This is a genomic window from Bifidobacterium biavatii DSM 23969 (assembly GCF_000741165.1).
GTDB lineage: Bacteria > Actinomycetota > Actinomycetes > Actinomycetales > Bifidobacteriaceae > Bifidobacterium > Bifidobacterium biavatii.
Genome location: NZ_JGYN01000011.1, coordinates 1 through 53,999, shown reverse-complemented (window position 1 = coordinate 53,999; position 53,999 = coordinate 1). Strand labels below are relative to the sequence as shown.

The window sequence follows — 53,999 nt, the reverse complement described above, 5'->3', positions numbered from 1 at the left end:
GGTTAAACGAGCATGCTTGTTTAACTGTTAATTAAAGATTTGCGGCGGTCATGGCCCAGGTGAGACGCCCGGCTCCATTCCGAACCCGGAAGCTAAGGCCTGGCACGGCAATGGTACTGCACCCGACAGAGTGTGGGAGAGTAGCACACCGCCGCATCAACACATATGAATGGCCCCGGTCGAGCACAATGCTCCCGAGGCCATTACCATACCCACACCAAACATTGCATCATTTGTATTACGGTTACTACCATGCACTACTTCGTTCCCAAGCGCTGTACCGAATCAAACAAAATCATGTATCACGACAAGGCGCAGGCGGAACAAGCCGCCGACCAAAGCTTGCGTGAGCGCGGCGCGGAACTGTGGGTATATCGCTGCGAATACTGCGGCACATGGCACTTGACGCATCGCGATCCGAACAACAGTTATCGCGCGGTGCCGCTCAACCAGCAGCTTAAGCCGCACTCACGCAAGAAAGGCTACAAACCGCGCCGCCGATAGTCGCGATGGCCATAACCGGTCGCGGCTTTCGACCAGAGCCGAAGTCATACGGCGCACGATTCCGCGACGATGCGGCCGTTCGACCGTCAGTCGTTCCGGCGACGGTGACGACGATCGACAATCGCCTGCGAACCGCGATCGGACAGCTGAGACACCGCTGCGCCGACCGCCGACGACAGTGCGGAAAACAGCACGCTCATCATCAGGCTTTCCTTCTCGTCGACCACGCCGTCGCCGAGCGAACCGGCACCGGCTGTGCCAGCCGGCATCGCGGCCTTGCGATTGCGGCCCACACTGCGATTCCACGCAAACGTAAACAATTTGCCGGCAACGAAGCCGGCGACGGACGGCAGGGCGAACTTCAGCAACTTGTCGCCGAGGGAATCGGGATCGTTGATCCGCTTCGCGCGCATGGCATCCACCTTCTCGTTGATCTTGTCGAACACGGCGATGATCTGATCGGCGGTCGACTCTGCCTGAACATCGGTCATGCTCAACATTATTTGGCGAGGTAACGACGCGGGCCACGGCATGTCTGTGCATGCGACGCGACAGCACACGGCTGCATCCATCGATGCGCTCCCATGTCCATGCGGAACATGCCGCCGCAAAAAGAGGGCAAACCGATGCGAAAGCCATGCGACGTGAGTAGAGTGAGTCATATGAGTCAAACGAACAGTGGCAAGGCGGCCGCAACCGGACAGTTGGTGCTCCTGCGGCATGGGGAAACCGCATGGAGCGTCTCCGGGCAGCACACGGGACGCACCGACATTCCCCTGACGGCAACCGGCGAAGAACAGGCGCTGGATGCCGGCAAACGTATTCGCAGTCTATTCCCGGAAGGGTTTGACGACGATTGCATGTTCGCCAGCCCGCTCAAACGTGCGCAGCAAACCGCGCGTCTGGCCGGCTTCCAGCCGCAGACGCTGCCGGCGCTGGCCGAATGGGATTACGGCCGTGCGGAAGGCCGCACGCGGCAGACCGTGGCGCAGATGCACGGCGGCTCGTGGGACGTGTGGCGCGACGGGCCGGACGCGCTCGACCCGTCCATGGAAGGCGAATGGGAGGAGACGCTGCCCGGCGGCGAACGCATCACCGTGCACAACGGCGCCGGCGAATCGTTGCAGGACGTGTACGAGCGCGTGCAGCTGGCCATCGATCAGGCCATGCCGCTGCTCGAGGACGGACGCAACGTGCTGTTCGTCGCGCACGCGCACGTGCTGCGCGTCCTGACATCGCGCTGGCTGGGCGTCGAGCCGCAGTTCGCGCGGCTGCTGCGCCTCGACACCGCGCACTATTCGATCCTGTCCGTCTACAAGGGCGACCGCGTGATCGAACGCTGGAACTGCTGACGTACATGCGTCTGCAGGCACGAGTCGTCCAAGATACGTGCATGCCAACGCATGCTGATTGACAACATGCTCACCGCGGCAAACGCTGGCCTGCCGTCGTGCACGGCATCGCCGATATCGTGCACGATGCAAGCCGACGTTTGCCGCCTGACGTTCACTGTTACACGCACTGTTACACGCATGCGCGTCCGCATGCGTGCGACATCGCTACTGCAGCAGCCAGACGGACGCATCGGACGGCAGCAGGCCGTCGACCAGCGGCACCGACGCAAGCACCGGTTCGCCGGACGGCAATTCGATCGCGTCCACGCCGAAATTCGTGACGTTAACGAACGCGCGGCCGTCATCATCCGTGCTCGGACGACGATACGCGATCACGTCATCGCCCAACTCCAGCCAATCGAACGACGACACGTCGCCGGTGGCCGTCAGCAGGCCGGCACGCAACGACATGACGCGGCGATACAGATTCAGCATCGACCCGGCATCGCGATCCTCGGCATCGGCAGCGTAATCCTTGAACCACAACGGCTGCGGCAGGTGCGGATCGGCCGCATGCGAACCGTCCGGGCGCGTGGCCGGCGAAAAACCGAACGAGGCGCCCGTACCGAACGCGTGCTCGGCAGCCGGCGCGGGCGACCAGTTCGCCACGGCCGGCACGTCCGTCGAATCCCACGGCAGCGGCACGCGGCAGCCGTCGCGGCCCTTGTCGGTGAAATTGCGCCGCGAGTTGAACGGCGTCGGATCCTCGAGACGATCCCACGGGATGTCCGCAACCTCCGGCAGACCCAGCTCTTCGCCCTGATACACGTACACCGAACCCGGCAGGCCCATTTCCATGAGCACGGCGGCGCGGGCACGGCGCGCGCCCAGCTCGCGATCCTCCTCGTACGTGCCGCCGTTGCGCAGCAGCCAATCGTGCGCCAGCTGGTGATACGGAGTGCGCGTCACCTGCGGCAGGCCGTAACGCGACGGGCTGCGCGGCACATCGTGGTTGTTCATCACCCACGTGGTCGTCGAATCGCCCGTCTCGGCCGCCGCATCAAGCCCCTCGGCGATCGCCGCGCGCATTTCGCGCACATCCCAGTTCGCCTTCGCGAACTCAAAATTGAACACCTGGCCGAGCTCGTCGGTGCTCGCGTACAGATGCTGGTGCTCCGGCACCACCCACGCCTCGCCGACTGCAAACCTTGGCGGATCGTACTCGTTGAAAATCTCTCGCCACTCGCGGTAGATGTCGTGCACTTCCGGGCGATCCCACAGTGGGCTCGTGCCGTCGTGGCACAGGCCGTCCTGCACGGTGTCCGCCGGCATGTCCGCGAGCGGGACGCTGTCGAGATCCTTGGCGAGGCCGTGCGCCACGTCGATGCGGAAGCCGTCCGCGCCGTGGTCGGACCAGAAACGCAGCGTTTTCGCGAATTCCGCGTGGATGTCCGGATTGTTCCAGTTGACGTCCGGCTGCTCCTTGGTGAAGATGTGCAGGTACCACTGGCCGTCCGGCACGCGCTCCCACGCGGGGCCGCCGAACATGGCCTGCCAGTCGTTCGGCGGCAGTTCGCCGTGCTCGCCGCGGCCTTCGCGGAAGATGTACCGGTCGCGTTCGGGGGAGCCGGGAGCGGCGGCGAGGGCGGCCTGGAACAGCTTGTGCTTGTTTGACGTGTGGTTCGGCACGATGTCGACGATGATCTTGATGCCGGCCTCGCGCGCGGCCGCGGCCATCTCGTCGAAGTCGTCCATGGTGCCGAGACGCGGGTCGACGTTGCGATAGTCGATCACGTCGTAGCCGCCGTCGGCCAGATCGGACGGATAGAACGGGCTCAGCCAGATCGCGTCCACGCCGAGCGCCTTGAGATACGGCATTTTCTCGGTGATGCCGGCGATGTCGCCGAGGCCGTCGCCGTTTACGTCCTTGAAGCTGCGCGGATAGATCTGGTAGACGACCGCCTGCTTCCACCAGTCGTCGCGTGCATTGTTCGCCGTCATTGGAGGCTCCTTCCGTCCGCTGGATGCCGGGGATGCGCGGGGATCGCGCGTGCGCGTCCCGTCTTTATGCAAACGATAGCAGGAGGGATTGGCGATTCGGGCGATGACAAATCGTGACGGAATGCCGGATTGTCACTGTAAGGCGGATTGATGTGATGCGCATGATGCGCGTGATGCGTGGCGTGGGGTCGAACGGACGAGACACAGCGGTCCGATGAACGCGAGTCGACGCGGGAAACGGCCGTCGAGCCCGCCCGTGCGGCGCTGATGATGACGATGAATGATCCGGTCCGTTGATTCAGGGGAAAATCAGTGGTTTCCCGGACCGTTGCGTGTGGGACGGCGTGACAAGATAAGTGCATGAGACTTTTAGGCAATATCCTGTGGCTGATTCTGGGCGGACTGTTCCTGTCGCTGGGATGGGCGATCGTCGGGCTCGTGCTGTGCGTGACGATCATCGGCATTCCGCTGGGCATCCAGGCATTCAAAATGGCCGAACTCACGCTCACGCCATTCGGCAAGACCGTGGTGTATCGGGGCGGCGTCGGCTCCACGCTGGCAAACATCGTGTGGTTGGTGCTGGTTGGCGTGTGGATGGCGCTCGGATACGTGGGCGCCGGCCTGCTCAACTGCGTGACGATCATTGGAATCCCGTTCGGCATCCAGTCGTTCAAGATGGCCAAGCTGGCGTTGTGGCCGTTCGGTGCGGACATCGTGTCGTTGTGATGAAAGGTATATGGCTGCGCTCGCGGGGTGGAGTCGTGCGCGCTGGGGTGAACCGTTGCTGTCGAATTATGCGGCTGTGCGCGCGGGGCGGAGACGCTGCCAGATCGGCTGTGTTGCGGTGGCCGGCGATAGGTTGCGCAGCGGCTTGTGCATCGGTTTGACGGGACATGATTTCCGTTGCAAAATGGCGCGACACGCCGAAGATTGTGCAATCGCGGATATGGGTGTATCTTAATCGATTGTCTGCGAGTGTGGCGGAATGGTAGACGCGCTGTCTTCAGGTGGCAGTGAGTGTATGCTCGTGGGGGTTCAACTCCCCCCACTCGCACGCAGGGATGAAAGCCCCGAACCGTTGAAATACCAACGATTCGGGGCTTTTCTGTATCTGCCGAACGAGGGAAAATGTGCCATAAAATGTGCCACAATTTCAGGCGTTCAGGCTGCGCAATGTGTTGTTCATTCGGTCGGCCACGTTGTCTAAGTCGGCATCGAACAGGTTGGCGTACACGTCCAAGGTCATGGACCCCCCACGTAAAACCCCACAATTCAGCGTATCGTGCTGTCTGCATCCGGCCACGTTGTCTGGATCGGCAGACTATAGGCGTGACCGTGTTCGGACTACAGAGAAGGTACGTGGCTGCGGTTGGGCCGTCATCGGCGCGATAATGGATGCATGGCAACCGTGAATTTCGACCCGCTCGCCCAGCGGTATCCGTCCCAGCGCTTTCCCATCTACGCGAACCGGGCCATGGTCAACTGCTCCGAACCGCAGGCGTCGGCCGCCGGCCTGCAGGTCATGCTCGAGGGCGGCAACGCGTTCGATGCTGCGATCGCGGCGGCGGCCGCGCTCACCGTCGTCGAACCGATGTCCAACGGCCTCGGATCGGACGCGTTCTGCATCGCGTGGAGCGCTCGCGAACAGCGTCTGATCGGCCTCAACTCAAGCGGCCCGGCGCCGCGCGGCATCTCCATCGACCGGGTGCTCGCGGACGGCAACGCGACCGCGGACGGACGCATGCCGCGCTTCGGCTGGACACCGGTCACCGTGCCGGGCGCGCCCGCCGCATGGGCTGCACTCAACGCACGCTACGGCAGGCTCACACTGTCCGACGATCTCGCACCGGCCGTCGACTACGCACGCAACGGCTACGCTGCAAACCCGAATCTCGCGTACTGGTGGCGGCGTTCGGCCGATGTGTATCGTCGGGAGAACGCCGACGGCCGGTTCGACGAATGGTTCCGCACATTCACGCGCGGCGACGACCAGCGCACGCCGCGCGCTGGCGACGTCGTCACGCTGCCGGATCACGCCGACTCGCTGGCCGACATCGGTGCGACGAACGCGCGCTCGTTCTACGAAGGCGACCTAGCGCGCGCGATCGACGTGGCAAGCCGCGCGGCCGGCGGCTACCTGCGATACGACGATCTGGCCGCATACGCACCGCGTTGGGTCGACCCGATGCGGCTCGACTACCGCGACGGCTGGCAAGTGTGCGAAATCCCACCGAACGGACAGGGCATCGTCGCGCTCATGGCGCTCAACATCCTGCGCAACTTCGACATTACCGGAACGGACCGCGCGCTCGCGTACCACCGGCAGATCGAGGCGATCAAGATCGCGTTCGCGGACGCGTTCGACGTGGTCACCGATCCGGACGACACGGATGTTGATTACGCGCGTTATCTTGCTCCCGAATACGGCGAGGAGAAGGCGCGGCTGATCGGCGAGACGGCCAAGGTGCGCACGACGCGCACACCGTCCACGTCCGGCACCGTGTACCTGTGCTGCGCGGACGGCGAAGGCAACATGGTCTCGTACATCCAGTCGAACTACATGGGATTCGGGTCGGGCATCGTCGTGCCCGGCACCGGCATAGCGTTGCAGAACCGCGGCGCCGATTTTGCGCTCGACCCGTCGCTTGCGAACGCTCTCAAGCCGGGCAAGCGCACGTATCACACGATCATTCCGGGATTCCTGATGCGCGACGGCCGGCCGGTCGGACCGTTCGGCGTGATGGGCGCGTACATGCAGCCGCAGGGCCACGTGCAGGTCGCGATGAACGCGATTGACTTCGGCATGGACCCGCAGCAGGCGCTCGACGCGCCGCGCTGGCGGTGGGATCGCAGCAACGCGACTCGCGTGGAGACGCGGTTCGATCCTGTGATCGCACGGGAGCTGGCCCGACGCGGGCACGAGATGAGCATGAGCCTCGAAACGGCCGACTTCGGCCGCGGGCAGATGATCATGCGCGTCGGCGACTGGGACGCGGCAACCGGCGATGCGGCAATCCGTGCGACGGACGATGCGGCGTCCGGCTCCGGCTGGGGCGGGCGTGCGCTGGTCGGCGGCACGGAATCACGCACCGACAGCAACATCGCCTGCCTGTGACGAGGTAATCCCGCGACAGATAATCTCGCGCCTGCGGTCCCGTCGCGGTCCTATCTGCAACCCTGCCGACGGCATACCACGAGCCGCCGTGCGGCCCGGATCACGCGACGATCCCACCCGAGAACAGCCACGGGATCGTCGCGCGTTGCGGCGGCTGTACGGTTTCAACCGCGCGAGCCGCGCGCGTAGAAGCGGGCGAGCGTTTCGTCGCGGAACTCGTCGAAATAGCCGCCGTCGATCGACGCGCGGATGTCGTCGAGCAGCTTGATGAAGAAATGCTCGTTGTGGATCGTCGCCAGCGTGAACCCGTTGAACTCGCGGGCGCGCAGCAGATGATCGACGTACGCGCGCGAATAGTGCGTGCACGTGTAGCAGTCGCAGCCCTCCTCGAGCGGGCCGAAATCGAACTTGAACTCGGCGCGCTTGACGTTGTAACGGCCGTCGCGCGTGAAGATCGCGCCGTTGCGGCCGCAGCGAGCCGGCGCCACGCAGTCGAACGTGTCACCGCCGTTCTCCACGCACGCGAAGATGTCGTCCACCGCGGCGATGCCGAGCACGTGGCGCGGCCGGCTTTCCGGCATCGCGTCGCAGATCCACGCGCACGTGTCGCCGATGATCCGCTTCTCGATCGCGCCGCCGATGCCCACGCCGTCGAAGTCCAGCGACGCGATCTGCTCGGCCGCATGCCGGCGCAGATCCTCGTAGTTCGCGCCCTGCACCACGCCATACAGCGCCTGATACGGCTTGCCGAGCCGCGCCTCGGTCAGCCGCTGATGCTCGGCGACGCAGCGCTGCGCCCAACGATACGTGCGCTCGACCGACTCCTCCTGATAGCGGCGCGTGTTCATGAGCGTGGTCAGCTCGTCGAACGCGAACATGATGTCCGCGCCGATCTTGTGCTGGATACCCATCGAAATCTCGGCGGAAAAACGGTGCAGGGAACCGTTGAGCGGCGACTTGAACGTCACGCCGTCCTCGTCCACGAACGCGAGGCGCTCCTTGCCATCCGCGATCACATCGTCCGACTTCATGCCGGTCACGTCCATCGCCAGCGTCTTCTTGAATCCGGCGCCAAGCGAGAGCACCTGGAAACCGCCAGAATCGGTGAACGTCGGGCCGTCCCAGTTCATGAACTTCGCCAGGCCGCCGGCGGCGTCGAGCACGTCCTCGCCGGGGCGTTCGTACAGGTGGAAGGCGTTCGACAGCATGCACTGTGCGCCTGCCTCGCGCATCGTCTCGGGCAGTACGGCCTTCATCGCGGCCTGCGTGGCGACCGGCACGAACGCGGGCGTATGGATGTCGCCGTGAGGCGTGTGCAGGATACCGGTGCGGCCGTAGCGTGCGCCGCCGCGGCCCTTGCCGTCCGCCGCATCGGGCAGACGCGTGATGGTTTCAAAGTTGAACGCGCTGCGATCGCCGGGCTTGCCGGGCTCGGCGCCGCGCGGATGATCCAAAAGACTCGTCATACGCTTCACTCTAGGCGAAGTCCGGTAGGAAGCTCAACCGGATGGTGCGGATTGACCCTTTGCCCGCAAACGGGATAGTGGGGCCGGAGCGCGCCGAGCCGTTGCGAGAATCGAAAGACAATTCGATTATTCCTTCCAACAAACATTCAGGAAACTTCCAGAGCGAGAATCTTTACTCTTAGGTAGCAGTTCACCGGGCCGGCCGCAAGGGGCAGACGAAAGCCCGGCAACAACCTAAGGAGCAACAATGGCTGAAGAGAACAACAACTGGTACGCCAACGGCGACCAGAACGCGCAGCCGCAGCATGCCGACGGCGCGAGCAACACGACTTCCACCTCCAACACCAACGACACCAACGAGCAGCCCACCGTGGCGCTGCCCACCACGCCAGACAACGGCGAACAGCCGACGGTGCAGATGGCACCCGCCTCGGCCGCTCCGGAATCGCCGGTGAACGATGCGCCGAACTATGCGGCGGCCGCCGGCGAAACCACGGTCGTCTCCAATGCCGGCAACGGTTCGACGGGCACGGCTCCGCAGGACCAACCCGCATCCGAAAGCGCTTCCGGCCCGTACCGTCCGGCACCGGAGTACGGCGCGTATGGCCCGACCCCGACCCAGCCGGCCGGTTCCGCTCAGCCGCAGGGCCAGCAGAACCCGCAGTCCCAGCCGACGCAGCCGTTCGGCGGCCTGTTCGGCAGCAATCCGTTCGGCCAGCAGGGACAGCCGCAGAATCAGCAGAACCCGCAGCAGGGCGCCCAGCAGAACGGTGCCAACCGCAACCCGTACGGCAACCCGTTCCTCGCCGGCCAGCAGCCGCAGCAGGGTGCGCCGAACCAGCCGCAGGGCGGCTATCCGCCGATGCCGCCGTTCGGCCAGAACCCGCAGGGTCAGCCCGGTCAGCCGGGCCAGCCGGCTGGCAAGTCCGGTGCCAAAACCGCCAACGGCGTGGTCGTCGCGGTCGTCGCCGCGCTCGTCTCCGCTGCGCTGTGCCTCGGCATTGGCTGGAGCGCCATCACCTACGGTTGGGTGACCGTGCCGACCAGCAGCTCGCTGTCCAGCGTCAGCTCCAACAAGTCCGGTTCCGGCTCGGCCACCACCAAGAGCGGCGAGGCCGTCGACTGGAAGACCGTGGCCTCCGACGTGTCCGACTCCGTGGTGTCCATCCAGACCACGCTGTCCAACGGCACCGCCAAGGGCTCCGGTGCGATCATCGACACCGAAGGCCACATCGTGACCAACAACCACGTGATCTCCGGCGCCCAGTCGATCGAAGTCACGCTCGCCAACGGCAACATGTACAACGCCACGCTCGTCGGCACCGACACGACCACCGACCTCGCGGTCATCAAGCTGCAGAACCCGCCGAGCGACCTCAAGGCCGTCACGTTCGCCGACTCCGACGAACTCGCCGTCGGCGAGGCCGTCATGGCCATCGGCAACCCGCTCGGCTACGACGACACCGCCACCACCGGCATCGTCTCCGCGCTCAACCGCCCGGTGACCGTGACCGACGACAACAACAACGAGATCTTCACCAACGCGGTCCAGATCGACGCGGCCATCAACCCGGGCAACTCCGGCGGCCCGACGTTCAACGGCGCCGGCCAGGTGATCGGCATCAACTCGTCCATCGCGTCCACCGCAAGCTCGTCCGAATCGGCCGGCTCGATCGGCATCGGCTTCGCCATCCCGGCGAACCTCGTCAAGCGCGTCGCCAACGAGATCATCAAGAGCGGCTCCGTCAAGCACGTGGCGCTTGGCATCACCGTCACCACCGACACGGCCACCGCCGACGGCGTGACCCGCTCCGGCGCGAAGATCACCGCAGGCACGTCCGGTTCCGCGGTCGTCTCCGGCAGCCCCGCCGACAAGGCCGGACTGAAGTCCGGTGACACGATCGTCGCGTTCAACGGCAACGCGGTCAACAGCCACTACGCGCTGCTTGGCTACGTGCGCGCCGCGGCGCTCGGCGACAAGGCCACGCTGACCATCGTGCGCAACGGCAAGACCATGGAGGTCGACGTGACGCTCGACCAGGAGGAGTCCGCGGTGAACGGCTCGTCCAGCTCGTCGAACGGCAACAGCAACGGCAACTCGAACGGCAACAGCCAGAACAACCAGAACGGCAACGGTTCGAACGGCTACGGATACGGCAACGGCTCCGACGGCAACTCGAACGGCAACAGCGACGGCGGCACCGGCGACAACGGCGGCCTGACCGATCCGTTCGGCATGTGGTAAACCGCAGGGCCGACGGTCAGGGAAACTGACAGTCGCGCGAATTGACAAAACGACCGTAAGTGAGTCGGGATCACGATGATCCCGCCGACTTACGGTCGTTTTGTCATGCCCATACGGCTGTGCGCGAACGGTACGGCACGAACGCGGACTCAGTGGCAGACCGAAGTCGCAGGCCTCGGGTATGATGAAAACGAACAACTGAATATGTCATCTTTACGCCGTGTATCGGAAGGGTGCGCGAGGCGGTCCAGCGTTCAGCGGGCTGCCGGGCAAAGCCGCCGGTGGGTTAACAAGGCGTGACCGAACCGCCGATCGAGGCCGGTCACGCGACTGCATACCCGCGTTCGCACCGCCGCCACGATCGGCCCGTATGCGAGCGTAAGGAGCGTGTGATGAGAGAGCTCATCATCAGATTCTTCAAAGCTGTCCTCCGCATCTGCCGACTCGTGCCGATGCTGCCCGTGGTCGTCGCGTCGGCCGTGCCGCTGGCGTTGCTGGGGGAGTGGCGTCCGTGGTTTGCGGCCGGCAGTGCGATCGGTTTCAGTGCCGGCCGCGTCGCCGGCGCCGGTGTCGACGCGGCGATCGGCGACGTCGCGGCTCCAATTGATCCCGTGCATCTGCCGATCTTGGGCGATCCTGGCGTGGGCCAGTGGCTGATCATCGCGCTGGTATTGGTCGTCGTATTCGACACGGTCCGCGGCATGATCGACGACATTCGCCACGGCCAGGTCGGCGTCGACCTGCTGGCCGTCGTCGCGATTCTGTCGACCGTCGCCGTGCACGAATACTGGGCGAGCTGGGCGGTCATGCTCATGATTTCGTCCGGCGAGGCGATCGAGGAATACGCGCAGGCCAAAGCCGAACACAGTCTGACCGCGCTGCTGCAGGCTGCGCCGCAGACTGCGCACGTGGTTTCGCTGCCGGGCGTGGGACGGGGGCAGCGTGACGGTATGCCGAGGACGTCCGGTACCGGGGATGGCATGCGTTCCGCTGTGTCCGATGACGGCTTCCGACGAGTGAACGGGGCGCCAGGGGAGACCGGTGCCGTACCGGCAGTCGATCTGCGAGGATCGGGGCCGCGGGGGCGTGCCGGCGCGGCAGACGGCTCGGTGCAACGGCGCAATGCGACCGCGGCTGGGCGCGATGCGGTCTGCGCCATCACCGGTCGGCATCCGCAAGAGTGCGGCCCGGCCGTGCGTCAGTCCGATATCGCCGTGCGTCGGTCCGCTACGGCCTCCGCCGATAGCCGTGAAATCGCGGACGCGCGGCATCTGCGCACCATTCCGGTCGACGACGTGCGTGTCGGCGACGTGATCGTCGTGCTGCCGGGCGAAACCGTGCCGGTCGACGGCGAACTCATGTCCGTTTCCGCCACGCTCGACCTGAGCGCTATCAACGGCGAACCGGTTCCGCGCGAAGTGTTCGCGGGCGCTCGCGTCATGTCCGGCGCGGTCAACGGCGCGACCGCGCTCACCATGCGCGTGACCAAGCGTGCCGCCGACTCGCAGTATCAGCGTATTCTCGCGCTCGTGACGTCCGCGCAGGAGTCGCGTCCGGCTGTCGTGCGCACGGCAGACCGGCTCGCCGTGCCGTTCACCGTGCTGTCGCTGATCATCGCCGGTGTTGCGTGGGCCGTGTCCGGCGTGCCGACGCGATTCGCGCAGGTGCTCGTGCTCGCGACGCCGTGCCCGCTGCTCATCGCCGCGCCGGTCGCGTACATCGCCGGAACTGGGCGGCTCGCGGCGGCCGGCGTGCTCATCAAAACGCAGGACGTGCTCGAACGGCTCGGACAGGTCACGCACGTGTTCTTCGACAAAACCGGCACGCTGACCGTCAAGCAGCCGCAGGTCGTGCGCGTGGACATGCTGCCGGGGGTTGAGACGCGGCTGGATGAGGACCATGTGCTGATGATGGCCGGCGTGGTGGAAGGATATTCGGTGCATATCCTCTCGCGCGGCATCGCGAAGGCCGGGGCGGCCGCCGCGGCGAGGCTGCACGCGCGGTTCGCGGACGGACAGCGGGAGTGCGATGATGCCGCGGCCAGTCGGGCGTTCGGGCTTGGGCATGGGGCCGATCTGCCGGTGGTGAAGGACGTGCGCGAGGAATCGGGACGCGGCATATGCGGAACGGTGAACGGGCATGCGGTGCGCGTCGGGCGGCTGTCGTTCGCGGACGCGCGCGATGATGGATTCCAGCCGGTGGCCGCGGCCGCCGCATCACAGTCACAGGAGGCCACGCGCGCGCGATTCGGCATGCTGGCGCCGGACGAAATGGCGTCGTACGTGTCAATCGACGGACAACTGATCGCGCGCATCGTGCTGCGCGACGTGCCGCGCGCGAACGCCAAAGCCGCGCTCGCCGCACTGCACAGGCTTGGCGTTTCCAAGCTCACCATGCTCACCGGCGACAAGCGCGCTTCGGCGGAAATCATCGCGCGTGAAGTGGGAATTGACGAGGTGCACGCCGAACTGTTCCCGGAGGACAAGGTCGCGGCGGTCAAGGCGGCCACGCCCGTCACGATGATGGTGGGCGACGGTGTGAACGATGCCCCGGTGCTTGCCGTGGCGGACATCGGCGTGGCCATGACCGACGGCACGTCCACCGCCGCCTCGGAATCCGCGCAGGTGGTCATCATGAACGACGACATCGCCGCCGTACCGCAGGCCATTGCGATCGCCCGCCGCACCAAACGCGTGATGCTACAGGCCGTGCTGCTCGGGTTGGGCCTCGCGGTGGTTGGCATGGTCGCCGCCGCGTTCAACCTCATTCCGGTGGTGATTGGCGCGTTCCTGCAGGAGGCCATCGACGTGGTGAGCATCCTCTGGGCCCTCACGGCCCTGTTCGACCGGGAATAAGGGAACAGGCCACCGAAAATCACTCTTTCCCGATTCGGCGGCTTGCGATAGGCTGGAACGCGTGACTGAATCTTCGAATACCAACGAGAACGAACTGCGCATCGCAGTGATCGGCGCCGGTCCGGCCGGCGTGTACTCCTCCGATATTTTCCTTCGCCAGCTCAAGAAGCTCGGCGAGGAACTCGGCCTCGGCACCAAGGCCCGCATCGACCTGTTCGAGAAGCTGCCCGTGCCGTTCGGCCTGGTCCGCTACGGCGTGGCCCCCGACCACCCGTCCATCAAGTTCATCGCCGACGCGCTCGAGAAGACGCTCGACAACCCCGACATTCACCTGTACTGCGACGTGGAATTCGGCAAGGACGTCACGCTCGACGAGCTGCTCGCCCGCTACGACGCGGTGCTGTTCGCCACCGGCGCGGTCAAGGACAAGCCGCTCGGCCTGCCCGGCGCGGACCTTGACGGCGTGTACGGTGCGGCCAAGTTCGTCGAGTGGTACGACGGCTATCCGACCGGCGCCCGCGAGTGGCCGCTGACGGCCGAGAACGTGGCCGTGATCGGCGGTGGCAACGTTGCGATGGACGTTGCCCGCGAGCTCATGCGCAACGCGGACGACCTCAAGGCCAAGACCGACATTCCAGACAACGTGTACGAGGGCATCCAGCGGAACAAGGCCAAGGTGCTGCACCTGTTCATCCGCCGCGGCGTCGCGCAGGCGAAATTCAGCGTGCAGGAGCTGCGCGAGATGGAGAAGCTGCCCGGCGTGCAGCTCATCATCAACGAGGACGACTTCGAACTCGACGACGACACCATCGAGGTGGCCGGCAAGGACAAGCTCACCCGCCAGATGGTCGAGGAGCTGTTCACGATCCGCGAGATGGCCGAGGACATGGAGGACGACGGCGACGTCGACTTCGAGGGCAATCCTGCCGACCGCAAGTACTACGTCCACTTCAACTCCGCCCCGACCGAAATCCTCGGCGAGGACGGCAAGGTCAAGGCGATCCGCGTCGAGCGCACCGAAACCGGCGCCGACGGCAAGATGCATCGCACCGGCGAGTTCACCGACTACCCGGTCGAGGCCGTGTATCACGCGATCGGCTACAAGCCGGCCGAAGCGCCCGGCATCGTGTACGACGAGAAGGGCGCGCATCTGGCCAACGCGAACGGCGACGGCCGTATCACCACAGCCGCGGACGGCGGCGAAGTGCGCGAACGCCTGTACGCGACCGGTTGGGCCAAGCGCGGTCCGGTCGGCCTGATCGGCTCGACCAAGTCCGATGCGCTGATGATCGTGACCAACATGCTCGAGGATCTCGCCAAGGCTGCGGAAGGTGGCCGCGTGGCGGCCGATCGTGACCCGGAGTCCATTGACCGACTGCTGGAAAGCCGCGGCATCAAGCCGATCGACTTCGCCGGCTGGAAGAAGGTCGACGCGTTCGAGCGCGCGGAAGGTGCGAAGGAAGGCCGCGAGCACAAGAAGGTCATTGACCCGGAGCAGATGCGCCAGCTTGCGCACGCGTGATGCTGTGCGGTGCTGCGCGGTGCGATCAGCAGGACGAGATCGCGGTGCGCGGCCGACGTGGTAACGGCTTGTTGAACGAGCTGTTCTCGAACCGCCAATGACAGTGCGGGGCGGAGGATGTGATTCCTCGCCCCGCACTTTTGTTGTTCGGCTTGTTGGTTTGGTCTGTTTCGACGAGCTTGCCGGGTTCGTCGTCGACGTGGCGATGTCCAACGCGCCGATTCCGCCCGTAGCGGATTGGGCGCGCCCGTCCGGCTTCCGTCCAGCCAACGTACAGACAGTGAATTTACTGTGAGCATTATGACTGGCAAACTGCGGGTGCACGGCCATTGCAACGGCCTGAAAACAACGCTGTTGTTCGCGTTGATGTGGGGCATCATCATGCTCATCTGGTGGGCCACGGGCGGCCAGCGCGGCACGTTGAGCTTCTACATCGTCATCGGCCTGGCCACCACGTTCGGCTCCTACTGGTTCTCCGACAAGCTCGCCATCGCGTCCATGCGCGCCCGCGAAGTGTCCGAAGCGGAGGCGCCCGCGCTGTATCGCATCGTGCGCGAGCTGAGCGCGAAGGCCGGCAAGCCGATGCCGTGCATCTACATCGCGCCCACGATGAGTCCGAACGCGTTCGCGACGGGCCGCAACGAGCGTCATGCGGCGGTGTGCTGCACGCAGGGCATCCTGCAGATGCTCAACGAACGCGAGATTCGCGGCGTGCTCGGCCACGAGCTCATGCACGTGTACAATCACGACATTCTCACGTCGGCGATCGCGTCCGCAATGGCGACGGTGATCACGTACCTCGGCTATTCGCTCATGTATTTCGGCGGCGGTTCACGCGACGACCGCGACAACGACGGTGGCGGCGCGCTCGGCGCGGTCGGCGTGCTGCTGAGCATGATTCTCGCGCCGATCGCCGCGTCGCTGATTCAGATGGCGATTTCGCGCACGCGCGAATTCGACGCAGACGAGGACGGTTCGCGCCTGACCGGTGACCCGGAGGCGCTCGCGTCCGCGCTGAACAAGATCTCGTACGGTGCGGAGGCGAATCCGATGCCGCAGACGGCGGGCACGCAGTCGGTTTCGGCGATGATGATCGCGAACCCGTTCTCCGCGGAGGGATTGTTGAAGCTGTTCTCGACCCACCCGCCGACCGACCAGCGCATCGCGCGTCTGATGCAGATGGCGCAGGAGATGCGCGCCCAGTCGATCGGCATGAACGCCGGCTACGCCCAGCAGCCGCAAGTTCGCTACTGAAAGCCGAATCGCTTAGTTGCTGGTGGTGTAGTACTGGGCTTGGGCGTGCCAGAGTTGGTGGTATTTGCCGGCCGGCTCGTTGACGAGTTGCTGGTGGGTGCCGTATTGGACGATGCTGCCGTGGTCGAACACGGCGATGTCGTCGCAGAACTTGCACGAGGACAGGCGGTGGCTGATGTACACGGCGGTTTTGTCGCCGGCGATCTCGTCGAACTTCGCGTAGATCTGCGCTTCGGCGATCGGGTCCAGCGCGGCGGTCGGCTCGTCCAGGATGATGAACGGCGCGTCCCGGTACAGGGCGCGCGCGATCGCGATCTTCTGCGCCTCGCCGCCGGACACCTGCACGCCGTGTTGGTCGAGTTCCTTGTACAGGCTCGTGTCCAAACCCTGCGGCATGGAGGCGAGCCGGTCGCCGAAATCGGCCTTCACGAGGCAGTCGGCGGCGAGCTCCCGGTCGTAGCGGGCCGCGCACGCCACGTTCTGCCCCAAGGGCAGGGCGAGCAGACGGAAGTCCTGGAAGACGACCGAGAAGATGCGCAGGTACTCGTCGTACCGGTACTTGCGGATGTCGATCCCGTTGAGCAGAATCTCGCCCTCAGTCGGATCGTACAGGCGGCACAAGAGCTTGATGAACGTGGTCTTGCCGCTGCCGTTCTCGCCCACCACCGCAAGACGCGAGCCGACCTTGAACTTCAGATTCACGTGCCGCAGCGCCCACTGGCCGGCCGGTGCGTTCGGATAGCGGAACGACACGTCGCGGAACTCCACGTCGTACTGCCGGTCCGCGCGCTTCTCCGTCGTGAGCGAACCCTGATACATCGTGTTCGGCGTATCAAGAAAATCGAACACGGTCTTCAGGAACGGCGCGTTGTTGCGCACGCGGCCGATCGACCTGAGCAGTGCGGACAAGCCGGTGAACGTCGTCGTGATCGCGCCCACGTACTGCGTCACCGAACCCACGCCGAACGCGCCGCCCCACGCCTTCAGGCACACGAACGCGTACACGAAGCCGATCAGCATCGTGGAAATCGCCACGGACAGCGACTTCCACAACGTCAGCGGCCACAGCACGCCGCGCATCGCGGGGGAGTGCGCGTCGAACGAGTTGTTCGCCCGCCAGAACGGGATTGCGACGCGCTCGAACTGGCCGTACATGCGGCAGTCCATTGCGCGCTTGTCGTTCGCGAACAGGGCGCCGAAGAAACTGAACACGCGGTTGCCGAACCGGCCGGCCTCCGCGAAATTGACCCAGAAATGATCACCGTATTCGTAGCAGGCGGACGACAGTGCGATGTCGCCCAGCAGCACGGCGACCATCAGCACCGCGCACCACGGGCTGTTCAGCAGCGTCAGCCAACCGCCGTCCGCGGGCACGGGTGACGTGAACAGCGACGCGGACAGCGCGACGCCGCCGGCGATCTGGAAGACGGCCGGCAGCGCGTCGTTCAGTATCAGCATGCTTTCCGTCAGGCCGCGGCCGGTGAAATTGTCGTTTTGGCGGATACTGGACACCGTGTCGTACGTGCGCTGGTCGTCGGCGATCGGAAAGTCGAGATCCATGAGCTTGTCGGCGACCGGCAGCTTGCCGTTGACTTCGGACATCGCGTCCTCCGCCTGCTTCCAGTGATGGCAGGCGGCGCTGGCCAGTGCGAGCACGACCGTGGTCGCGAGGATGAGGATCACCCACGAACGCAGGACGTTCGGATCGCGTCGGCCGGCCAGTTCGTTGATGAGCTGCGCGGAGAACCAGATGGTCGCGTATGGGGCGGCTGCCTTGCACAGTGCGTCCAGCACGGTGGCGACGAACCAGTTGGGTTGGAGCTTCCACCAGATGCCGATCGCGCGCAGTTCGTAGCGCCACGGTTGCGGGCGAGCGGCGGGCTGATGGTCGATTGCGTTGGTTGTGCTGGTGCTGGGCGTGCGGTTGTCCGCCTCGCCGGATGTGGTTGCGTCCTTGCGGGACGTTGTGGTGTCGGTTTCGTCACTCATTGCTGTCGGCCTTCTTGACTGTCGTGTCGGTCGCGCCGGATGCTGCGTCTGCCGTACCGGCGTTGGTGTTCGCGTCCGTGTCGTCTTGGTAGTACTTGCTTTGCACGTTGAAGAGCTGCGCGTAGTCGCCGCCGGCGGCGAGGAGCGATTCGTGGGTGCCTTGTTCGCTTATGCGCCCGTTCTTCATGAACAGGATGCGGTCGCAGAAGCGTGTGGAGGCGAGCCGGTGGCTGATGAACACGCTCGTGCGGCCCGCGGTCATGCGGTTGTAGTGCTCGTAGATGTCGTTCTCGGCGATTGGGTCGAGTGCGGCGGTCGGCTCGTCGAGCAGCAGGATCGGCGCGTTCTTGTACAGGGCGCGGGCGAGCATGAGCCGCTGCGTCTGCCCGCCGGACAGGTCGACGCCGTCCTCGTAGATCTGCCGTCCGATGTGCGCGTCCAGACCGCCGGGCAGGGACATGACTTTCTCGGTCAAGCCCGCCTCATTCAAGCAGGCGCGCACGCGGTCGCGGTCGATGCCGTCGAGTCGTTGGGCGACGTTTTGGGCGACGGTCGTGTCGAGCACGGAGAAGTCCTGGAACACGGCCGCGAACAGCGTGTAATAGTCGCGCCGGTTGTACTCGCGGATGTCATGCCCGTCCAGCAGGACGCGGCCCGCGGTCGGGTCGAGGAAGCCGCACAGGAGCTTGATCATCGTGGTCTTGCCGGCACCGTTCAGGCCGACCACGGCGATCTTCTCGCCCGGCCGGATCGTCAGGTCCACGTCGTGCAGCGTGTCGCGGTCCGCGCCCGGATATCGGAACGAGACGTGGTCCAAACGCAGTTCGTACACGTGACCCGGCCGCGCGGCGAGACGCTCCCCGCCGTCCAAATCGTACGGTTCCGGCCAATCGAGAAACTCGCGGATCTGCGCAAGTTCCAGGCTCTCCTTGTTCAGTTCGGAACACTGGTCGAGCATGCCGGTGATCCACGTCGCGAACCCGCCGACCGCCGTGAAATACAGCAGGAACCGCGACGCGGGCAGTCCCTGCGCGAGTGTGAGCCAAATCAGATACGCGTACGCGACGCCGTTGCGTGCGAACGTGAGCACCACATCGATCACGTTCGCCCACACGGTCGTGCGCTCGCGATGCGCGTAAAACGCGCGCAACGTGCGCATCGCGCCCGCGCGCAGCTCGACGATCCACGGACGCAGGCCGAAGATACGCAGATCCTTCGCATAGTCGCGTCCGCTCGCCGCACTCTGCAGATAGTCGAACCGGCCGAACGCCGTCTGCTCCTCCTCGCGATGACGATAACCCCACTCGTTGATGCGCTTGCCGGACAGGTAGCTCGCCACGGCCGTGACCAGTACGAGCGCGATCAGCCAGCCGTTCAAACCGGACAGCACGGTCAGGTAGATCACGAAACCGATGACGTTGGTGAGCAGTTCGGTGTACGTGGTCCACACCTGTTCGCTCGCGGTGTTGTTGCCCGAGCATGATTGCGTGGACTTGCGTTCCTTCGCGCGGAACGCCGCGTCCAACGTGTTGATGTACGACGTGCTTGCGGTTTTCAGCCCGATCTTCTCCAACAGCCGGATGCGCACGCTGATGCGGCCGAGCGACGTGTACGTTTCGCACAGGTCGTGGCCGGCCGCCAGCAGCACCAGCAGCAGCGTGAAACCGACGATCGCCAGCAACAGGCTGTTCAGCGGCGCGTGTGTTTCGATCTGGCGCAGGATCACCGGGGCGACGAACATCTCCACCGTCGTGCGCGTGGCCGCCGCCACGGCCAGCACCACTGCGAGCACCGGCACGCTGGGCACCGATTCGCGCGCCAGGCGCAGCATGAACTTGGTGTTGTCCCATATGGAGTAGCGCCTGCGTTCTGGTGGTGCGGCGGGGGTGCTGTTCGTTTCAGTCATCACTGATCCTTTCGCTCATCTACCATCCAGTGATAGCCCGCGATCGCACGCTGCGAGCGGAATCCGTGACGAATCGTCGAAAATCAGTGACGAACTGCACGCACCGCACATTGGCGCGCCGGCACGTCACTCCTGCGGCAGCAGCAGTTCCGTCGTGAACGCGCCGTCCTCCGAATTGCGGCTTAGATATCCGCCCGCCGCCTCGACGATCTCGTCGATGTGCAGCAGGCCGAAACCGTGGTCCTTGCCGCGCTTCGTGGTGTGGAACCGGCCATGCTCCTTGCGCTGCTTGCCTGCGGCCGTCGCGTTCGTGAACGACACGTACAGCTGCGACCCCTTCATGTCCATGTACACGCGGATCATGCGTTCGCTCGGCGGCAGGCCGGCGTTCGCCTCGATCGCGTTGTCGAACAGGTTGCCGAGGATGCAGCACAGGTCCAGTTCGGACATGCGCAGTTTGATCGGAATATGCGCGTCGACGTGCACATTGATGCCGCGCGATTCGGCCAGCGCCATCTTGCTGCTCAGGATCGCGTCGGCCATCGCGTTGCCGGATTTGATCGGACTGTCCAGCACGATCAGCTCGTGGTCGAGCTTGTCGAGATAGTCGCGGATGCCGGCCAAGTCGTCGTTCGCGGCCAACGCTTTCAGCGTCTGGATATGGTTGCGGTAGTCGTGCCGCCACATGCGCATCTTCGTGTACATCGTGTCGACCTCGCGATAGTGCGTGTCGATCAGCTCGCGCTGGTACGCGGCCAGCGCGCGGTCCGCGGCCTTGCGTTTGCGATGAAACAGGTCGAACATGATGCGCGACGCTCCCTTCTGCTTGCGATGTCCGTCGTTGTCTTCGAATGGTGTTGTGCGGGCCGTGCGTATGGTCTCGTGACCGGTGCTGTCAATCCGATACGTGCGAACGTTGTGCACGCTGCGAACGTTGCGCCGACTGCATACGTCGGCGGCTGTGACGGTCGCCTGTCGTTGGCTGCTACGTGCGTTCGATGATCGCGCGGTTCAGCGGTTCGTACGCGCCGCGTGGCAGTGGCAGCGACGTGCCGTCGGCCAGCAGCACGTCGCGTTTCGTCACGCGACGAATCTGCTTGAGATTGACGATCAACCCGCGGCCGGCGCGGAAGAACTCCGGACTCAGCTCGTTCTCAAATTCGCTGAGCGACCGACGGACCGTGTAGTCGCGGCTCGCATGCACGGTCACGTAGTTCTGGCGTACGTCGAGATAGCGGATGTCGTACAGCGGAATGCGTACGAGTCCCTCCGCGCACTGCAGGTTCAGGCAGCGCGCGTTCTGCCTCAGCTTGACGACCGCGCGGTCGAGCACATCGAACAGTTTGCGCTCGTCGACCGGCTTCATGAGATAGTGGAGCGCCTCGACGTCGTAGCCTTCCGCGATGTAGTCCGAATAGCCGGTGATGAACACGATCTGCACGGTTTTGCTGTTGCGGCGCACGGCTTTCGCGAGTTCGACGCCGTCCATCGCGCCCATTTCGACGTCGAGCAGCAGGATATCGAAGTCCTGGTGCTCCTCGTATCGAGTGAGGAACCGCTCGGCCGACGGGAACGTTTCGACCGCCGCTTCGACGGCGCGGACGGCGGCCCACCGCTCGACTAGCGTGCGCACGTATGCGGCGTCCGTATCGTTGTCATCGCAGATCGCAATTCTGGGCATTGGCGGGCCTCCTCTCTGCGTGTTGGTCGTTCTCGGCGTGATTGCGGTTCCATAGTAGGTCGCCGGCGTTCGCGGTGTGAATTCGCAGAGGTTGTATGTGTAACGCGTTTCACGTGAAACAGTGCGCAAGCGCCTCGTGTTCTATCTCGTTAACCGATAGCGTTGTTTGGGGCTGCGGCCGGGTTGTGTGGGTTCGACGATGCCATCTTCGACAAGCTTGCGCAGGTTGGCGGCGATTGTGGATCTCGACAATCCCGATGCTTCTACCATTTCGCGGGTGCTTGCGGAACTGTGCTGGCGCAGCAGCGCGACGATGGCCTCGGGGACGCTGCCCGTATTGGTGAGTTGCCTTTCGTTGCTGGTGACTCTTCTTTTATCGAAGGTCAGAGAAAAGAACGACAGTGTGCTGAGCGGTTTAGGCTCGGGCATGAGGGCGTTCTGCAGTTCTTCTTCGATGACTTGGTAGCCGGTTCCTCGGTTTTCAACCACGAATCCTCCGTTCGGATATGGCGTTGTTTCGAGGATGTTGGACAGGAATTGGTTGCGAGAGGAAGAAATGCCGGATGTCCCTAGATTGTCTATGGTGACGTTGCCGTACAGTCCGCCGGGGTTGAGGATTTCGAGACGATCGGCATACAGGTTGACCTGCACTTGCGAACCGCGGGCGTCGGGGGAATAGTCACGGTGCATGAGTGCGTTGGCGACGGCCTCGCGCACGGCCTTCAGCGGATAGTCGGGCATGTCCTTGCGGAACGCACCTTCGATGACGGCTCCGGTTTTCATATTCTTAGCCACAGCATTTAACGCATCATCGATCATCATGGGTATCGGCCCAACAATGGTGCTTGCGTCCAGAAAGCGCCGCTCGTCGTCCACGGTTTCCGTCTTGGTGACTCCGGCGAAAGCGGTGAATGTGACATTAAGACGCGGGAAGAATTGCTGGGGGAACGACCCCAAGGCCATGATCCCGCCAAGTGTGGGCCGCAATATGCCATGATCGTCATGCTTGGCGACGTGCATGTTGACAAGAATGGTCTGGTCGTCGCGGGATGCGAAAATCCTCGGATGCAGCATGCGTTGGCGGGCGAGGAACTGGGACACCATGACGTGATCCAGATCATCGATGGTCGCTTCAGATACGATCTCGTCGTCGAAGCGCGGCTGCATATGGTTTTCGATCATGCGGTCGACCTCATATTGAGTGAGTCGCCTGTCTCCGTCGCCGGTGCGTATATAGGAGCCCTGATAACGGCCGCGCGCCGTCACATAGCAAGGGCGGTCTGCGGTCGGCATGGGCTGAATCTCCGCTACGAGGATGTTCACTCCCTCGAACGGGATGATTGTTGTGTCGGGGCGGACGCTCGGAGTCAACTTGTCGCACTCGGCGCTCAACGCCTCCTGCATGGCGCGAGCGTTGAACCGTGGAACCGGTGTGAATCCGTTTTTCTCGGATACGCCAAGAATGATAATGCCGCCATTGCCATTGGAAAAAGCGGACAAGGTGTCCACGATGCTGGAGGGGATCTTCTGTCCGGCCTCCTTCACCTCGCAGGACTGCGTATCGTTGCCAATCTGTCGCATCTCGAGAATGAGTCGTTTGACGTCCTGCGCATCCATGGCTCCGCCTCCGCCCGTTGGTCTTCGTAATCTAACTTCGTATCATCTTAACATAACTTAACAGCAACTTCGCAAAGCTGTTAAGTTGATACGAAGCTCTGTTAAGTAAGTGCGAAGTTGACGCGAAGAGCCGTCGTTTATGGACAGCCGGCTTTGGGGGCGGGGGAGGTCTGGTATACTGTCCACTCGTGCGCCAAAAGCGCCGCCTGCGAATGTAGTTCATCGGTAGAACGACAGCTTCCCAAGCTGTAGAGGCGGGTTCGACTCCCGTCATTCGCTCTTCTTGTTTTCGTTGAAATTCCGCCATTTGTCCCATGTGGAATTGCCGGAAATCAACATCCGATGACACGGTGCTGACACAATTCGCTCGGCAACGGTGATATTTGTTGAGCGGTGACGTGTGCGTTGGCGCGCATGCCGAAATACGAAGAGTCTGCTTCCGACGGTCTTGTCTCGTGAATTGTGATGAGTGCTTGTTTAAAAGCGTTCCTGAAGTCCGACGAGTGCGGAAGCGGCGCGTTGCCGTCGTTTTTCGTATTGCGCTGCAATGCTCGCGATCCTCGGCTTGGACTAAAGGTGGGTGACGAGTCCCCCCCCCCCCTCATTAGCGTTGTTTCGTGAGGCGCGGGCCTGTGGTGACGTGTCTTGCGAAGGATTTCTAGGGTTTCTAGAGGGATTAGGGAGGCGCTCATGGGAGTGCGTTATCTTCATACGGGAATACTGGGGAGAGTGGTCGGATTCGTGTGCGCGTTGGCGATGCTGCTGACGGGCGTGCTCGTGGCCTCTCCCGCGTATGCTGCCGGCGAGTCGGCTGGCGACGTCACGCTTGACTGGAATTGGGATGGTCACACGCCGAATGGCATGGATGCGAACCCGGTGGTCAAGGGCACACGCAATGGGGACGATTGGACGCCGGACCTGTCGACGGAGAACAAGTCTCTGGTTCCTTCCACTGACAACCGATATATGGTTAATGGTCAGTTTCGGCTTTTTTATGGTTGGAATTCGAAGGCTGACGGTACTGGCGACTGGTATGACTTCGTGGAAAATAGGGTGAACTATCAGTGGAAGGGGTATTTGACGGGTGGTTTGCCGAAGACTGCGGATGGCGGGGTGAAGTATCCAGCGGGTGGCAAACTGTATGCCCAGTGGCGTTCGGCATCCTCGGCCTATCCGGTTGCGTTGTCGTATACGGCGAATACTGCCGATGAGGCGAGGAATCTGAGTTTGCGCGCGTATCCGGCACGGTGGAAGAGTCTTTCTGATCAGCGGTATTTTAGTGGTTCGTTGTATGTGATGGCGTGTTCGGCTACGTCGTGTGACTGGGGTCGTGCGGTGTCGTTGGTTCCGTTGCGTATTCCCGCGTCCGGCGAGGCGACGTTCACGCTGAAGGAGAAGGCTGCTGGTAATGAGCAGGCTCTGGATGATCTGCTTGCCAAGGCGTTCGCCGACCAGTCGGTCACTTCGCTGAAGGTTTCTCCTTATCGGACCGACGACTTGAGTGGTGTTGCGGTTATTGATTTGCGTAAGCCTGTTGACGTGAAGGTGAATGCTTCGCAGTCGCCGAAGTTCAACGGGTTAGCCATCACTAGGCTCGCGGTTGAGTTGGGTTCCCGGTTTGATCCGTTGAAGCCGGATATTACTGCGACGGATGCTACTGGTAATGATTTGACGTCGAAGATCGAGGCGTCGGGCAATGTGGATACGTCGAAGCTGGGCAAGTATACGGTTGACTATCGTGTGACCGACGCGCGGGGGTATGTTGCAACCGCCCGTAAAACGGTGACGGTGGTGATGCCGTCGGTGCCAGAGAGCAAGTTGACCGCAACAAACAAGGTGGACGGTCTGGTCGAAACCACGATTAAGCCCGGACCGGAAGACGAATCATATGTCTGGGTTTATTTCACGTTGCATCTGGGTAAGGCATACTCCAACACGCAAGTGGCCTACTACGTTAGGCAGTCGTATAACGGCGTGTACAGTAATCCGGCAACGCTCACTCTTGATCAGAATGGTGCCAAGGACAATTTTGGTGCTTCCGATAACCAGTTCCGTGTTGGTGAGAATCGTGTTGTGGTGGTTCCGTTGTCTGATCCGTCGAAGGTCATGTGGGATTCGTTCACGTTGACCGATGTGAAGGCTCCTGTGATTAAGGGTGCTGATGACACGTCGGTGAGCTTGAATGCCTCGTCGTTTGATCCGCTCTCTGGCGTGACCGCGTCGGATGAGACCGATGGCGATCTGACTAAGAGCCTCTCGATCACCGGTACGGTGGATACGACGAAGCCTGGCTTGTATGAGTTGAACTACACCGTGTCCGACAAGGTCGGTCATAAGACGCGTTGGTCTCGTGTGGTGAACGTGGTGCCTGCCAAGGATACTGAGTTCACGCAGGAGAATTGGTCCTCGTGCATCGTGCCGAATGATCCGGTGCGTCCGGGCGTGCAGGTTGAGATCACGGTCGCGTGCTCTGATACCGGTTCACGGAACAAGGTTCGTGCGGCTGCCGTGTTTGCGGCCGCTGATGGTGATGCGGTGTCTGGTTTGCAGCCGGGTGCGACGGTTGGCGTGTACTTGCAGCGCAAGGGCGTCTCGGATGGTTCGGGTCGTGTCACGTTGGCGGATAAGGCCACGGTGTCCGCTCGGGGCACGGTGACGGTCACGGTTCCCGAGAACGTGACTCCGGCCGACTATTACCTTGCGGTCACGTATCAGGGTGGCATGAAGTGGAACAGTCTGACCGTCGAGCCGAAGGAGAATCCGACCCCGACGCCGGATACGACCAAGCCGGTCATCGCGGGTGCTGCTGACGTGACTGTTGATCAGAATGCTAAGTTTGATCCGTTGTCTGGTGTGACCGCGAAGGATGACGTGGATGGTGATCTGACCAAGGGCATCAAGGTCGAGGGCACGGTGGACACGTCGAAGGCTGGTACCTATACGCTGACCTACACGGTCTCCGATAAGGCTGGTAACAAGGGTACGGTGACTCGTGTGGTGACTGTGAAGGCGAAGGTTGAACCGAAGCCGGATACCACCAAGCCCGTCATTACTGGTGCTGCTGACGTGACCGTTGATCAGAATGCCGCGTTTGATCCGTTGTCTGGTGTGACGGCGAAGGATGAGACTGATGGTGATCTGACCAAGGCGATCAAGGTCGAGGGTACGGTCGACACTGCCAAGCCGGGTGAGTACAAGCTGACTTACACGATCTCCGATAAGGCCGGTAACACGGCCACGGTGACTCGTGTGGTGACGGTGAAGGCGAAGAGTGAGCCGTCCAATCCCGGCCAGCCGTCCGAGCCTTCTGAGCCGAGCGAACCGTCCGAACCGAGTGAGCCTGAACAGCCGTCGACTCCGTCGGTGACCGCTGTCCCCGTGTACCGCGTGTACAACCGGAATTCCGGTCTGCATCATTACACGACGAGCAAGGCCGAGCGCGACTATCTGGTCAAGCTTGGTTGGCGTGATGAGGGTGTCTCGTTCAAGGCCGTGAAGGCCGACGCGTCCAACAAGAACCTGCGTCCGGTGTATCGCGAGTACAACCGTCGTGATGGCAACCATAACTGGACGATGAACAAGGCCGAGCATGATCACCTCGTCAAGCTTGGTTGGAAGGACGAGGGCGTCGCCTGGTATGTGGATTCCACTGCCGGTGTGAATGTGTATCGTCTGTACAACCCGAATAGTGGCGAGCATGTGTACACGACCAACAAGGTCGAGTACGACAAGGTCGGTGCTGCCGGTTGGCGTCAGGAGGGTGTTGCCTGGCAGAGCCTGAAGTAGCGAGCTGCTGATCGTCAATGACCATTGAGTGGGAGTTTTCCTTGTGGGGCTCCCACTCTTTTGTTGGTGGTGGCGCCGGTTGTATTGGAATCGCGCTTTGCGCGATGCTGTGTTGTTGGCGGCTGCGCCGCGACGCTCCCCCAGTCGACCTAGCGGTCGACAGCCCCCTCAGCCGAGGGGGCCGAGGCTCCGCCAGCTTCGTAGTGCGTTGAACACTTGTCTTGGCGGCAGCTACCGCTACCGCTGACAGCGTCCTGCAATTATGGACTCGCTTCGCGAGCGTTATTGCTGGCTCGCTATCGCTCGCTCCTCGCCTAAAAACAGTCCACTGGACTGTTTTCTTCACGGCTCGGCCTATCCGAGGGGGCGAGGCTGCCGCCAGCATCAGAGGCGTTCGTGGGTGAGGGGCGAGCGGCAGCGAGCCAACAAACACAGTTAGCCGAAGGCTGTCCGTTTGCAGGCCCAGCATCGTGTGGTTCTACGGTCTTGAAGCCAAACCCTATAACACGCCTTGCAGGCCCCCTCGGTTGAGGGGGCTCCCGGCGGAGCCGGGTGGGGGAGCGTCGCGGCCGAAGGCCGCCAACAGCACAGCATCGCGCGCAGCGCGATTCCGATATGACGGGTGTATTGATGCCGTCATGCGCGGCGAAGGGTGGAAGACCCCGTTCGGGGGAGGAAGCGGGCGTTGACTACGTAGTAAGCGGAGCCGGAGGTACGCCCTTGTCCGTCCGTCTCCGTGGATTATTCTACCGGCTTGATGCCGTGAAACGCCAAGAATGGCGTCTGTTTTCTGAGACAAATATCGGAAAAGTGTTACGTCAAACGATTGTTGCCAAGTACACGGCGTGAAATGTTTCATGGAGCAGACGACCAATGCCGGTAGTCTTGAATGCAAGAGAAGAGCAGATTGCGGTGTTGCTGAAGATGGCGGCGTCACGATGGAAGGCGAGGTGTGCCATGGGTCGTACGGGAGATGCGGCGCAGGGTGATGATCTGCGCGATCAGGAAAACTGGACGACTCATGCCGATGCACAGAACGGAGCCGCACGGCGCAACAGTCGGATCGACTATGATGCCCGGCTTGCTGCAGCCGATCATCGTTCCGCCGCCGACGTTCCCGGAAATTCCGCCCGTCCCGCCCACGCTCGTCACGCAACGCGCCGTCATCGTGCGACGACCGTCGCGTCGCCGATCCTGCCGCTGCTCGTGCTAGCCGTCGCGTTGATCTGTGCGGTCGGTTGGGCGATCGCCGATCAGGCGCAGCGCAACGGCTGGTTCGGCCCCGGCAGTCAGCAGTCGCAGTCATCGGCGCAGTCGCAGACATCGGCAAACGGCGGCACAACCGGCGCAAACAACGCGAACGGCGCAACAAACTCCGGCTCAACCACGCTCGACAAAAACACGGCCGCGCCCAAACCCGCCGCCGAACATCACGGCAACTCGCCCGACTGCCCCGACACGGACTGCATCTCCATCCTCGTCAACGGCGACCTGCTGTTTCACCCCGGCCTGTGGAACCAGTACGCCGTCAACCCGACCGCCACCGACGGCACCGCGTTCGACTTCACCGGCCTGTTCGAGCCGATGCGCAAGTACATCGACGCGTCCGACATCGCGATCTGCGAATTCGAAACCCCGATCGCGCAACGCGGCGGCCCGTACACCGGCTACCCGGTCTTCAACATACCGCCCGAAGTTGCCGACGCGGCAGCACATGTCGGCTACCGCGCCTGCACGCACGCCACGAATCATTCGTGGGATCAGGGCACGGCCGGTATCGCCCGCCTGTGGGACACGCTCGAAGCCGACGGCATCGCGCAAACCGGCTCGTACAAGACCGAAGCGGACTCGACCAAGCCGCTTGTCATCGACTCTCCGACTGGCGGCGGCAAACTCGGCCTCGTCACCGGCACCGTCTCGCTCAACGGCATGACCGCCGACCATGACTGGCAGATCGACCGTCTGCGCGAAAGCGGCGACCCTCACCACCAGTCCGACATCGACCGCGCCGTCGCCAAAGCCAAGGCCGCGCGCGAGCAGGGCGCCGACGTGGTCGCCATCGCCATGCATTCCGTGCAGGAATACCTCGACTACGCCGACTCGTGGCAGCAGTCCGAAGCGCACGAACTCGCCGACACGGGCGCGTTCGACGTGATCTACGGCGCTGGCTGCCACTGCGCGCAGCCGATCGAGCACTACAACGGCACGTGGATCATCTACGGCCTCGGCAACGCCGTCACCGAATCGGCCGACACGCCCGACACGATCGTCAACAACCAGGGTGTCACCGCGCGCATCCAGTTCGCCGGCAAAAAAGGACAGTCCGGCACGTGGCGCGTTAGCCGCATCGACTGGACGCCTAGCGCTAACGAAACGCGTGGCAAATACCAGTGGTGCTCGCTCGCCTCCGACCACCCCGACGGCACGTGCTGGAACGAGACGCAGGATGCGGCCGTGCGCGAGCGCATTGCAAACGTCATCTATTCGATGGGCGCGGACCGCAACGTTGTGCACGAATGGAATATCACCGCCGAACGGGCGGCGCAGCAGTCGTCCGGCAAGTAGTGTGTGTATGCAGGGCGACGGGTTCTGACTACCCCTCAGTCCTCTTCGCGGCCAGCTTCCCTGGCAAGGGGAGCCGAGAAAAGGAGAGTGGCAGGCTGGGCGATGAGCGGGCGACGATCGGCGCGCAGGGCGGGCCGCCAGTACACTGAATCGTTATGCAAACGATGCAGACCATCTTGAACACCGCCGACGCGCCCGCGCACGACTCGTTCGTCGAGAAAAAGTCCGAATTCATCGGCGACGCGTGCCACATCGACTCGCTCGACGAGGCGCTCGCGTTCGTCGAAACGATTCGCGAGCAGCATCCGAAGTCGCGCCACGTCGCGTACGCGGCCGTGTGCGGCGGGTCGGACGGGCGATTGGTAGAGCGCATGAGCGACGACGGCGAACCGTCCGGCACGGCCGGCAAGCCGATTCTCGACGTGCTGCGGCAGAACAATCTGACCGACAGCGTGGTCGCGGTAACCCGCTATTTTGGCGGGATCCTGCTCGGTTCGGGCGGGCTGATCCGCGCGTATTCGACCGGCGCGTCGATCGCGGTCAAGGCGGCGAAGCTGGCGCGGATCGTGCCGTGCGCGCGCTACGCGGTGCGGCTCGAGTACCCGCAGCTCGCCCAGTTCCAGCGGTTGCTCGCCGATTGCGACGGATTGGCCGACGACGAGCAGTACACGGACCGCGTGACGTTGCGCGCCGCGCTGCCGGCCGACCGTGCGGCCGATTTCGAAGCGCGCGTGCGGGAGACGTTCAACGCGACGATTACGCCGGAACCGCTTGACACGGTGAACCGGCCGGTCGCGTTGTGACGTTTTGCGTTGTGGCGTTTCGCACTGTGACGTTTTGCGTTGCGACGGTCGCGCGACGATGACCGTGCGGGCGACAACCGTGCATGCGCCGGACGGGTGGCGGGGGAGCGGGCCCGGGTTATGCTGGTACGCATGACCGATGAGAACGAAAACGCGCAGCCCGAACAGTCCGTACCGACCGATCCGCAGGCTCAATCCGATCAGGCCGAAGTGCAGACCGACCAGCGGCACGCCGTGCCGGACGACTTCGAACCGCTGACCGCCACGTACGAGCGCCTGCGCCACTCCGTCGACCCGGCCGAACTGTCCGAGTTCGCGCGCCGACCGCTGCCGGACAAGTCGGATCAGGCGGCGTTCTCGCGCGCGACCGCACTGCTCGAAGCCGTGGCCGGCAACCCGCACACGCCGGTCGAGGACCGCATCATGCTCGCCGAAACGATGCCGTTCCCGAACGTGCTGGTCAAACTGTCGGTCGACGAGGACGCAAACGTGCGCAAAGCAGTGGCCGCCAATACGGACGACAAGAACTGGCTGGTGGGCCGCCTCACCAAGGATCCGGTGCCGGAGGTGCGCGACATCGCGCTGCGCAACAAGCGCACATCGTGGAAGATGCGGCTCGAGGGCGCCCAGAATCCGGACGTCGACGCGGAAACGCTCGATTTTCTGAGCCGTTTCGGCGTGGAGAGCGAACAGGGTGCGCCCGCCGTGCTCACGTCGATGGTACGCCGCGCGGTGGCGCTCAACCCGAACGTGGCTCCGGAGACGCTGGAACGGCTGGCAGGCGACCCCGATCCGGTGGTGGCGAAGGCGGCCGCTTCGCGACGCTGAACCGGGCCGGGTTGCGCTGCGGACGGCAAACGATGTCATAATTGAGTTGAACGTTCCGCTAATTTTCCCAAGGAGTGGACTTTTTCCGCGTTTTGTCTAGCGTGGCGGCCTAGGCCAAGTCATACACTATGGAAGTATGACAGAGAGAACCGAAAGCGCCGAACGTCTGGCGCGTCCGCTGATCCGTCTTGCAAAGCTTGTCGGCGTGGCCACGAGCTACGTCGGCATGTCCAACGACTACCACGAGATCAAGGATGATGTCCTGGTGGCAGTGCTTGCCGCGCTGGGCATCGCAGCCTCCACGGACGAGGCCATCGACGAATCCATCAAACGCGTGCTGGACGAACGCCGCACCCGACTCGTGCCGCCCACCGTGCTGCACGTCGTCGGCAAGCAGGACTCCGTGCTCGTCAACACTCCGATCCTCACCGTGCCGTCCGCCAGCATCACGCTCGAAAACGGCGAGGAATACGCCGGCAAGATCGAAGTCGGCGCGGGCGACGGATCGCAAGCATACGTCATCAACGACGAATTCATCGCCACCGCGTCCATCCAACTGCCTGACGACCTGCCCGCCGGCTACCACACGCTGCACGTCACCGTCGGCAAGCGCACGCAGGACGCCGTGCTCATCAGCGCGCCCGAACGCGTCCCGCTGCTCGACGAGATGAAATCCGGCCACCTGTGGGGCTGGATGGCCCAGCTGTACTCGATCCGCTCCGCCGGATCGTGGGGCGTGGGCGACTACGAAGATCTCAAGAACATGCTCGTCGGCGCCAAGAAGAAAACCGGCTCCGACTTCATCCTCGTCAACCCGCTGCACGCGGGCGAGCCGGTCTCCCCGCTCACCCCGTCGCCGTACCTGCCGGTATCGCGCCGCTTCGTCAACTTCACGTACATCCGCCCCGAATCCATCGAGGAATTCGGACTGCTGAGCGACGAGCAGGCCGCGCAGGTCAACGAGCTGCGCTCGCAGGTCGAACCGCTCAACGGCGATTCGCAGCTCATCGACCGCGACGCCATGTGGCGGGCCAAGATGGGCGCGTTGTGGATCGTGTTCAAGGCCGGCCGCGGCCAGGAACGTCAGGCCGCGTTCGACGCATACAAGGCCGAACAGGGCGACGAGCTGGAAGCGTACGCCACGTGGTGCCTGTGCTACGACAAGTGGGGCGCACCGACCGGCGAGGCCGGCAACTGGGAGCGGACCTACACCAAGGATTCGCCCGAGGTCAAGGCGCTGCGCGAGCAGTACCCGGACACGCTCGATTTCTATCGCTGGATGGAATGGGTCGCCGTTGACCAGCTCGAGGACGCGCAGCGCGCGGCCCGCGACGCCGGCATGCGCATCGGCGTGATGTCCGACATGGCCGTGGGCGTGCACCCGCTCGGTGCCGACGTGTGGTGGTATCCGGAGCGCTTCGCCAAGGGCGCGACCGTGGGCGCCCCGCCGGACATGTTCAACCAGCAGGGCCAGGATTGGAGCCAGCCGCCGCTGAGCCCGATCGACCTAGAACGCACCGGCTACCGCACGTACCGCGACATGGTGCACGGCATGTTCGCCAAGGCCGGCGCGGTGCGCATCGACCATATCCTCGGCCTGTTCCGACTGTGGTGGATCCCGGCCGGCAAGACCGCGATCGACGGCACGTACGTGCACTACGACGCGAACATCATGCTCGGCATCCTTGCGCTTGAAGCGTCCCGTGTCGACGGCGTGGTCGTCGGCGAGGACCTCGGCGTTGTGCCCGAATACGTGGCCGACTCGCTGTCCGCGCACGGCATCCTCGGCTGCGCGGTCGAATGGTTCGAGCAGTTCGAAGGCAAGTTCCGCGCTCCCGCCGACTGGCGCCCGTACGCGCTCGCCTCGGTCAACACGCATGATCTACCGCCGGTCGCCGGCTACCTCGAGTACGAGCACGTCAAGCTGCGCGAGCAGCTTGGCCTGCTCACCGGCCCGAAGGAGGAGTTCGAAAAGTCCGCGCAGGCCGAACACCGCGCGATGATGGACATGCTGGTCGAAAACGGCTATCTGGACGAGTCGCTGCTGGCCGACGAACAGGCCAACGAGTGGAAGATCATCCAGGCCATGTACCGTGCGCTGCAGGATTCTCCGTGCAAGCTGCTGGCCGCGTCCATCACCGACGCTGTCGGCGAGAAGCGCGCGCAGAACCAGCCGGGCACCAACAACGAGTATCCGAACTGGCGCATCCCGCTGGCCGACGAGCATCTCAACGTCGTGCCGCTGGAGGAACTGTTCGACAACAGCAAGCTGCAGCAGCTCGCCGCGATCATGAACGACTGATCGACGACAGAACCGAACGCTGCACTTCTTCAGATGCGAGGGGCGGCCGGAAACTTCGTGTTTCCGGCCGCCCCTTCAGTTATTCCGGCCTCTCGGCGGGCGGGCGGCGCAGCCGACACGCCCGGAAAAATGTCAAGGCCGGCGATACACTAGTAGATTGTTGTGTTTCCCTAAGGGGTCCTTCAAAGCGCTTTCCCACTCGCCATCGAGGACTTTCAGGGAGCCCACGGATAATGAGGTCGAAGCCTCTCGTTGCGCGTGCCCTAACCAAGTGCGCCGTCGGGCGGCGGAAACCCGGAACACAATAGTCAAGAAAAGGTACACCAGTGAAAACTTTCACTCCGAAGCCAGCTGATCTGACTCACGACTGGTACATCATCGACGCGACCGACGTCGTGCTCGGCCGTCTGGCCACTCAGGCCGCCGTGCTCCTGCGCGGCAAGAACAAGCCGACCTTCGCGCCGCACGCCGATTCCGGCAACCACGTCATCATCATCAACGCCGACAAGATCGCTCTGACCGGCAACAAGATGGGCAAGGAACTCTACTCGCACTCCGGTCGCCCGGGTGGCCTGCGTCGCGATTCCTACGCTGAGCTGCTGGCCAACAAGCCGGAGCGCATCATCCTGGCTGCCGTCAAGGGCATGCTGCCGAAGAACCGTCTGTCCAAGGTGCAGCTGGATCGTCTCCACATCTACCGTGGCGCCGAGCACCCGCACACCCCGCAGACTCCGCAGGTCTTCGAGATCGCTCAGGTCTCGCAGCAGGCCAAGTGAACCGAAGGGAGATAGAGAATCATGGCTGAAAACACCAACGACTCCGCGGTTCAGGCAACCGAAGAGGAGCTCACCTCGTACACCACCGAGACCAACGCCGGCGCTGGCACTGGCACTTCCGCGATCGCTCCGGGCTACGGCACCGGCCGTCGCAAGGAAGCCGTCGCCCGCGTGCGTCTGGTTCCGGGCACCGGCAAGTGGACCGTCAACGGCCGCACCCTGGAGGAGTACTTCCCGTCCAAGCTGCAGCAGCGTGAGGTCAACTCCCCGATCGTCCTGCTCAAGCTCGAAGGCAAGTTCGACGTGATCGTCCTCGTTGACGGCGGCGGCACCACCGGCCAGGCCGGCGCCATCCGTCTCGGCGTGGCCCGCGCCCTGAACTCCATCGACCGCGACGCGAACCGTGCCGCCCTGAAGAAGGCCGGCATGCTGACCCGCGACGCCCGCGTCGTCGAGCGCAAGAAGGCTGGTCTGCACAAGGCTCGCCGCGCTCCGCAGTTCTCGAAGCGTTAAGCCTTCGCGGCTTTGCCGCATATGCGAAAGCCCCTCGGTTCGTTCGGTTGGTTTCCAACCGTTCGGGCCGAGGGGCTTTCCTTATTTCATGTCCCGCATTGCCGGTTCCTGGTGCCCGGTTTCTCTCCGATTCGTGGTCAGACGCGCAGACGACGCAGCAGGTCGGCGGCCGTGCGGGCGGTGACGGGGGCGCAGATCGGCGGAGCTGTCGGGGGAGAGCAGTCCCAGCACGCAGGCCAGACGGATGCTGCGACGGTTCGCAGGACTGCATGCGTTGTCGTACGGGCAGGCTGGCAGCGGTCCGGCGACATGCTTGGTCAACCATATGCGTGTGGCCAGCACCAGCATGTTCTCCAGATCGACCGGTGCGTTCGGATGCAGATATGGGCGGGACGCCATTGATTTCTGCACTTTGGAAGCTTGCGTTGACACGCGTGGCCGTTCGTTTTCACCATTGCCGCGGCCGATGTCGGCGTGGCTGTCGTCATTGCCGCTGCTGCTGTCGTCGGACAGCATGGACGCTGGAATCAGCCCGTTCATCAGTGCGCTTTGCAGTTGCGTCGCGTACGGATTGTCTGCGTCGACGTCCGCCAGCCCGCCGTCGTAGTAGTACACCGGCACGAGCCCGGCCACATCGGACGCGATCGCGACCGCATGATCGCGGGTCAGCACGGCATCCGCATCGTCGCCGTTCGCCGCATCGGCCAGCGGATCGTACGGACGCAGGAACTGGTCGACGTGCGTGAGAGTTGCGTCGGCGTCGTCGGACGGATCGGGCTCGGTCGGAGCGTCCGACGGCGACCACGGGCCGAAGCCGGCCGTCACGTGCGCGGCCAGATCGTGATACGCCTGCGGTAGCGACGGATCGACGCACGCGTTCGCCAGCAGCCGCGCCACCGCGCCGGCCACCAGATACGAGCCGAATTCATTGGTGTGCGTCACGTCGCCCGGGCGGAAGTACGGCTTGACGTCTTCCACGCCGATCGCCGTAATGAACTCCATCGACACACGGTGCAGATCGAGCACCGGTACGTTCAACCGACAGCCCAGCGTGATGCAAGCGTTCGCGAAATCGGCTAGCAGATCGGCGTATGTACCGTCCGGCGTCCACGTGTTGCGTGTCAACGGTGTCACTAGCAGTGGATACGCGCCCGCGCTGCGCGCCTCGCGCACGAACTGCGCCAGCTGGTCCGCGTAGCCGCCGTCCGCTCGCAGCAGCGGATCCTTCTGATCGTTGTGCCCGAACTGCAGCAGCAGGAAATCGCCGGTGTGTATTTCCTGCCGTACCGGCGCGTAATGGCCGTCGTTGCGGAACATGGTCGTGCTCAGGCCGGAGCGCGCATGATTCGCGACCGCGACGCCCGCGTCGAGAAACGCCGGCAGCGACGCGCCCCAGCCGGTGTGCGACCTGCCGAACCGGAGCGGCGGATGCGCGGTCGTGTCGGTGACCGTCGAGTCGCCGGCCAGATACAGCGTAGGAACGTTCGCATCGCGCACGTCCAGCGACGCGACGATCGGCCGCCGCGCGACGACGGTCACGACCAGCAGCCGATGATCGACCGGCTTGCCGATCGCGTCCGGCACGAACGCGCCGACGTTTGCGACGATGTCCGGCAGACGCCCGTCGGACGGCACCGGGCCGCGGTAGACGAGCCGCCGCTCCTGCACGTACACGACGATTTCGTCGTCGATCGCCGCGGTCATGCGCGCCGTGTCCAGTGTGAGCGACACCCGATAATTGCCGTCGGCCGGCACACGTACGGCGAAGCTGAGCGGCACGGGCAGATCGGCGGGGGAAACGTCCGTCGTGGCTGCCGTACGCTGGCGCTGCATCCGCGCATGACCGACCGGTTCGAATCCGCCTGCGATCTCCGCATTTGACAGCAACGGTTCGCACTGGCGCGCACGTTCGCCGACCCAGCCGTATCCGTGTGCCGCGTCGTATTCGTCGTCGTCCATTACGCGAATCATGCTTTCCGACGCATCGCCCGCCATCTTGCGGAGCGCAGTCGGAACATCCGTCGTCGAAAACGCAAAACCTTGATGGAACACGCTGATCCTCCCGTTCGCTGTGCTATCTGTGTCGGTATGGTCATGCGGATACGTGGTTGGTCGGCTCGTCGCCGCCCCACACGCGCTTCATGGCCTGGAAAATCTCGTCGTCGGACTCGTGATTCTCCATATTGAGCACCACAATCACGTCCCGCCACTGCGGCGCGTAGCAGAACTCATGCTTCCAACCGTAATAATGCGGGCCGTCGCCGCGGTTGCGCAGATACGACATGAGCGCGGCCATGATCTGCCCGGAGAACTTCACGTCCGCAAGGCAATCGTTCGCCCAGAACCCCTGCCACACGTCGTGCTCGCGAGCGCGCATCGCCGCATCCGCCGCAAGGAACCGTTCGCGGGCGAGACCTGCGTGATAGAACGCGTGCTTGAAATCGTTGGCAAGCGCCTCCCTGACGGCCGTGCACGCCAGCGATGTGCCGCGCGCGCAGTCGCGGTAGATCACGACCTGCAGTCCGACCGTGTCGCGGATCAGCCGCGCGGCGTGCGGGCCGGTCGCGTCGCCGGCATCCCCCGTGCCGCCGATGCCGGTCGTCGTATCCACGGTCGCCAACCCGTCGCCGTTGATCGTGACATCACGCCGATCATCGTCCGTCGCGCCAAACGCGGTACTGAACTCGGCGTCAAGCGCCGTGCGTTCGCAGTTCGCGGCCAATAGGGCGTACCGCCGCGACGCCGCGTCGCACAGGCGCTGCACATAGTCGAGCTGATCGGCGAACGAACCGTCGTGCAGCCACTTGAGATCGTCCTCCTCGCCGCGATCGCCGGACAAATAATGCGTGGCGATCATGCGCGGCACGTACGTGAACAGCTGCTCGCCGCACTTCTGGTCCCACTCCGGACCGTAGCTCGCGGCCGCGGCCCAGTATTCGCGGAATAGTCGCGCCACGGCGCTCGCATGCGCGTCGCCGTAGTAGTAGCGGCGTACGTAATCCAGCAGCAGCGCGTTAACGGCGGAGCGTACGTCATTGGCGGACGATGCACTGCCGGCGGACGATGTGCCGTCAATGGCTGATGCGTCGGTGTCGGGCGAGTCGCCGGCCGCGGCTGAGTCGCCGCCAACCGTGGACGAAACGGCGGAGGCCGGAGCGTCCACAGAGTCGCTGTCTGTGCCGCCGTGTGCGCTGCCGCTCGTCCCGCCGATCCGCCCGTCGCGCCACATGCGCGCGATCATGTCGAGATAGAACACGTGCGGCTTGACGTTCGAGCAGTTGACGATCCACAGCGAGTCGCCGCCGCGTTCCAGCACGGTGTCGAGCTCGCGCGCGATGTCGTCGGGGGATTCGGGCATCTGCGTGATGTGATTTGCGGCTTGCAGGTCGAAGAACGACGCGTGATAGTAGATGCCGTTCGCGCCCGCGTCCCCGGCCGGCGGCATAGCCGGCGTGCGCGGGTCCCAGTTGCCGCTGCGACGCACCTGCATACGACCGTAACCATTGTCTGCCCAGATCTTGATCACGTCGTCGGGCAGGTCGAGCAGCCCCTTGCGGTACAGGTCGAGCGATTCGGCGTACAGGTACGCGCTCACCGGCGCCTGCGGGTCGGCCTCGCGGATCAGCCGATACTCGTCGCGCATCGCTTCGGACAGCACGTGACCGCGGTCCTCATCGGTGGTATGCCGCGGATCGTCCGACCAGAACGGGCCATCGCAGTTGCCGCGTAGTCCGAGCGTCCACACCACCTTCGCGCCGCGCAGCCGTTCGATCGACTCACGCCACAGCGCCTCGTAGCGCCCGCGGTCCTCCGGCCAGCGGGGCTTGTCGCCCGGGTACGCCTCGGCGAACAGGCGCGCGCCCAGCGGCGTCGCGTGATGCTGATTCACATACAGGCCCATGTCGCGCGCCAGATCCCAGTGCGGGGCCATGTTCTGGCCGGACCCGGGAATGACAAGGTTGCCGCCGGCGCGCAGCAGCGTCTCGAAGATCATGCGCCACGTGCGTTCGTTGTCATTGTCGATGTCCCACGCGGTGACCAGCACCTCGTCGTTGACGAACCAGCCGCGGTAGCGCACGGCCGCCGGCTTGGAGACGAGCGTTGCGCCGTCGTCGAGTTCCAGCCGCGCGCGGCGGACCGGACGCTGGTCGTTCCAGAACCAGAAATCCTCGAATCCGAGCCACGCGCGGCTGATCGCGTACAGGCCGTACACGCAACCCAGATCATCCGCGCCGGTCACGGCGATCACGTTCGCGGGAGCGTCGACCGCAACACGGTACTGCTCGGCCGGCATCGTACGGTCGATGCGCACGACGATGTCCGCGGCGGGGCGGTCGGGCGTCGGCACAACATCGTGTGCGCCAGTCGCGGCGGGCGCCGCGTCATGCGCGTCGTCGATGCCGGCCGTGCGACGCGAGACATCATGCGAGTCGCGCGACGTTGCCGTGTCCGAGGTCGTATCACGCGACCCAAACACGTACGCAATGTCGCGCCGCACTGCGTCGGCCGCGGCGGCGACGGCGGGGGAGAAGCTGCGGCTGCGGACGGACGGCTCGTCGCCGAGCGTCGGTGCGGGCAGAATCCTGGTATTCGCGGTGATGATGACGCTCATGATGACTGATGTTCCTTTCGGATGATGATGCTTTGATGCTCGCCGGCGTGCGGGCCGGCGAAACCGGAAATGCGCCGCCGCCCGTCCCGGAGGTCGTTGGGACGGACGACGGCACGATAGTTGCCGCGGCGTTGCCTGCCAGGCTCTGTCGCGGGACGCTGGACGCGCGCTACTTGATCGCGCGGTCGTACGCCTGCTGCCACAAAGCCACGGCCTTGTCGAGACCGGCGGTGTGCAGCTTGTTCACGTACTCGTCCCAGCCCTGGTCGACGCCGCCGTTGACGATCCAGTCGGCGAGCTGCGGCACGGCGTACGTGAAGATCGGGGTCATGTAGTTGGTGGCCTCGTTGGCCTCGTCCGTGGTTAGGCGCGTCCAGATCGGGATCACGTCCTTGTTCCAGTCAATGTGCTTGTAGTTCTCGGTGTACGCCTTGTCCACGCCGAGCAGGCCGGCGCTCTTCTGATCGCCCTTGATGGTCATGTCGTCGCGGATCGCGTACGTGCCGCCGGAGCCGAGCGACAGGTCGACCGACACGTCGGCGTAGCGCTTCGGGCTGACCGTGTACGTGTGATTGCCGTCGTCGGACACGTATTCGGGGATGGAACCGTACTTGGTGATCACCGACATCTTTTCGGAGTACAGCGCGTCGACGATCTTGTAGATCGCGTCCTTGTTCGGCGCGTCCGCGGCGACGGACAGCTTGCCGCCGAAGTAGCGCGCGGCGTCGCGGCCGGCGTCCCACGTCACGTCGTCGGCGCTGGTGCCGGGCGCGACAGGCGCGGCGAGACCGATGTACTGGCTCTTCAAGGTGTCGCCGAAGTCGGATTGCCACCAGCCGAACGTGGCGCCGACCCGGGCCGTGCTGCCGTCGCCGGCGCGCTGCGTGTTGTACGCGGACGAGTCCTGCGTGAGCGCGTCCTTGGGCATCAGGCCCTTTTCGACCAGTTCGTGCAGCATGCCGATCACGGTTTTCATGTTGTCGGTGTCGAGGACGTTGCCGACCTTGCCCTGCTTGGCGTAGAAGCCGCCCGCGCCCGACGCGGTGGCCACCTGCGTGACTAGGCCGGTGGAGTTGAGGAACAGGAACGGGCTGTACCAGCCGATGCCTGTGGTGTCGAGCTTGCCCACGGTGAACGGAATTTCGTCGGCCTTGCCGTTGCCGTTCGGATCCTTGGTCTTGAACGCCTCGAGCGCGTTGACGAACTCGTCCCACGTGCGCGGCACCGGCAGCCCGAGCTTGTCGAGCCACTGCTTGTTGATCATCAGATGGCTGGTGGAGGTGGCGTAGTCCTTGCCGTTGTCGGCCGGCAGCGCGTAAATGTGGCCCTGCTCGTCGGTGGCGAGGTGCTTCATGGTCTTGTTTTCGAGCGCCGACTTGAGGTTGGGCATCTGGTCGAGGTGCTGCGAGAGGTCGTCGAACACGGCCTGGTTGCGCGTGGTGTCGTCGGTGCTGAACAGGTTGAGCGTGATGTCGGGGATTTCGCCGGCGGCGAGCATGGCGTTCTTCTTCTGCGAGGCGTCGCGGCTCACCTCCCATTTGATCGTGCAGTCGCAGGCCGCTTCGAGCGGCTTGGTCAGGCCGAGCTTGGAGATATCGGCTGTGGTGGCCGATTGGACGCTGAAGATCGTGACGAGCGGCTTGCCGTTTTCGTCGGTGGCGGCGTTGCCGCTGCCGCAGCCGGCTAGTGCGGTGAGCGCCGCTATGGTTGCGGCCGTCGCCGTGATGATTCGCTTGTTCGCAGACATTGGATACTCCTTCGTTTCCTGCGCGTTTCCGCGTTCGGTGGATCGCTCCGCCGGCCATCCGCGACTGCACTGACTGCGGGTGGTTTTCTTTGTCCTTCTTATGAAATACGTATCTTGAAATACGTATTTCATACTGTAGATCAACGATTCGAGAAACGCAAGCCGGCGACACGCGCGATCCGGGACGGCGCCGATCTGAATATGTCCGTTTGCGCGTTGCTGGAGCGTGATTCCTCACGGCGGCGTACGCTGGACATACGTATTCCGTATCAACGTATGACCGGGACTGATCGCGACAAAGGAGAATCGTCATGGCAGAGGGCATCGCGGCGCGCAGACGGCCGACCAGCAAGGACGTGGCGGCACTGGCTGGCGTGGCACAAAGCACCGTCTCCCACGTCATCAACGGCAACTATCCGGTCTCCGACGCGGTCCGGCGGCAGGTGCTCGACGCGATGGAACGGCTCGACTATCATCCCAACGCCAGTGCGCGCACGCTGCGCACGTCGCGCACGCGCACCATCGCGCTGCTCGAGAAGCTGGACGAGCACACCGCCGGCTACGACGTGCTGCCGTATCTGGCCGGCATTATCCGGCACGCGCGCGAGCGTGACTACGATGTCATCGTCAACACGCTCGCCGACGACGACAACGCGCTGGACCGGCTTTCGCAGCGCATGATTTGCGACGGATTCGTCATCATGGACGTCGTCGAGCATGATCCGCGCGTCGAACGTGCCGCGCAGCTCGCCGTGCCGGCCGTGCTCGTCGGCAACGCCGGAGGGTTCATCGGCGATGTAACCGTTCCGGACTCGGGTCGGATGCCGGATTGCGTGTACTACGACTACGACGCGGCCATGGCCGAAATCGCGCGCGAGGCGGCCGGCTGCGGCTGCGACGTGTTGGTCATGGTGCGCGACGAGCCGGATGACGGTCGGTCACTGCCGCCGATCGAACGGACGATGTACGACAGCGGGCGGCGAGAGGCGGAACGGCTTGGCTTGCGGGTCGAACTGATCGCTCCGCCGACCGGGGGAGAGGACGGCGTTGCCGCCGTCGGTGACGAACTGGCCGCCGCGATTGCGGGGCGGCGTGCCGTGATCGCCATGCGCGGCGTCAATCTGGGAGATACGGTGCGGCGATGGTGTGTGACGCACGGTATCGTGCCTGGCATTGATGCGGCGATCGTCGCGATTGGGCCGGCCGCTGCGCAGGGGCGGTATCCGGAGCTGTCGTATCTGCCGACGCGGCCCGACGCCGTGGTGTCGACTGCGATCGACCTGTTGGCCGCGCGCATCGACGGCGACGCGTCGCCGACCGTCGTGCGAGCTGTGGCTCCTGAACGCATCGTCCACCGCGGCACCACCCTGCCGATGATGGCTGAGCGCCGCTGATTTGCCGCGCTGGAACAAGTGGCAACACGCCGAGGATTGTCGATACGAATCGATGCGGGAGAACGTAGTTATCGATAACTAGAGATGATCGCGTCTGGTGGCAGCTGGAATGTGCGGTACTATAAATACGTATCGATCGATACGTATTTACTAGGTGGGCAACGGAACCGCCCGACTGGAAGATACGCCCACCGATCGGCGACATACCAAGCAATCGCAGTCCTTCCGACGACGGACGGCACTGTGATTCGCAGCGAAGAAGCACACGGCAAAGGCTGCCGCGAAGAAAGGAACGACGGTGTTGTCAACCATCATGCGCAGGTCGATGACCTCGCGAACCATAAGCGGGCCCAAGCCGTCCGCAGCCAGCGAAAGGAGCGCGTCATGAGCTACGCGGCCGAATTCGCCACGCTGGTCAAAACCAGCGGTAAAACCAAGGACAAGCCGAAGGACACCAAACCGGCACTGGGCTTCCTCGCCCCGTGGATCGTTGGCGCGTTCTTCCTGACGTTCATCCCAATGATCGTCTCCCTGTACCTGTCGCTGACCAAATACAACATGCTCGCCTCGCCGAAGTTCGTGGGATTCCAGAACTACGCGACGCTCATGCAGGATCAGCGCTACCTGCACTCGCTGGTAGTCACGTTCAGCTACGTGATCATCTCCGTTCCGCTGCAGCTCATCGCCGCGCTCGCCCTTGCCGTCGTGCTCGACCACGGTATGCGGGGCCTTACGTTCTACCGCTCCGCGTTCTATCTGCCGTCCATGCTCGGCAGCTCGGTTGCCATCGCGGTGCTGTGGAAGATGGTGTTCGGCTCCGACGGCCTGTTCAACCAGGCGCTCGGCCTGCTCGGCATGGACGTCACCCAGTCGTGGATCGCCAACCCGGACACTGCGAACTACACGCTCATGGCGTTGCACGTCTGGCAGTTCGGCTCGCCGATGGTGATCTTCCTCGCCGGCCTGCGTCAGATCCCGAAGGAACTGTACGAGGCGGCCAGCGTCGATGGCGCCGGCAAGTGGCGCCAGTTCCTGTCGATCACGCTGCCGATGCTCTCGCCGATCATCTTCTTCAATCTGGTGATGTCGATCATCAACAGCTTCCAGACGTTCACCCAGGCGTTCGTCGTCTCCGGCGGCACCGGCGGCCCCAACGACTCCACGCTGTTCTACACGCTTTATCTGTACATGCAGGGCTTCGGTTCGATGAAGATGGGCTACGCCGCCGCGATGGCGTGGATCCTCGTCGTGATCGTTGCCGTGCTGACCGTAATCAACTTCGCCGTTTCCAAGTACTGGGTGCATTACGATGACTGACGCAACACTGAACATCAAAGCGAACGCCAAGGCCGCTAAGCGTGCGGCCGTGTCCGCAACAACCGTCCCCGCGTCCTCGGCTGGCGCGTCGGACGTGTCCATCCCCGAATACAAGGACAAGAACAAGGTCCGCAACATCGTCGTCCAGATCATCAAGCAGCTCGTCGTGCTCGCCATCGCGCTCGTCATGCTGTACCCGATCCTGTGGATGATCGCCAGCTCGCTGCGCAAGCCGAACGAGATCTTCACCAACATGGGACTGTGGGTCGCGCATCCGCAGTGGAAGAACTACGTCGACGGATGGTTCGGCCTGAGCCAGCCGTTCGGTCGCTACTTCCTCAACTCGCTGCTGCTCGTCGCCTGCGCGATCGTCGGCAACGTGATCACCTGCTCGATGGCCGCATACGCGTTCGCCCGGCTCAACTTCAAGGGACGTCCGCTCATGTTCGGCTTCATGCTGCTCATGCTCATGATCCCGATCCACGTGGTCATCATCCCGCAGTACATCATCTGGAACTCGCTGAGCATGATCAACACCTACATCCCGCTCATCGTGCCCAAGTTCCTCGCCATGGACGGCTTCTTCACCTTCCTGTTCTATCAGTTCATCCGCGGGCTCCCGCGCGACCTCGACGAGGCCGCCAAGATCGACGGCGCCGGCCATTGGCGCATCTACTGGCAGATCCTCATGCCGCTCATGAAGCCGGCCATCGGCACCACTGCCGTGTTCACGTTCATGTGGACGTGGAACGACTTCTTTAGCCAGCTCATCTACCTGACCGACCCGAAGCTGTACACCGTGCCGATCGCCCTGCGCGCGTTCATCGACGCAACCAGCAAGTCCAGCTACGGCCCGATGTTCGCCATGTCCGTCCTGTCCATGATCCCGCTGTTCATCGTGTTCTGCTTCGGCCAGAAGTATTTGGTCGAAGGCATCGCCACCACCGGCGGCAAGTGACGCGGACGGAGCGTCATCCGTGTTGTTCCTCGGTCGCTGTGCTGAGCACAGCTTCCCTCGGTACGCCTTGATGCCGCACGCGTCCGCGCCACTTGCCAAGGCAAGCGGACGGAGCGCTATCCGTATCAACCAAACAACCGACAACCCAAGTTTTTCGATAAGGAAATATCAAAGGAGATAACCATGAAGTCCATGAAGAAGTGGATCGTCGCGGCCGCCGCCGTGTCCGCTGCCGCGCTCGCCCTGTCCGGCTGCGGCACCAAGGCCGGAGGGGCAACCGGCGAAGTCAAGGCATCCGACGGCGACGTGACCATCCGCATCGGCTACTGGGGATCTGACAGCCGCGTCAAGCTCACCGAAGAGGTCATCAAGGGCTTCGAGGAGAAGCATCCGAACATCAAGGTCGACATGACCTACAACGACTGGTCCGGCTACTGGGACAAGCTCGCCACCGACACCGCCGGCAAGAACTCGCCCGACGTCATGCAGATGGATGAGCTGTACCTCGCCTCTTACGCCTCGCAGGGCTCGCTTGTCGACCTCGACACCACGTCCAAGTACCTCGACCTGAGCGGCATGGACGAATCCCTGCGCGACATGGGCAAGGTCGACGGCACGCAATACGCGGCCCCCGTCTCCTCCACCGCGTTCGGCGTCGTGCTCAACAACGACGTCATCAAGAGCCTCGGCCTGACCGTGCCCGACACATCCAACTGGACATGGGATGATCTCAAGGCGTTTGCCAAGCAGGTCGTCGACAAGTCCAACGGCGAAACTGTCGGCATCGCGCCGCTCAACAACGGCATGAGCCTGCAGCTGTGGGCCCGCCAGCACAACGAGAACCTGTTCAAGGACGGCAAGGTTGCGATCTCCGAGGACACGCTCGCCAGCTACCTGCAGATGGCCTACGACTGGACGCACGGCGACCAGATCTCCGGCACTCCCGACCATCAGGCCGAGCAGGCGTCCGGCACCACCGACCAGAGCGACTTTGCTACCGGCAAGCAGGCCATGATCTTCACCCAGTCCACGCAGGTTTCCGTGTACGCGAAGGCCGCCGGCACCGACAACATGACCCTCGTGCCCATTCCGAACGACGGCGAGAACGCCAAGTACGGCTACCTCAAGCCCGGCATGTACTGGGCGATCTCCTCGCAGTCCAAGCACCCGGCCGAAGCCGCCGAGCTCATCGACTACCTGCTCAACGACGAGGACGCGGGCAAGACCATGAGCACCGACCGCGGCATCCCGTCCAACAACAAGATCCGCGAGGCGCTCGCCGACTCCGCGACCGGCACCGACAAGCAGGCGCTCGACTTCCCGTCCCAGATCCAGGACACGCTCGGCGAGGCCCCGTCCATCACGCCGAATGGCGCGTCCGACCTCGACAAGATCATCGCCCGCTACAGCCAGAAGGTGATGTTCGGCGACCAGTCCTCGGCCGACGCCGCCAAGGCCATGATCAGCGAGCTGAACACCGCGATCGCCAGCGCCTGATCGATCGGCTCGGCCGGCGGGATGCGTCGTGTCGGTTCGTGCGGCTGGCTGGCCTGTGGCCGGTCGCACGAACCGACGATGCTCCCGGTCGCCATTGTGTCTCGGCTCGTGCGAATCGTGCGAGCCATTGGCAAGAACCGGCAACCGTTTGCTGGTATTGAGATTCCCAAGTACAGTAAATACGTATCAATAAATACGTATCGACAATGTTGATTTCCAACCCAAGAGGTGACTGCGATGTTGCTTGACGTCCTTACTCCCATCGACGTGGACGGCCGTTCCGAAGCCGTGCGTCAGGCCGCCGCCGACCTGCGGCGCGACCTCGGCGTCGTGTGCGGACGAGGCGATGCGGCGTCCGATGCGGCAGCCGCACCCGGCGCGGACGTGACGGCCCGCATCGAACTGACCGACGATCCGTCGCTGGGGGAGGGGATGTACCGCGTCGTCGCGGACCACGGCGTGCTGCGCGTCATCGCTGGCAGTGACTTCGGCTTCATCTACGGCCTGTACCACATCAGCCGCGAACTGCTTGGCGTGCCCGACCTGTGGTTCTGGATGGACTGGACGCCCGCCGTCGCCGGACGCAAGCCCGGTCCGGTCGCCGTGCCCGACGGTTACGCGTTCGCTTCGCAGCCGTTCGCCGTGGCCGACCGAGGCTGGTTCGTCAACGACGAGGTGCTGCTCATGGGATGGCAGCTCGACAACGACCCCGACCAGCCGTGGGAGATGGTGTTCGAGGCGCTGCTGCGCTGCGGCGGCACGATGGTCATCCCCGGCACGGGCAACAACTCCGCGCACCACGCGCAAGCCGCCGCCCGGCGCGGCCTGCGCATCGCCCAGCACCACGCCGAACCGCTCGGCGCGCGCCTCTTCTCCTCCGCCTACCCGGACCTCAACCCTTCGTGGGACGAGCACAAGGATCTGTTCATCGGCTTGTGGAAGGAATCGCTCGAAGCGCACCGCGGCCAGCACGTCATCTGGAACGTCGGCTTCCGCGGCCAGGGCGACTCCGCGTTCTGGGACTCCGACCCGACCTACGACACCGACGAGAAGCGCGGCGCGCTCATGAGCGAGATCATCCGCATCCAGCGCCGCATGGTGCTCGACGCCGACCCGCAGGCGCGCACCTGCGTCTACCTGTACGGCGAAACGCTGGAACTCTACCGCAAGGGTGTGCTCGACCTGCCCGACGACGTCATCAAAATCTGGTCCGACAACGGCTACGGCCGTATGGTCACGCGCCGGCAGTGCAATCACAATCCGCGCATCGACGCCATGCCGAACCCCGCCGACCGCGGCGCGCAGGGCATCTACTACCACGCGTCGTTCTACGACCTGCAGGCCGCGAACCACATCACCACGCTGCCCGTGCGCCCGGAGCATATCGCACACGAGCTCGGCGAGGTGCTCGCCCGCGGCGGCGACGCGTTCTGGATCATCAACTCGTCGAACGTCAAGCCGCACGCCTACTACCTCTCCCTGATCGCGCAACTGTGGCGCGACGGGCTCGCCGGGCTGGACGGCGCGGCCCGGCCGGCTGCGTCGATCGCGCAGGCTCCGTCGACGACAACGCTTTCGTCGTCCGCGTCGGCTTCGTCCGGTGAGGCCGAACCGTCGCTTGCATCGGTCGGCGCGCTGCTCGCCGGATCGTCCGTCGACGATGCTGCGGCGACGTTTGTGCAGTCGGCCACGCGCACGTTCGCAACCGAGTATTACGGCGAGCACGACGCTGCGGCCGTGGCCGACGCGTACGCCGGCTACTTCGACGCGGCCGTCGCGTACGGCGAACGCTGGGACGAGCGCGCTGGCGAACAGTACTTCAATCACTGTCCGCGCATGCTGGTCACACAGTTCATGCGCGACCGCAACGCAAGCTGCGACGACATGCGCTGGGCGGCGGGCGACGTGCCGCTGGTCGAGCAGATCGCCGTCGTCGACCGCATCGCCGCGCGCGGGGCCGCGCAGTACGCCGCGCTGGACGATCGCGACACGGCCGCCGCGACCGTCATGTCGCCGCGGGCACGACGTCTGTTCGACGATTCGATCGCGCTGCATGCGCGCGTGTACCGCCACTGCTGCGAGGCCACGCACCTGACGTGCCGCGCGCTGTGGGAGGGATTCGCCGAGGACTGGCAGCACGCGTTCTTCCACGCGGGACTGGCCCGGCGCGAGTTCCGGCGGGCGCGCGAGGCGATGCTGGCGCGCGAGCACGGCGTATGGCACGGCTATTATGCGAACGAATGCCTGACCGACATCGCGCAGAGCGTGTGGGTGCTGTCCGGGCTCATGGCCTACCTGCGCACGATGGGCGACGGGCCGCACTTCTTCCAGTGGCAGCGCGACTTCATCTACAGCCGTGAGGAGCAGAAGATCAAGACGCTGCTCAACCTCGAGAACCATCTGACCGACGACGAAATGTTCGACGCCATGCTCGTCAAGTGGGAGGACGCCGACTGACCGGGCACGGGCGGCCGTACCGCCCAGTCGGCGTGCCGTTTGGCCGGCGTGAGCGGGTGTATGTTTCACGTGAAACACCCCCAAGATCGCAAGCCGGCTTTATACGGCACGATCTGGTCACGCGATGGCATTTCGTCCGGTTTTTCCATCGCGTGACCCAATGACTGGTCATGGGATGGCGTCGATGAGGTAGACTGCCATCGCGTGACCGTGGAATCCGGGCGTGTTGCGCTTATGTCGTACGCAGTCCTATCACGGGATGGCATTTTGCCCGGTTATTCCATCGCGTGACTGGATGGCGGGTCACGCGATGGAATTTCAACAGCTATTGCCATCGCGTGACCAGTGACCAGTGAATCGAGCATGCGCCGCCTGCCGCATCGCGGGTGCTCCCGGCAGCGTGTGCCGCGCCGTTCGGTGCTATGTTCGATACGTATAGTCAGGATGAAGGACCGCCGCCATGCCACGAACCAGCAATCACAGGCCCACCAGCCGTGACGTCGCCAGACTCGCGAACGTCGCGCAAAGCACCGTCTCGTACTACATGAACGGTAGTCGGCCGGTCGCGGCGGAAACCAAGGCGCGCATCGAAGCGGCGATGAAGATCCTCGACTATCATCCCAACTCGAGCGCGCGCACGCTGCGTACGCAGCACACCAACCTCATCACCCTCATCGAGCGGCTCTCGTACGAATCCGACGGCACTGACGTCACGCCGTACCTGAGCTCCATCATCGAAGAGGCATACCGGCTCGGCTACGACGTGATCACCAACACCACGCAAGCCGACCCGGACAGCCTGCGCCGCATGGACGGGCGTAACATCTGCGACGGATTCATCCTCATGGACGTCACCGACGAGGACAACCGCATTCCCGTCGCCGCCGAAATCGGCCTGCCGACCGTCATCTTCGGCCGTCCGCGCGACGCGCACGGGCTCGACCTCGTCTACTTCGACTACACGCACGTCGGCGGCGTGATCGTCGACTATCTGGCGAACCTCAACCATCATCGCGTGCTGTATCTCGACGACGACTACGAGGCGAACCGCAATTACCTGACCATTCAGGGCATGTACGGCACGATGCGCGAGCACGCGCAGGCGCACGGCATGGAATTCTCCATCGCGCCGATGCCGCAAACCGACTCGACGCCCGCGCTGGACGCGATTTCGGAACTCATCGACGACAATCTGGCGATCGTGACGCGTCAGCCGCGGCCGACCAGACAGATCATGGACGCGCTCGACCGGCTCGGCATCACGCTCGGCCAGGACCTGACGCTCGTGAGCATCTGCCCGAACTCGCGCATCCCGCGGTTCGCGGTCAAGCCGACGAATATCTCGCAGCAGCCGCGCGAGGTTTCGCAGCTCGCCGTGCGCACGCTGGTCGAGCGCATCAAGGAACCGGACCGGCCGCAGGTCGAGCGTCCGGTCCGGTCCACGCGTGTCACCACGCGCGAGACGACGGTCGATTTCCGCAAGTAGCGCGTACGGCGACGGTCGCCGGTCGCGCCGCCGTACGGGCGACTACCGTACGCGCCGCATCACGCTGATGCACAGCGATGGGAACGTCCACAGGCTCGGATCGTCCGACTTGCCCGTGTCGGCCGGCATCTGCTCTCCGCTCGACGCGTCGTATTGCGTGGACGCGTCGCCGTCGGGGTCCATCGCGTCGGTGATGTTGAGGATCGCGTTGTAGTCGTGCGCCGCGGCCGGCACGCTGTTGCGCATCGTGTTGATGTGCGGGTCCTTGTCGACCGGATCGTTGCTCTCGTACTGCGGGCGGTCCAACTTCGACTGCGAGGCGAGCGCGTGCTGCACGGTTTCGACCAGATCGTGGATCGGATCGTTTTCGTTGACGATTGTCGTCCAGTTGCGGTCGTCGAAATGCTTCGGATTGAGCCGCTTGATCAGCACGCCGTGCCCCGGCTGTTCGCCGTTGACCACGGCCGAACACCATTCGCACTGCCATTCGCAGTCGGACGGCAGCCGGAAGTGCAAGTCCTGGTCGGTGCCGTTGATCACGATAAGCACGTCCATCTCGTTGGCCGACAGCAGCCGCATCTGGAAGCTGCGCACGCTCGTGTCGAACCAGTCGCGGTCCATCGGCGTGGTGCCGTCCGGCAGGTACCACTGCACGCGGCTCGACGGCTTGAACAGGCCGAGCTGCGTGAGCAGCGTGAAGAACTCCTCGTGATGGTACAGGTCGAGCGACTTGCGGATCGCGATCAGGCGCGACACGGTTTCCAAACGGCGCATTTCCGGCGTTTTCTTGGTCTGGTACAGCCAGTTCCAGTCGAGCCAGGTGATGTCGTTGTCCTGTGCGTACGCGTTGTTGTTGCCGCTCTGCGAGTTGCCGAATTCGTCGCCGGCGAGCATCATCGGCGTGCCGAGCGAGAGCATGAGCGTGCCGAGCATGTTCATTGCCGCGCGGTTGCGCCGCCGCGTGATGGCCGGGTCGCGCGTCGGCCCCTCCACGCCGAAGTTCGACGAATGGTTGACGTTCGAGCCGTCCATGTTGTTCTCGCCGTTGGCCTCGTTGTGCTTCGTGTTGTACATGGTCAGGTCGGCGAGCGTGAAGCCGTCGTGCGCGGTCACGTAGTTGATCGACGCGACGCAGCCGCGGCCCGGATCGGTGGCGAACAGGTCGGCCGAACCGCACAGTCGCGTCGCCATCTCCTGCATGCCGATCGTGCCGGCGACGCCCGGCTGCGTGTTGGTGAGCCAGAACCGGCGCGTTGTGTCGCGGAAACGGTCGTTCCATTCGCTGAACGGCAGGCCGAAGCCGCCGGTGCGCCAACCTTCCGGGCCGAGATCCCACGGTTCCATGATGAGCTTGAGATTGCCGAGCAGCAGGTCGGAACGCAGCGCGTACAGGAACGGGTGGTGCTTGGTGAAGTTGCCTTCGAGGCGGGCGAGCGAGGCGGCCAGGTCGAAGCGGAAACCGTCCACGCCGATGCGCTTGGCCCAGTAGCGCAGCGAATCGACTGCGAACGTGAGCACGTGCGTGTTCGTGAAGTTGAACGTGTTGCCGCAGCCGGTCGTGTCCTCCAGGTGGCCGATGTCGTTCTTCTGACGGCGGTAGTAGGACAGCGGGTCGAAGCCGCGCCAGCAGGTCGTTGGGCCTTCCACACCGCCCTCGCAGGTGTGGTTGTATACCACGTCCATGATGACCTCGAACCCGGCCTCGTGCAGCGCGCGCACCATATTGATGACCTCCTCGCGCACCGCGCCCGCGCCCTTCTTGCGGGCGGCCTCGGTGGCGTACGAGGGTTCGGGGGAGAAGTAGCTGAGTGTCGAATAGCCCCAATAATTGTGCCGGCCGCGCTCCTGCAGGAACAGTTCGTCCTGCTTGGCCTGGATCGGCAGTAGTTCGATCGACGTGACGCCGAGCCCCTGCAGGTATGCCAAGGTGATCGGATGTGCGAGCCCGGCGTACGTGCCGCGCAGCTCCTTTGGCAGCCACGGCGCGTTCGCGGTGAAGCCCTTGACGTGCAGCTCGTAGAGCACGGTCTTGCTCCACGGCACGTGCGGATGCACCGGATCGTCGTCGTGCTTGGTTGAATCGCGGTCGTCGATCGCCACCGACACGGGCATTTTGCCGAGCGCGTCGACCGTGCTCATCTCGCCGAACGCGTCGCCGTGCACGCGGCCGTCCGTGCCGATCTCACACTTGTAGGAGAACGCGGCCGGATCGAGCTGCATCTTGCCGTCGATGCCCTTGCCGTACGGGTCAAGCAGCAGCTTGTACGGGTTGAACCGCAGACCGATCTTCGGGTTCCACACGCCGTCAACGCGGTACGCGTAGCGCATGCCGTCCCACGCTTTGGGCAGATGCACGTACCACAAGCCGTAGTTCGGCCCCTCCATGCGGAACAGCGTTTCGCGCATGTACAGCGACTCGATGATGCGCGTGCACACCGCGTGCGAGTGGATTTGGTTGATGAACGGGGACGGCGACTCCTCGAAGATGCGCACGGCCTCGTTGAAAAAGGCGGTCGGCTGGTCGACCGGCTCGTAGACGCACAGCCATACCTGATCGGCGGTTTCCGAGCGCACCACGGCATCCGCGCCGCCGTCCTCGGTGAAGTACAGGCCCGGCCTCGTTGCATATCGGTGCGGTATCGCATACCGCTGGGGTATAGCGTTCTTCATGGCTCCCATTGTAACGGGGCGGCCTGTGGGAGTGTCGTACCGGTTCGAGACGCGGGGCGGGGCGGAACTGCGGCGGAATCGGCGTGGCTATCGGCAGCTGTTAGCGTCCAGCCAGTCTCCGATCAGGCTTAGTGCAGCACCCAACGCGGGCTGTCCGTCCATGCACAGTCCGCGCCGCAGCCGCAGGTCGTCGCCGCCGAACGGGCTGAGCTTCGCCACGCGGGACTTCAGGTCGGCGATGTCGTCGTCGTCGAGATACTGCGCCGCCTCGCCGCCGACGATCACGTCGCCCGCAATTACGGAGCGCACGTTCGCAATCGCCTGCGCCACACGATCCAGCCATTCGTTCATACGCTCGCGATGATGCGTTTCGCCCTGCTCAAGCACGCTGAAGAAACCCGGCAGGCTTTCGTAGTCCTCCGGCAGCGTTTCGGGCGAGCAGTACGCGTCCATGCAGCCTCGCTGACCGCAGTAGCACGGCCGGCCGCCCGGCACGAGCGACATGTGCTCGATCATGCCGTCGCGAAACGCCGCGTTCTGATGCAGACGGCCGTTGACCACGATTGCACCGCACGGCCGACGGTCCAGATAGATGCAGATCGCGTCGCGCAGCGTGGGGTCGAACCACAGTTCCGCCGTGGCTGCGGCGTCCGCGTCGCGCATCGGCGTGAGCGGACGGTGCATGATCTGGCGCATCGACTGCACCGAAAAGCCGGACGTGCCGGTCGCGTCCGCGAACATGGTCTGCGGGCGTTGCTTCGGCGAATCCGGCGTCGACGCGTCCGGCGCGGCGGGGGCG

General features: G+C 64.0%; 34 protein-coding genes, 2 tRNA genes and 1 rRNA gene. 24 read left to right on the top strand and 13 right to left on the bottom strand.

From position 1 onward, the window contains the following. Window positions 1-40: 40 nt before the first annotated feature. Window positions 41-157: ribosomal RNA gene (gene rrf / locus BBIA_RS05260) — 5S ribosomal RNA — on the top strand. Between the two features lie 95 nt (window positions 158-252). Then, window positions 253-504, top strand: coding sequence for a hypothetical protein (locus tag BBIA_RS05255; protein WP_033494340.1), 252 nt, complete (start codon window positions 253-255; stop codon window positions 502-504). Window positions 505-590: 86 nt separating this feature from the next. On the opposite strand, the gene BBIA_RS05250 is transcribed toward BBIA_RS05255, so the two are convergent. Beyond that, a complete protein-coding gene (locus tag BBIA_RS05250) occupies window positions 591-995 on the bottom strand; it encodes a DUF4235 domain-containing protein (protein ID WP_033494341.1) in 405 nt (134 codons plus the stop codon). A 171-nt stretch (window positions 996-1,166) separates the two neighbouring features. Here BBIA_RS05250 and BBIA_RS05245 point away from each other — a divergent pair, with 171 nt between their 5' ends. Next, window positions 1,167-1,856 (top strand): histidine phosphatase family protein, encoded by a 690-nt coding sequence (locus tag BBIA_RS05245; RefSeq protein ID WP_033494342.1) that lies wholly within the window; start codon window positions 1,167-1,169, stop codon window positions 1,854-1,856. 207 nt (window positions 1,857-2,063) lie between these two features. Here the strand turns inward: BBIA_RS05245 and BBIA_RS05240 are convergent, their stop codons facing one another. Then, window positions 2,064-3,839 (bottom strand): glycoside hydrolase family 13 protein, encoded by a 1,776-nt coding sequence (locus tag BBIA_RS05240; protein ID WP_033494343.1) that lies wholly within the window; start codon window positions 3,837-3,839, stop codon window positions 2,064-2,066. A gap of 360 nt (window positions 3,840-4,199) precedes the next feature. On the opposite strand from BBIA_RS05240, the gene BBIA_RS05235 reads away from it, so the two are divergent. From BBIA_RS05235 to BBIA_RS05225, 3 genes are all read left to right on the top strand, one after another. Next, window positions 4,200-4,565: a YccF domain-containing protein gene (locus BBIA_RS05235; RefSeq protein ID WP_033494344.1), complete on the top strand. Its 366-nt coding sequence runs from the start codon at window positions 4,200-4,202 to the stop codon at window positions 4,563-4,565. A gap of 245 nt (window positions 4,566-4,810) precedes the next feature. Further along, window positions 4,811-4,893 (top strand) — tRNA-Leu (locus tag BBIA_RS05230). A gap of 345 nt (window positions 4,894-5,238) precedes the next feature. Next, a complete protein-coding gene (locus BBIA_RS05225) occupies window positions 5,239-6,954 on the top strand; it encodes a gamma-glutamyltransferase family protein (RefSeq protein WP_081892051.1) in 1,716 nt (571 codons plus the stop codon). Window positions 6,955-7,118: 164 nt separating this feature from the next. Here the strand turns inward: BBIA_RS05225 and tgt are convergent, their stop codons facing one another. Beyond that, window positions 7,119-8,420 carry a tRNA guanosine(34) transglycosylase Tgt gene (gene tgt, locus BBIA_RS05220; RefSeq protein ID WP_033494345.1) on the bottom strand — a complete coding sequence of 434 codons (1,302 nt, stop codon included), beginning with the start codon at window positions 8,418-8,420 and terminating at the stop codon, window positions 7,119-7,121. A 247-nt stretch (window positions 8,421-8,667) separates the two neighbouring features. Here tgt and BBIA_RS05215 point away from each other — a divergent pair, with 247 nt between their 5' ends. The 4 genes from BBIA_RS05215 (at window position 8,668) to htpX (ending at window position 16,296) form a co-directional block, all read left to right on the top strand. Continuing rightward, window positions 8,668-10,665, top strand: coding sequence for a S1C family serine protease (locus BBIA_RS05215; RefSeq protein ID WP_051923809.1), 1,998 nt, complete (start codon window positions 8,668-8,670; stop codon window positions 10,663-10,665). Window positions 10,666-11,057: 392 nt separating this feature from the next. After that, entirely contained in the window at window positions 11,058-13,520 is a 2,463-nt protein-coding gene (locus BBIA_RS05210; RefSeq protein ID WP_033494346.1) for a heavy metal translocating P-type ATPase, read from the top strand. 61 nt (window positions 13,521-13,581) lie between these two features. Then, entirely contained in the window at window positions 13,582-15,042 is a 1,461-nt protein-coding gene (locus BBIA_RS05205) for an FAD-dependent oxidoreductase (RefSeq protein WP_033494347.1), read from the top strand. A 300-nt stretch (window positions 15,043-15,342) separates the two neighbouring features. Further along, a complete protein-coding gene (gene htpX, locus BBIA_RS05200) occupies window positions 15,343-16,296 on the top strand; it encodes a zinc metalloprotease HtpX (RefSeq protein WP_033494348.1) in 954 nt (317 codons plus the stop codon). A gap of 12 nt (window positions 16,297-16,308) precedes the next feature. On the opposite strand, the gene BBIA_RS05195 is transcribed toward htpX, so the two are convergent. The 5 genes from BBIA_RS05195 to BBIA_RS05175 all read right to left on the bottom strand — a co-directional run bounded on the left by BBIA_RS05195 (window position 16,309) and on the right by BBIA_RS05175 (window position 23,489). Further along, window positions 16,309-18,285, bottom strand: coding sequence for an ABC transporter ATP-binding protein (locus BBIA_RS05195; protein ID WP_081892049.1), 1,977 nt, complete (start codon window positions 18,283-18,285; stop codon window positions 16,309-16,311). Beyond that, complete coding sequence (locus BBIA_RS05190; RefSeq protein ID WP_081892047.1) at window positions 18,278-20,191, bottom strand: ABC transporter ATP-binding protein; 1,914 nt, start codon at window positions 20,189-20,191, stop codon at window positions 18,278-18,280. The genes BBIA_RS05195 and BBIA_RS05190 overlap by 8 nt, the downstream gene beginning before the upstream one ends. 126 nt (window positions 20,192-20,317) lie before the next feature. Further along, on the bottom strand, window positions 20,318-21,115 hold the full coding sequence (locus BBIA_RS05185) for a sensor histidine kinase (RefSeq protein ID WP_238548446.1): 798 nt from the start codon (window positions 21,113-21,115) through the stop codon (window positions 20,318-20,320). A 61-nt stretch (window positions 21,116-21,176) separates the two neighbouring features. Continuing rightward, window positions 21,177-21,872, bottom strand: a complete 696-nt coding sequence (locus tag BBIA_RS05180) for a LytR/AlgR family response regulator transcription factor (RefSeq protein WP_081892045.1) — start codon at window positions 21,870-21,872, stop codon at window positions 21,177-21,179. Window positions 21,873-22,013: 141 nt separating this feature from the next. Continuing rightward, window positions 22,014-23,489 (bottom strand): ATP-binding protein, encoded by a 1,476-nt coding sequence (locus tag BBIA_RS05175; RefSeq protein ID WP_033494349.1) that lies wholly within the window; start codon window positions 23,487-23,489, stop codon window positions 22,014-22,016. 208 nt (window positions 23,490-23,697) lie between these two features. Between BBIA_RS05175 and BBIA_RS05170 the strand changes: the two genes are divergently transcribed. From BBIA_RS05170 to rpsI, 8 genes are all read left to right on the top strand, one after another. Next, a tRNA-Gly gene (locus BBIA_RS05170) sits at window positions 23,698-23,768 on the top strand. 411 nt (window positions 23,769-24,179) lie between these two features. Then, window positions 24,180-27,275 (top strand): immunoglobulin-like domain-containing protein, encoded by a 3,096-nt coding sequence (locus BBIA_RS15050; RefSeq protein ID WP_033494350.1) that lies wholly within the window; start codon window positions 24,180-24,182, stop codon window positions 27,273-27,275. Window positions 27,276-28,232: 957 nt separating this feature from the next. Then, entirely contained in the window at window positions 28,233-29,840 is a 1,608-nt protein-coding gene (locus tag BBIA_RS05160; protein ID WP_238548445.1) for a CapA family protein, read from the top strand. A 164-nt stretch (window positions 29,841-30,004) separates the two neighbouring features. After that, on the top strand, window positions 30,005-30,643 hold the full coding sequence (locus tag BBIA_RS05155) for an IMPACT family protein (RefSeq protein ID WP_033494029.1): 639 nt from the start codon (window positions 30,005-30,007) through the stop codon (window positions 30,641-30,643). A 132-nt stretch (window positions 30,644-30,775) separates the two neighbouring features. After that, entirely contained in the window at window positions 30,776-31,471 is a 696-nt protein-coding gene (locus BBIA_RS05150) for an AbrB family transcriptional regulator (RefSeq protein WP_033494031.1), read from the top strand. Window positions 31,472-31,607: 136 nt separating this feature from the next. Beyond that, a complete protein-coding gene (malQ, locus tag BBIA_RS05145) occupies window positions 31,608-33,773 on the top strand; it encodes a 4-alpha-glucanotransferase (protein WP_033493887.1) in 2,166 nt (721 codons plus the stop codon). A 326-nt stretch (window positions 33,774-34,099) separates the two neighbouring features. Further along, window positions 34,100-34,549, top strand: coding sequence for a 50S ribosomal protein L13 (gene rplM / locus BBIA_RS05140; protein WP_033493889.1), 450 nt, complete (start codon window positions 34,100-34,102; stop codon window positions 34,547-34,549). A gap of 21 nt (window positions 34,550-34,570) precedes the next feature. Beyond that, complete coding sequence (rpsI, locus tag BBIA_RS05135) at window positions 34,571-35,062, top strand: 30S ribosomal protein S9 (protein WP_033493891.1); 492 nt, start codon at window positions 34,571-34,573, stop codon at window positions 35,060-35,062. A gap of 81 nt (window positions 35,063-35,143) precedes the next feature. On the opposite strand, the gene BBIA_RS13280 is transcribed toward rpsI, so the two are convergent. The 3 genes from BBIA_RS13280 to BBIA_RS05120 all read right to left on the bottom strand — a co-directional run bounded on the left by BBIA_RS13280 (window position 35,144) and on the right by BBIA_RS05120 (window position 41,421). After that, window positions 35,144-37,033 carry a rhamnogalacturonan acetylesterase gene (locus BBIA_RS13280; RefSeq protein ID WP_160268234.1) on the bottom strand — a complete coding sequence of 630 codons (1,890 nt, stop codon included), beginning with the start codon at window positions 37,031-37,033 and terminating at the stop codon, window positions 35,144-35,146. Between the two features lie 121 nt (window positions 37,034-37,154). After that, entirely contained in the window at window positions 37,155-39,674 is a 2,520-nt protein-coding gene (locus tag BBIA_RS13275; RefSeq protein ID WP_051923807.1) for a glycosyl hydrolase 115 family protein, read from the bottom strand. Between the two features lie 169 nt (window positions 39,675-39,843). Next, a complete protein-coding gene (locus BBIA_RS05120; RefSeq protein WP_033493893.1) occupies window positions 39,844-41,421 on the bottom strand; it encodes a type 2 periplasmic-binding domain-containing protein in 1,578 nt (525 codons plus the stop codon). A 311-nt stretch (window positions 41,422-41,732) separates the two neighbouring features. On the opposite strand from BBIA_RS05120, the gene BBIA_RS13270 reads away from it, so the two are divergent. The 6 genes from BBIA_RS13270 (at window position 41,733) to BBIA_RS13265 (ending at window position 50,530) form a co-directional block, all read left to right on the top strand. Then, on the top strand, window positions 41,733-42,815 hold the full coding sequence (locus BBIA_RS13270) for a LacI family DNA-binding transcriptional regulator (protein ID WP_051923806.1): 1,083 nt from the start codon (window positions 41,733-41,735) through the stop codon (window positions 42,813-42,815). 384 nt (window positions 42,816-43,199) lie between these two features. Continuing rightward, window positions 43,200-44,132 carry a carbohydrate ABC transporter permease gene (locus tag BBIA_RS05110; protein ID WP_033493894.1) on the top strand — a complete coding sequence of 311 codons (933 nt, stop codon included), beginning with the start codon at window positions 43,200-43,202 and terminating at the stop codon, window positions 44,130-44,132. Further along, window positions 44,125-45,090, top strand: a complete 966-nt coding sequence (locus tag BBIA_RS05105) for a carbohydrate ABC transporter permease (RefSeq protein WP_081892041.1) — start codon at window positions 44,125-44,127, stop codon at window positions 45,088-45,090. The genes BBIA_RS05110 and BBIA_RS05105 overlap by 8 nt, the downstream gene beginning before the upstream one ends. Before the next feature lie 183 nt (window positions 45,091-45,273). Further along, on the top strand, window positions 45,274-46,587 hold the full coding sequence (locus tag BBIA_RS05100; RefSeq protein WP_033493896.1) for an ABC transporter substrate-binding protein: 1,314 nt from the start codon (window positions 45,274-45,276) through the stop codon (window positions 46,585-46,587). 237 nt (window positions 46,588-46,824) lie between these two features. Next, window positions 46,825-49,044, top strand: coding sequence for a glycosyl hydrolase 115 family protein (locus tag BBIA_RS05095; protein WP_051923805.1), 2,220 nt, complete (start codon window positions 46,825-46,827; stop codon window positions 49,042-49,044). Between the two features lie 460 nt (window positions 49,045-49,504). Beyond that, window positions 49,505-50,530, top strand: coding sequence for a LacI family DNA-binding transcriptional regulator (locus BBIA_RS13265; RefSeq protein ID WP_051923804.1), 1,026 nt, complete (start codon window positions 49,505-49,507; stop codon window positions 50,528-50,530). Between the two features lie 42 nt (window positions 50,531-50,572). Here the strand turns inward: BBIA_RS13265 and glgX are convergent, their stop codons facing one another. Both glgX and BBIA_RS05080 read right to left on the bottom strand, forming a co-directional pair. Then, on the bottom strand, window positions 50,573-53,200 hold the full coding sequence (gene glgX, locus BBIA_RS05085) for a glycogen debranching protein GlgX (protein WP_033493898.1): 2,628 nt from the start codon (window positions 53,198-53,200) through the stop codon (window positions 50,573-50,575). 87 nt (window positions 53,201-53,287) lie between these two features. Continuing rightward, on the bottom strand, window positions 53,288-53,999 hold a 712-nt coding region (locus BBIA_RS05080), incomplete at its 5' end, for an ROK family protein (protein ID WP_156103671.1).

What these genes read in the sequence shown, in the direction of transcription:
- BBIA_RS05210 (WP_033494346.1), top strand. Translation starts at nt 11,058, where the DNA reads ATGAGAGAGCTCATCATCAGATTCTTCAAAGCTGTCCTCCGCATCTGC.
- BBIA_RS05155 (WP_033494029.1), top strand. Translation starts at nt 30,005, where the DNA reads ATGCAGACCATCTTGAACACCGCCGACGCGCCCGCGCACGACTCGTTC.
- tgt (WP_033494345.1), bottom strand. Translation starts at nt 8,420, where the DNA reads ATGACGAGTCTTTTGGATCATCCGCGCGGCGCCGAGCCCGGCAAGCCC.
- BBIA_RS05250 (WP_033494341.1), bottom strand. Translation starts at nt 995, where the DNA reads ATGACCGATGTTCAGGCAGAGTCGACCGCCGATCAGATCATCGCCGTG.
- BBIA_RS05235 (WP_033494344.1), top strand. Translation starts at nt 4,200, where the DNA reads ATGAGACTTTTAGGCAATATCCTGTGGCTGATTCTGGGCGGACTGTTC.
- htpX (WP_033494348.1), top strand. Translation starts at nt 15,343, where the DNA reads ATGACTGGCAAACTGCGGGTGCACGGCCATTGCAACGGCCTGAAAACA.
- BBIA_RS05240 (WP_033494343.1), bottom strand. Translation starts at nt 3,839, where the DNA reads ATGACGGCGAACAATGCACGCGACGACTGGTGGAAGCAGGCGGTCGTC.
- BBIA_RS13275 (WP_051923807.1), bottom strand. Translation starts at nt 39,674, where the DNA reads ATGAGCGTCATCATCACCGCGAATACCAGGATTCTGCCCGCACCGACG.
- BBIA_RS05195 (WP_081892049.1), bottom strand. Translation starts at nt 18,285, where the DNA reads ATGAGTGACGAAACCGACACCACAACGTCCCGCAAGGACGCAACCACA.
- BBIA_RS05175 (WP_033494349.1), bottom strand. Translation starts at nt 23,489, where the DNA reads ATGGATGCGCAGGACGTCAAACGACTCATTCTCGAGATGCGACAGATT.
- rpsI (WP_033493891.1), top strand. Translation starts at nt 34,571, where the DNA reads ATGGCTGAAAACACCAACGACTCCGCGGTTCAGGCAACCGAAGAGGAG.
- BBIA_RS05150 (WP_033494031.1), top strand. Translation starts at nt 30,776, where the DNA reads ATGACCGATGAGAACGAAAACGCGCAGCCCGAACAGTCCGTACCGACC.
- BBIA_RS13270 (WP_051923806.1), top strand. Translation starts at nt 41,733, where the DNA reads ATGGCAGAGGGCATCGCGGCGCGCAGACGGCCGACCAGCAAGGACGTG.
- BBIA_RS05215 (WP_051923809.1), top strand. Translation starts at nt 8,668, where the DNA reads ATGGCTGAAGAGAACAACAACTGGTACGCCAACGGCGACCAGAACGCG.
- BBIA_RS13280 (WP_160268234.1), bottom strand. Translation starts at nt 37,033, where the DNA reads ATGATTCGCGTAATGGACGACGACGAATACGACGCGGCACACGGATAC.
- glgX (WP_033493898.1), bottom strand. Translation starts at nt 53,200, where the DNA reads ATGAAGAACGCTATACCCCAGCGGTATGCGATACCGCACCGATATGCA.
- BBIA_RS05255 (WP_033494340.1), top strand. Translation starts at nt 253, where the DNA reads ATGCACTACTTCGTTCCCAAGCGCTGTACCGAATCAAACAAAATCATG.
- BBIA_RS05100 (WP_033493896.1), top strand. Translation starts at nt 45,274, where the DNA reads ATGAAGTCCATGAAGAAGTGGATCGTCGCGGCCGCCGCCGTGTCCGCT.
- BBIA_RS05095 (WP_051923805.1), top strand. Translation starts at nt 46,825, where the DNA reads ATGTTGCTTGACGTCCTTACTCCCATCGACGTGGACGGCCGTTCCGAA.
- BBIA_RS05160 (WP_238548445.1), top strand. Translation starts at nt 28,233, where the DNA reads ATGGGTCGTACGGGAGATGCGGCGCAGGGTGATGATCTGCGCGATCAG.
- BBIA_RS05180 (WP_081892045.1), bottom strand. Translation starts at nt 21,872, where the DNA reads ATGCCCAGAATTGCGATCTGCGATGACAACGATACGGACGCCGCATAC.
- malQ (WP_033493887.1), top strand. Translation starts at nt 31,608, where the DNA reads ATGACAGAGAGAACCGAAAGCGCCGAACGTCTGGCGCGTCCGCTGATC.
- BBIA_RS05110 (WP_033493894.1), top strand. Translation starts at nt 43,200, where the DNA reads ATGAGCTACGCGGCCGAATTCGCCACGCTGGTCAAAACCAGCGGTAAA.
- BBIA_RS15050 (WP_033494350.1), top strand. Translation starts at nt 24,180, where the DNA reads ATGGGAGTGCGTTATCTTCATACGGGAATACTGGGGAGAGTGGTCGGA.
- BBIA_RS05120 (WP_033493893.1), bottom strand. Translation starts at nt 41,421, where the DNA reads ATGTCTGCGAACAAGCGAATCATCACGGCGACGGCCGCAACCATAGCG.
- BBIA_RS05190 (WP_081892047.1), bottom strand. Translation starts at nt 20,191, where the DNA reads ATGACTGAAACGAACAGCACCCCCGCCGCACCACCAGAACGCAGGCGC.
- BBIA_RS13265 (WP_051923804.1), top strand. Translation starts at nt 49,505, where the DNA reads ATGCCACGAACCAGCAATCACAGGCCCACCAGCCGTGACGTCGCCAGA.
- BBIA_RS05105 (WP_081892041.1), top strand. Translation starts at nt 44,125, where the DNA reads ATGACTGACGCAACACTGAACATCAAAGCGAACGCCAAGGCCGCTAAG.
- BBIA_RS05225 (WP_081892051.1), top strand. Translation starts at nt 5,239, where the DNA reads ATGGCAACCGTGAATTTCGACCCGCTCGCCCAGCGGTATCCGTCCCAG.
- BBIA_RS05245 (WP_033494342.1), top strand. Translation starts at nt 1,167, where the DNA reads ATGAGTCAAACGAACAGTGGCAAGGCGGCCGCAACCGGACAGTTGGTG.